This is a genomic window from Streptomyces fumanus (assembly GCF_014655295.1).
Taxonomy (GTDB): Bacteria; Actinomycetota; Actinomycetes; order Streptomycetales; family Streptomycetaceae; genus Streptomyces; species Streptomyces fumanus.
Genome location: NZ_BNBI01000001.1, coordinates 744,550 through 800,774, shown reverse-complemented (window position 1 = coordinate 800,774; position 56,225 = coordinate 744,550). Strand labels below are relative to the sequence as shown.

The 56,225-nt window shown below is 73.0% G+C and carries 50 protein-coding genes and 3 tRNA genes (2 of these 53 only partly in view); 27 read left to right on the top strand and 26 right to left on the bottom strand.

The features are described 5' to 3' along the window. Together IE316_RS03535 and IE316_RS03530 are read right to left on the bottom strand one after the other, a co-directional pair. Positions 1-4,131 carry the 5' portion of a DEAD/DEAH box helicase gene (locus IE316_RS03535; protein WP_190202586.1) on the bottom strand. The gene continues 618 nt to the left of window position 1, outside the view, so only the first 4,131 of its 4,749 coding nucleotides appear in the window; its start codon is at positions 4,129-4,131; its stop codon lies off the left edge, out of view. Between the two features lie 134 nt (positions 4,132-4,265). Then, on the bottom strand, positions 4,266-4,445 hold the full coding sequence (locus tag IE316_RS03530) for a hypothetical protein (RefSeq protein WP_190202585.1): 180 nt from the start codon (positions 4,443-4,445) through the stop codon (positions 4,266-4,268). Between the two features lie 421 nt (positions 4,446-4,866). Between IE316_RS03530 and IE316_RS03525 the strand changes: the two genes are divergently transcribed. Genes IE316_RS03525 through IE316_RS03515 form a run of 3 tightly spaced genes read left to right on the top strand, consistent with a single transcriptional unit; the run spans position 4,867 to position 8,882 of the window. Beyond that, entirely contained in the window at positions 4,867-7,011 is a 2,145-nt protein-coding gene (locus IE316_RS03525) for a helix-turn-helix domain-containing protein (protein ID WP_190202584.1), read from the top strand. Between the two features lie 3 nt (positions 7,012-7,014). Next, complete coding sequence (locus IE316_RS03520) at positions 7,015-8,010, top strand: hypothetical protein (protein WP_190202583.1); 996 nt, start codon at positions 7,015-7,017, stop codon at positions 8,008-8,010. Next, positions 8,007-8,882, top strand: a complete 876-nt coding sequence (locus IE316_RS03515) for a DUF6339 family protein (protein ID WP_190202582.1) — start codon at positions 8,007-8,009, stop codon at positions 8,880-8,882. Before IE316_RS03520 ends, IE316_RS03515 begins: the two co-directional genes overlap by 4 nt. A gap of 10 nt (positions 8,883-8,892) precedes the next feature. Here the strand turns inward: IE316_RS03515 and IE316_RS03510 are convergent, their stop codons facing one another. The 5 genes from IE316_RS03510 to IE316_RS03490 all read right to left on the bottom strand — a co-directional run bounded on the left by IE316_RS03510 (position 8,893) and on the right by IE316_RS03490 (position 14,769). Next, positions 8,893-10,425 carry a DNA cytosine methyltransferase gene (locus IE316_RS03510; RefSeq protein ID WP_190202581.1) on the bottom strand — a complete coding sequence of 511 codons (1,533 nt, stop codon included), beginning with the start codon at positions 10,423-10,425 and terminating at the stop codon, positions 8,893-8,895. Further along, positions 10,422-11,456 carry a DNA cytosine methyltransferase gene (locus IE316_RS03505; RefSeq protein ID WP_190202580.1) on the bottom strand — a complete coding sequence of 345 codons (1,035 nt, stop codon included), beginning with the start codon at positions 11,454-11,456 and terminating at the stop codon, positions 10,422-10,424. The genes IE316_RS03510 and IE316_RS03505 overlap by 4 nt, the downstream gene beginning before the upstream one ends. Before the next feature lie 21 nt (positions 11,457-11,477). Then, on the bottom strand, positions 11,478-11,900 hold the full coding sequence (locus tag IE316_RS03500) for a very short patch repair endonuclease (RefSeq protein ID WP_190202748.1): 423 nt from the start codon (positions 11,898-11,900) through the stop codon (positions 11,478-11,480). 69 nt (positions 11,901-11,969) lie between these two features. Further along, positions 11,970-12,989 (bottom strand): SEC-C domain-containing protein, encoded by a 1,020-nt coding sequence (locus IE316_RS03495; RefSeq protein WP_190202579.1) that lies wholly within the window; start codon positions 12,987-12,989, stop codon positions 11,970-11,972. A gap of 361 nt (positions 12,990-13,350) precedes the next feature. Then, the gene (locus IE316_RS03490) at positions 13,351-14,769 is read right to left on the bottom strand and encodes an MFS transporter (RefSeq protein ID WP_190202578.1); all 1,419 of its coding nucleotides are present in this window, start codon (positions 14,767-14,769) and stop codon (positions 13,351-13,353) included. A gap of 143 nt (positions 14,770-14,912) precedes the next feature. On the opposite strand from IE316_RS03490, the gene IE316_RS03485 reads away from it, so the two are divergent. From IE316_RS03485 to IE316_RS03470, 4 genes are all read left to right on the top strand, one after another. Further along, positions 14,913-15,443 (top strand): winged helix-turn-helix transcriptional regulator, encoded by a 531-nt coding sequence (locus IE316_RS03485; protein ID WP_190202577.1) that lies wholly within the window; start codon positions 14,913-14,915, stop codon positions 15,441-15,443. Positions 15,444-15,525: 82 nt separating this feature from the next. Then, positions 15,526-15,843, top strand: coding sequence for a DUF6412 domain-containing protein (locus IE316_RS03480; RefSeq protein WP_190202576.1), 318 nt, complete (start codon positions 15,526-15,528; stop codon positions 15,841-15,843). Between the two features lie 143 nt (positions 15,844-15,986). Continuing rightward, positions 15,987-16,673 carry a membrane protein insertase YidC gene (gene yidC / locus IE316_RS03475; protein WP_190202747.1) on the top strand — a complete coding sequence of 229 codons (687 nt, stop codon included), beginning with the start codon at positions 15,987-15,989 and terminating at the stop codon, positions 16,671-16,673. 154 nt (positions 16,674-16,827) lie between these two features. Beyond that, complete coding sequence (locus tag IE316_RS03470; RefSeq protein WP_190202575.1) at positions 16,828-17,685, top strand: fumarylacetoacetate hydrolase family protein; 858 nt, start codon at positions 16,828-16,830, stop codon at positions 17,683-17,685. Positions 17,686-17,846: 161 nt separating this feature from the next. On the opposite strand, the gene IE316_RS03465 is transcribed toward IE316_RS03470, so the two are convergent. From IE316_RS03465 to IE316_RS03455, 3 genes are all read right to left on the bottom strand, one after another. Beyond that, positions 17,847-18,722: an LLM class F420-dependent oxidoreductase gene (locus IE316_RS03465; protein WP_190202574.1), complete on the bottom strand. Its 876-nt coding sequence runs from the start codon at positions 18,720-18,722 to the stop codon at positions 17,847-17,849. A 100-nt stretch (positions 18,723-18,822) separates the two neighbouring features. Next, complete coding sequence (locus tag IE316_RS03460) at positions 18,823-19,326, bottom strand: heme-degrading domain-containing protein (RefSeq protein ID WP_190202573.1); 504 nt, start codon at positions 19,324-19,326, stop codon at positions 18,823-18,825. Further along, a complete protein-coding gene (locus IE316_RS03455; protein WP_190202572.1) occupies positions 19,323-20,402 on the bottom strand; it encodes a Gfo/Idh/MocA family oxidoreductase in 1,080 nt (359 codons plus the stop codon). The genes IE316_RS03460 and IE316_RS03455 overlap by 4 nt, the downstream gene beginning before the upstream one ends. Between IE316_RS03455 and IE316_RS03450 the strand changes: the two genes are divergently transcribed. The 13 genes from IE316_RS03450 (at position 20,401) to IE316_RS03390 (ending at position 32,752) form a co-directional block, all read left to right on the top strand. Next, entirely contained in the window at positions 20,401-21,618 is a 1,218-nt protein-coding gene (locus tag IE316_RS03450; RefSeq protein WP_190202571.1) for an ROK family transcriptional regulator, read from the top strand. The two genes, IE316_RS03455 and IE316_RS03450, sit on opposite strands and share 2 nt — an antisense overlap. A 398-nt stretch (positions 21,619-22,016) precedes the next feature. Next, positions 22,017-22,760: a hypothetical protein gene (locus IE316_RS03445; RefSeq protein WP_373311049.1), complete on the top strand. Its 744-nt coding sequence runs from the start codon at positions 22,017-22,019 to the stop codon at positions 22,758-22,760. A 53-nt stretch (positions 22,761-22,813) separates the two neighbouring features. After that, the gene (locus tag IE316_RS03440) at positions 22,814-23,569 is read left to right on the top strand and encodes a GntR family transcriptional regulator (protein ID WP_190202569.1); all 756 of its coding nucleotides are present in this window, start codon (positions 22,814-22,816) and stop codon (positions 23,567-23,569) included. A 132-nt stretch (positions 23,570-23,701) separates the two neighbouring features. Further along, positions 23,702-24,826 carry a TIGR03364 family FAD-dependent oxidoreductase gene (locus tag IE316_RS03435; RefSeq protein ID WP_190202568.1) on the top strand — a complete coding sequence of 375 codons (1,125 nt, stop codon included), beginning with the start codon at positions 23,702-23,704 and terminating at the stop codon, positions 24,824-24,826. Between the two features lie 98 nt (positions 24,827-24,924). Beyond that, complete coding sequence (locus tag IE316_RS03430; protein ID WP_190202567.1) at positions 24,925-25,620, top strand: HAD family hydrolase; 696 nt, start codon at positions 24,925-24,927, stop codon at positions 25,618-25,620. Further along, positions 25,620-26,693, top strand: coding sequence for an ABC transporter ATP-binding protein (locus IE316_RS03425; protein WP_190202566.1), 1,074 nt, complete (start codon positions 25,620-25,622; stop codon positions 26,691-26,693). The genes IE316_RS03430 and IE316_RS03425 overlap by 1 nt, the downstream gene beginning before the upstream one ends. Beyond that, positions 26,686-27,555 carry a 2-aminoethylphosphonate ABC transporter permease subunit gene (locus IE316_RS03420; protein ID WP_190202565.1) on the top strand — a complete coding sequence of 290 codons (870 nt, stop codon included), beginning with the start codon at positions 26,686-26,688 and terminating at the stop codon, positions 27,553-27,555. The genes IE316_RS03425 and IE316_RS03420 overlap by 8 nt, the downstream gene beginning before the upstream one ends. Beyond that, on the top strand, positions 27,542-28,339 hold the full coding sequence (locus IE316_RS03415) for an ABC transporter permease (protein ID WP_190202564.1): 798 nt from the start codon (positions 27,542-27,544) through the stop codon (positions 28,337-28,339). The genes IE316_RS03420 and IE316_RS03415 overlap by 14 nt, the downstream gene beginning before the upstream one ends. A gap of 38 nt (positions 28,340-28,377) precedes the next feature. Beyond that, complete coding sequence (locus tag IE316_RS03410) at positions 28,378-29,424, top strand: 2-aminoethylphosphonate ABC transporter substrate-binding protein (RefSeq protein WP_190202563.1); 1,047 nt, start codon at positions 28,378-28,380, stop codon at positions 29,422-29,424. Positions 29,425-29,513: 89 nt separating this feature from the next. After that, positions 29,514-30,293: an HAD-IIA family hydrolase gene (locus IE316_RS03405; protein WP_190202562.1), complete on the top strand. Its 780-nt coding sequence runs from the start codon at positions 29,514-29,516 to the stop codon at positions 30,291-30,293. 103 nt (positions 30,294-30,396) lie between these two features. Beyond that, a complete protein-coding gene (locus IE316_RS03400) occupies positions 30,397-30,951 on the top strand; it encodes a hypothetical protein (RefSeq protein ID WP_190202561.1) in 555 nt (184 codons plus the stop codon). A gap of 2 nt (positions 30,952-30,953) precedes the next feature. Further along, positions 30,954-31,628 (top strand): class F sortase, encoded by a 675-nt coding sequence (locus IE316_RS03395; protein ID WP_190202560.1) that lies wholly within the window; start codon positions 30,954-30,956, stop codon positions 31,626-31,628. A gap of 89 nt (positions 31,629-31,717) precedes the next feature. Continuing rightward, positions 31,718-32,752, top strand: a complete 1,035-nt coding sequence (locus IE316_RS03390) for a glycoside hydrolase family 6 protein (RefSeq protein ID WP_190202559.1) — start codon at positions 31,718-31,720, stop codon at positions 32,750-32,752. 12 nt (positions 32,753-32,764) lie between these two features. Here the strand turns inward: IE316_RS03390 and glxA are convergent, their stop codons facing one another. The 3 genes from glxA to IE316_RS03375 all read right to left on the bottom strand — a co-directional run bounded on the left by glxA (position 32,765) and on the right by IE316_RS03375 (position 36,931). Next, complete coding sequence (gene glxA / locus IE316_RS03385; protein ID WP_190202558.1) at positions 32,765-34,702, bottom strand: radical copper oxidase GlxA; 1,938 nt, start codon at positions 34,700-34,702, stop codon at positions 32,765-32,767. Next, the gene (locus IE316_RS03380) at positions 34,699-36,585 is read right to left on the bottom strand and encodes a glycosyltransferase family 2 protein (protein WP_190202557.1); all 1,887 of its coding nucleotides are present in this window, start codon (positions 36,583-36,585) and stop codon (positions 34,699-34,701) included. Before IE316_RS03380 ends, glxA begins: the two co-directional genes overlap by 4 nt. Positions 36,586-36,857: 272 nt before the next feature. Further along, positions 36,858-36,931, bottom strand: a tRNA-Lys gene (locus IE316_RS03375). Between the two features lie 188 nt (positions 36,932-37,119). Between IE316_RS03375 and IE316_RS03370 the strand changes: the two genes are divergently transcribed. The 3 genes from IE316_RS03370 to IE316_RS03360 all read left to right on the top strand — a co-directional run bounded on the left by IE316_RS03370 (position 37,120) and on the right by IE316_RS03360 (position 40,367). Continuing rightward, a complete protein-coding gene (locus IE316_RS03370; protein ID WP_190202556.1) occupies positions 37,120-38,415 on the top strand; it encodes a peptidoglycan-binding protein in 1,296 nt (431 codons plus the stop codon). A gap of 45 nt (positions 38,416-38,460) precedes the next feature. Beyond that, positions 38,461-39,591: an SPFH domain-containing protein gene (locus IE316_RS03365; RefSeq protein WP_190202555.1), complete on the top strand. Its 1,131-nt coding sequence runs from the start codon at positions 38,461-38,463 to the stop codon at positions 39,589-39,591. A 167-nt stretch (positions 39,592-39,758) separates the two neighbouring features. After that, positions 39,759-40,367 carry a lytic polysaccharide monooxygenase auxiliary activity family 9 protein gene (locus IE316_RS03360; protein ID WP_190202554.1) on the top strand — a complete coding sequence of 203 codons (609 nt, stop codon included), beginning with the start codon at positions 39,759-39,761 and terminating at the stop codon, positions 40,365-40,367. Positions 40,368-40,430: 63 nt separating this feature from the next. Here the strand turns inward: IE316_RS03360 and IE316_RS03355 are convergent. From IE316_RS03355 to ehuB, 6 genes are all read right to left on the bottom strand, one after another. After that, positions 40,431-40,504: transfer RNA gene (locus tag IE316_RS03355), tRNA-Lys, on the bottom strand. Positions 40,505-40,599: 95 nt separating this feature from the next. Then, positions 40,600-41,346, bottom strand: a complete 747-nt coding sequence (locus IE316_RS03350) for an IclR family transcriptional regulator (protein WP_190202553.1) — start codon at positions 41,344-41,346, stop codon at positions 40,600-40,602. Between the two features lie 141 nt (positions 41,347-41,487). Then, positions 41,488-42,273 (bottom strand): ectoine/hydroxyectoine ABC transporter ATP-binding protein EhuA, encoded by a 786-nt coding sequence (ehuA, locus tag IE316_RS03345; RefSeq protein WP_190202552.1) that lies wholly within the window; start codon positions 42,271-42,273, stop codon positions 41,488-41,490. Then, positions 42,263-42,913, bottom strand: coding sequence for an ectoine/hydroxyectoine ABC transporter permease subunit EhuD (gene ehuD, locus IE316_RS03340; RefSeq protein ID WP_190202551.1), 651 nt, complete (start codon positions 42,911-42,913; stop codon positions 42,263-42,265). Before ehuD ends, ehuA begins: the two co-directional genes overlap by 11 nt. Next, complete coding sequence (gene ehuC / locus IE316_RS03335) at positions 42,910-43,614, bottom strand: ectoine/hydroxyectoine ABC transporter permease subunit EhuC (RefSeq protein WP_190202550.1); 705 nt, start codon at positions 43,612-43,614, stop codon at positions 42,910-42,912. Before ehuC ends, ehuD begins: the two co-directional genes overlap by 4 nt. Next, positions 43,611-44,531: an ectoine/hydroxyectoine ABC transporter substrate-binding protein EhuB gene (gene ehuB / locus IE316_RS03330; protein WP_190202549.1), complete on the bottom strand. Its 921-nt coding sequence runs from the start codon at positions 44,529-44,531 to the stop codon at positions 43,611-43,613. The genes ehuC and ehuB overlap by 4 nt, the downstream gene beginning before the upstream one ends. A gap of 238 nt (positions 44,532-44,769) precedes the next feature. Here ehuB and IE316_RS03325 point away from each other — a divergent pair, with 238 nt between their 5' ends. The 3 genes from IE316_RS03325 (at position 44,770) to IE316_RS03315 (ending at position 48,043) form a co-directional block, all read left to right on the top strand. Further along, positions 44,770-45,501 carry a maleate cis-trans isomerase family protein gene (locus IE316_RS03325; protein ID WP_190202548.1) on the top strand — a complete coding sequence of 244 codons (732 nt, stop codon included), beginning with the start codon at positions 44,770-44,772 and terminating at the stop codon, positions 45,499-45,501. Between the two features lie 328 nt (positions 45,502-45,829). Next, positions 45,830-46,633: a hypothetical protein gene (locus tag IE316_RS03320; RefSeq protein WP_190202547.1), complete on the top strand. Its 804-nt coding sequence runs from the start codon at positions 45,830-45,832 to the stop codon at positions 46,631-46,633. Positions 46,634-46,942: 309 nt separating this feature from the next. Next, positions 46,943-48,043, top strand: coding sequence for an LLM class flavin-dependent oxidoreductase (locus tag IE316_RS03315; protein WP_190202546.1), 1,101 nt, complete (start codon positions 46,943-46,945; stop codon positions 48,041-48,043). On the opposite strand, the gene IE316_RS03310 is transcribed toward IE316_RS03315, so the two are convergent. Beyond that, positions 48,019-49,866, bottom strand: coding sequence for a putative bifunctional diguanylate cyclase/phosphodiesterase (locus tag IE316_RS03310; protein ID WP_190202545.1), 1,848 nt, complete (start codon positions 49,864-49,866; stop codon positions 48,019-48,021). The two genes, IE316_RS03315 and IE316_RS03310, sit on opposite strands and share 25 nt — an antisense overlap. A gap of 312 nt (positions 49,867-50,178) precedes the next feature. Between IE316_RS03310 and IE316_RS03305 the strand changes: the two genes are divergently transcribed. After that, the gene (locus tag IE316_RS03305) at positions 50,179-51,510 is read left to right on the top strand and encodes a M6 family metalloprotease domain-containing protein (protein ID WP_229910166.1); all 1,332 of its coding nucleotides are present in this window, start codon (positions 50,179-50,181) and stop codon (positions 51,508-51,510) included. A 97-nt stretch (positions 51,511-51,607) separates the two neighbouring features. On the opposite strand, the gene IE316_RS03300 is transcribed toward IE316_RS03305, so the two are convergent. The 6 genes from IE316_RS03300 to IE316_RS03275 form a co-directional block, all read right to left on the bottom strand. Continuing rightward, a tRNA-Lys gene (locus IE316_RS03300) sits at positions 51,608-51,681 on the bottom strand. After that, positions 51,672-52,238, bottom strand: a complete 567-nt coding sequence (locus IE316_RS03295) for a bifunctional DNA primase/polymerase (RefSeq protein ID WP_190202544.1) — start codon at positions 52,236-52,238, stop codon at positions 51,672-51,674. Before IE316_RS03295 ends, IE316_RS03300 begins: the two co-directional genes overlap by 10 nt. A 113-nt stretch (positions 52,239-52,351) precedes the next feature. After that, complete coding sequence (locus tag IE316_RS03290) at positions 52,352-52,720, bottom strand: DUF8844 domain-containing protein (RefSeq protein WP_190202543.1); 369 nt, start codon at positions 52,718-52,720, stop codon at positions 52,352-52,354. 281 nt (positions 52,721-53,001) lie between these two features. After that, entirely contained in the window at positions 53,002-54,363 is a 1,362-nt protein-coding gene (locus tag IE316_RS03285) for an AAA domain-containing protein (protein WP_190202542.1), read from the bottom strand. Continuing rightward, a complete protein-coding gene (locus IE316_RS03280) occupies positions 54,360-55,958 on the bottom strand; it encodes an amino acid adenylation domain-containing protein (protein WP_190202541.1) in 1,599 nt (532 codons plus the stop codon). Before IE316_RS03280 ends, IE316_RS03285 begins: the two co-directional genes overlap by 4 nt. Positions 55,959-56,061: 103 nt before the next feature. Continuing rightward, a protein-coding gene (locus IE316_RS03275; RefSeq protein WP_373311047.1) for a hypothetical protein crosses the window boundary here: on the bottom strand, positions 56,062-56,225 show its 3' portion. The gene runs 1,018 nt beyond the window's last position; only the last 164 of its 1,182 coding nucleotides appear in the window; its start codon lies off the right edge, out of view; it ends in the stop codon at positions 56,062-56,064.

Sequence of the window (56,225 nt, the reverse complement as noted above, 5' to 3'; positions counted from 1 at the left end):
GCCCTCGTCCAGCCGGCGGTTTCCGAAGCGGTTGACCAGGCGGCGGGTCTCCTCCTCGTTGGTGTTGCGGAACGGCGTGGCGGTCAGACCCAGCAGATGCCGGCCGGTCTCGTACTGGGTGAGTCCCAACCTGGTCAGGATCTCCGTGTACCGCTTGGAGATGGCGGTGTGGGCCTCGTCCACGATCACCAGCGCGGCCTGCCGCAGCCACGCGTACTGGTCGGTGCCGAGACACCGCTCCAGTTTGGCGTCGGTGGCCACCACCAGGTGCGGGTTCTCGACGACGTTCCCCACTTCATGGGTGCTCCACAACCGGCTGATGGTGAGCGGTCGCTCCGCTCCCACCTTGCTCCAGACGAACTTCCAGCTCTGGACGGCCTGTTCGCACAGCTCCTCGGTCTGCGCGATCCACAGCAGCGGACCGCCCAGGTCGCCGACCCGCTTCACCCACCGGATCACGGCCTCGGAGGTGACCCGGGTCTTGCCCGCTCCGGTGGGCAGCGACAGCATGGCCCGCTGCGGGGCGAACCGGTCGAGCAGGGTGGTGATGTTGCGGACCAGGTCCTCCTGGTAATCGTGCAGCCGAGGGAAGTCCCGAGGGCCGTCCACCGTCTCGAAGACGGGGGGTGCCGGGGCCCTGGAACCGGCGAAGGACACCGGCAATCGCAGGTCCGACACGAAGGCGACGGCGGCCGAGGAACCCCCGTAGGCCACCGGCGCGTTGGGGAACCTGGCCTGGATGTCCCGGGCGTGCTGCTGGAGCACGCCGTCGCCGTGCGCGTTGAAGGCCATCTGCGCGATCCGGTGCCCGGAGGGCTCCGCACCGCCGGTCGCCTGCAGCTCGGCCTCCATCAGCCCGTCGGGCAGCCCGGTCCGCAGCGCCTCGGCACCGATCAGCAGCTCGATCTTGGTGACGACGTCCTCGGCATCGCGTACGGCCTTCAGGGCGGCCTTCGTCGCGCTGTCCCGGGCCATGCGCTCCTGGTGTTCGAGCACCGTCCGACAACCGGCGGCACCGAGCCCGAGCCCCAGCTCACGGTCGACGAGCCGCAGCATCTGCTCGGGATCCAGAGGTACGCGGACCTTGATGGTGCCGTCCTGTCGCACCGCGTCCAGGGGACGGGACTTGGTGCCGTTCTCGGTCCGGGTCACCTCCTCCAACTCGGTGCACCGCTGCACCACGGTGTTCCGGTTGCCGCTGTTCAACCGCTGGCGCAGCGCGGGGTACAGCTCCACGAGCGGAACCGGGTCGCCGTCCGGGACCTCACGGGTCTCCTTGGTGATGGCTTCGGCGTAGCGCTTCATGCGCCACTCCTTGACCATCAACTCGGCGTCCTCGGGGGTCGCCACCAGCAGTGCGGGGAGCTGCTCCGCGCGCAGCGCCCGGTACTCCGTCGTACCGACCGCGACGGTGATCTCCTCGTCGGGGCGGGTGCTCCAGGTGTCCCCGATCCGGCAGCGGGTCAGGGAGTCCTCGGGGAACTCCGCGCCGAAGCGGGTCAGCATGACGTAGGTGTTGCCGACGAACGCGTCGTCCTCGCTCCGGGCCACCTCCGCGAGGAGCGCCTCCCAGTGCTCCGCCGGGACCTCCTCGACCGTCGCGGGCAGGCGCAGTTTGCGGGCCTTCTCCGGGGAGATGTCGGCGACCGGCAGCACGTCGCGGTAGGCGGCGAGCTGAGGCCCGACGGCCTCGTCCAGCGGCTTGATCCCCTTGGAGGTGGCGACGGTTCCGTACTTCCTGAGCATCCAGCGGATCGGCGACATCACGGCCCGGCGGGTGCTCGCCTGGACACCGATCTGTCGCGTCCAGTTGTCCACCACGGCCTCGTCGGGGAGGGCCTTGAGGAAGGCCGCGCGGGACTCCTCGGACAGCGACCGGAAGAAGTGCAGCGGACCACCGATCGGGGACCCCTCCACCTTCATCCGGTTGAGGGCGGGACGCGGGGCGCCGGGGCTGAGGCTGCGCAGGTAGGACGCGTGGACGGCCTCCCGGTACTCCTCGAACCACGCCTCGCCCTCCGGCCGCGTCGAGGTGGACGGCCGCTCCCGCAGGCCGATGTCACGGAAGAAGGCGAGGTCGTCCGAGTGGAACCTCGTGTCGACGGCGATGCTCGGTTCGCGTCCGGCGTCGACCACCACACCCGGCACCATGCAGTCGCGCACCGGGCGGAACCTGCCGTCCGCCGTGCGCACGCGCAGCGTCTCGCGGGCGTCCGGTACGTGTTTGAGCACCGTGTGGGTCAGGCGGCGACCCCCGGCCTGCCGGAACAGGTCCCAGAAGCGCTCCCACTCGGCGTCCCCGTAGCCGGTGAAACCTTGGTCGAGCACGCTGATGAACCGGCCTTCGGCGTCCGCCTCCCGGATGCCGAGCAGGTTGAGCGCGGAGGCGAGATCCGGATTCCGCGCGATGTCCGCGACCACGTACTGCAGGGACTCCCTCAGCCCGTCCTCGTCGGAACGGCGGAACACCTGGCCGGGGACGGGGGCGACCAGGCCGTGCTCCTCGGTGAGGACGATCTGCGCCTGACGGGCGTCATCGGCGAGCGGCGATCCGGTCCTGACCATCTCGGCGAGGATGCGGATCGCCGCCGCCGACGCTTCGGCGGTGCCGCACTCGACGAGGGCCTCCAGCCATTCGCGCACGTCGGACCGCTTGTGCCCGGCGGCACCGAGAATGTGTTCGACCTTGCCGGCGCGGATCGTGTCGGCCTCGGCGTACGGGTGCAGCCAGTTCGACGGCCGGCCGGGGGCCTCGTGCCACATCCGCAACCACTCGACGCTCCGTTCCTTGTCGAGACGCGGAGGAACACGCAACTCGGTCGGTACCCGCAGCACGCCGTCCTGGTCGGGCAGCGACGGACGGACCGCCGCCTTCTCCCAGATCTCCTGGGTCAGGAACGCGTCGGCCCAACTGATCGCCTCCTTCACCCGGCCCGGCAGCAGCGGGAGGTGGGCGCCGGGATCCTCGGCAGGAGCCAGGCGGGGCAGCGAATCGACCACCAGCGCTGCCGAGACCCTGATCATCTCCTCGTTGAAGGCCGAGGAGTCGAGCAGGTTCTGCCGGTCCTCGTTGGTCTTCCAGGCGCCGTTGAGGATGCCGCTCAGGGACATCTCGTACTTGGTCGGGAAGAAGGACCAGAACCGGCCGCGTCCGCGCGCCTGCGGGCTCACGAAAAGTCCGCTCTTCGGGTCCCTCTCCAGCGCGGGCACCGCCCAGGCGAGGTCGAGGGCGAGACGGTCGTGCAGTTCACCGGCGTCGGCGCGGGCCGCCGGTCCGGGTTCGTGCGTGGTCGAGAAGACCCGCCAGCGAACGCTCCGGGTCGGCCTGCCCGTACGCTCCTCCACCACCGTGTGCAGGTCCCCGCTCTGCTCGGTGGTCAGCACACGGCGGACGGTCGAGCGCCGGCGGTCCTCCAGGACGACCTTCGCGACGTGCGGGGAGAGGAGCTGGAAACCGATCGGGAACTCCTCGCGGGCCGATCCGGTGGTCGTCCGCCCGCCGTGCATGTCCAGCGCCAACCTGCCCGCGGCGCCGTCCAGCAGCGGCAGGCGGACCACGGTCGTGGCCCAGCTCAGCAGCTCGTCGAGGACGGGATCCTGGGCACGCTCGGCGGCCTCGTCGAGGGGACGGGCCATGCGCAGCACCGGCGCCTCGAACCGCTCGCCGAGGCGCTCCCGTACTCCGGGCACCGACCGGATCTGCTCGAAGGCCCATTCGCGATCGAATCCGAACGACCCGGATCTGCTGAAGAACTGCGGGGTGTCCGTGACGACCAGGACGGATTTCACACCCACACCGAAACGGCCGATCTGACCGCCGCGCTTGCGCGACATGCTCATTCGGAGAATGGTTTCCGCGCCTTCGGGAGACACGGCTGTGCCCTCGTTCGCGCAGTACAGGTGCGTGTCGGTGAGCACGACCTGGACACAACCCCCGGGGTGATCGGCGATTTCGTCGGCCGCGTTCTGCACGAGTTCGAAGAGTTGGCGGTCACCGTAGCCGCCTTGGGTGATACGACGTTCACCATTGGCGTGTTCCGGTACGAGGCCGGGGTCGACCGCATAGGTCTGGAGAACGCGCGAGGACTGTTCGAGGACGGTACGAATGACCGGCTGATGAGAATCGGGCACGGTGAATTCACGGCTCCTGCGGCGAGAGGCATCCGGATAGCGGGGACGAGGGGCGAAAGAAGCTCGGTCGACCGCTCCGACCTGCACGAAGGCGTCGTCTGTCGCACGCCGGGGCGGAGTGGTCCTTGGCAGGGTCAACCGTCACCGGAGAGTTCTCGGAACTCCTCCGGCGTCATGCCGTACGCGTCGAGGATCTGCTTCTTCTCGACGTCGGAACCGGCGAACGAGAGTTGTAAAGAGATCGCGCTGAGTTCCCGCATCGAGTACGGCGGGCAGTCGTAAGGGGACTCCGATTCCCCGGGAGGGTCTTCCATGAGGGTGTCGTTTCCTCTGGTGGTCGTTCGGGATCCCGCACCACGGGCACGTTCGGGGTCTCGAGAGCGGAAAAGGGTACAAGTCGCCCGTCGAACACAGGAGTTGCCCAGTGGGGTAGGCACTGCTGCCGTCAACGATCCTAGGAGAAGTCACTCGTTCGTGTCGAGCGGTAATTGCGGGGCGGATTACCGGAATTGAGCATTCCGGTTAGCTGTAGCGTTTGCATCTGCGACACCAGGAGCTACTCGCGAGTTCCGCATGCTTCTACCTCTAGTGGTGCGTTACGGGCAAAGTGGACAGTCGTTCGAGAGGGGGTGGTCGCCGGTCTTGCGTCAAGTCGTGATTGACGCGCGCTGGGATGTCAAATTAGCCTGTCCAGGACCGTCGCACAACGAGTTACACCGAAGAGTGGGAGGCCGCATGGAGGCCGGTGAGGAGTTCGGGCCCTGGCTGGCCCGTCAGCTCAAGATCGCGGGCAAGACGCAGGCCGAGCTGGCGGAAGAGCTGGGACTCACCCGAGCCGCGGTCTCCGCGTGGATCACCAAGCGCTCGGTCCCGCGTGCCACCGTCATGGGCGAGATCGCCAAGGCGCTGGGTACCGACCTGAGCACGGTGCACACCCGGACCACCGACACGCAGGCCGGTCTCCCGGTCACCTGGTACCACCGGCCCGGTTATCTGGACGGTGGTCGCGACGGCGGGAACGCCGCTGCCTTCGCCTTCGACGCGGACGTTCAGGTGCTCGCCCGGGAGACCTGCCAGAACAGCCTCGACGAGCGGCTGGTGGAGAACGGACGTCCGGTCCGCGTGCGGTACACGATCCACGAGCTGACCGGTGAGGCGTTGGAGGCGTTCCGCGCCGCGATCCTCTGGGACCGACTCCAACCGCACTACCTGGCCGTCTCGGAGTCCGCCGCCGATCAGAAGGTCGGGCGGGTGGTGGACGCCGGTGTCCGCGACATGTTCGAGAAGGGTCGCCTGATCCTGCTGCGGGTCGACGACTACAACGCCTCCGGCCTCACCGGTGACGACTACGACGACGGCAAGTTCGCGGCCGTCGTCCGCCGGCAGTTGGAGAGCCTCAAGTCGGGCCGGGCAGCGGGAGGTTCCTACGGGCTCGGCAAGGCGACGCTCTGGGCCACCAGCGCGCTCGGCATGGTCCTGATCAACTCCACGCTCTCCGTTCCTCACGAGGGTCGTACCGAACGCCGGGTCATCGGGCGACTGGAACTGCCGTGGCGTGTCGTCGACGGTCAGGCGTGGGCGGGCCCCGCGTGGCTGGGGCGTCCCGACCCCGAGACACCCAACGCGGAGGTGGTCCGCTCCTGGTGGGCGGACGAGGAGACGGTCGAGAGGCTGCACCTCACCCGCGAGAGCGACGAGCCGGGCACCTCCTTCCTCATCGTCGGCGCCCATGACGTGGCCAGTCTCGCCCCGGAGAAACCCGATGCCGCCGACGACGAGAACGGGGGCGACGACGACGGAACCCGCGACATCACCGCCATGCACCACCGCCTGGTCGAGGCATTGGGCCGGGACTTCTGGGCGGCCATGACGGGAGGGGGCAGCAAGCTCCCGCTGCTGGAGACGTCGGTCCGGACACTGCGCAACGGGGAGGTCGTCATCCCGGAGGAGAAGGTCGACCCCGCCGAGGCACAGCCCTCGCGTACTCGGGCGCTGCGGGCCTTCTACGAGGGGACGACCGTGGACCGGCTCACGCAGGCCGGTCAGGTCGCGCTCCGCAACGTTCCCCTGCGGCTGCCGCTGACCGGTGGCCGCCGCGGCACGCTCGGCACCCACCAGGGAGTACTCCTGGTCACGGAGGCGGAGGAGAAGGACGCCGCGAAGAGCGAGGTCCACTCGCTGCGTGGCAACCGGATGACCATCAAGAAGTCCACCGTGCACGGCCTGCCGCTGGGCGTCACCGCCTTCCAGGCCGTACTCCTGCTCGGTCATGCCGCCGGAGAGTCGGCGCCCTTCGCCGACGACGCGGAGGAGTTCCTACGGGCTGCCGAACCGCCCGAGCACGACCGGTGGGGCCAGACCGAGGAACTGACCCTCCGCTGGTCGCACAGCGCGCACCACCGCATCGCCGCGTTGACCGCCGAGGTCAACTCGGCTGTCAAGGAACTGGTCGTCCGACCGAAGAGCGCCGGATCCCAGGAGAACGCCAAGCTGCGCAAGAAGCTCACCGTCCAGCGCAAGACCACCGCCGCCCCCAAGCGGGCCGCCGGGTCGACCCTGCCCGAACTGGACGGGTTGGAAGCCCGGATCGGTGCCGGCGGGGAATGGCAGATCACCGCGGAGGTGAAGCTTCCACGGGCCGAAGAACTGCCCGCCATGACTCCGGTGGTCCTCCTGGACGTGCGGTCCGGCAGTCGGCCCAGGCTCGACTGGGCCGAACTCGTCGCCGTGGACGGCTGCGAGGTCGAGGACGGTGTGCTGCGGTTCACGCCGCGCGCCCGCCGAGCCGTCTTCCGGGGATTCACCGACGCCACCAGCCATCCGGTCCGGACCGAACTCACGCGGCTCGTGCTCGAACTTCGTGCCGGCACAGGGGAGTGAGGCATGAAGTTCTACCCGTACAAGCGACTCAACCGTCCGATCAGCCTGCGGGTGACATCCGCCTCGCTCAAGCTGCCCGACGGGACACGCGAGCACCTGGACACCTCCGCCTACTCCGTTCCGCAGCGGACCGTGGCTCTGGGGGTGGCGCAGCGCGACGACTGGATCTCGGCCAGGATCGGCCTGTCGGCCACCCTTCCTCCCGGCGCCACCGACCCGGACGCGCCGTGGAGCGACCTGCGGGTCCTGGCGGTGCTCACCGACGGCGACACCAATGTGCGAACCACCGTCGACCTGCGGCAGGACGCTCCGGACAGCAAGGAGTGGGCCGGTGACATCGAGGTGTTGCGCGACGACCACGTGGGGCGCGCGACCCTCGCGGTCCACGCCGTCGCCACGATCGACGACGTCCCGGGCCGGTCGATCACCGAGACCGACGCGGACTGGGCCGTCGACACGGTCGCCGAGGAGCCGCTCGGTGGCCTGACCCTCGACGTGAAGCAGGCCAGTTTCTCCAAGAGCACGCGGGAGTGGCTGCGCCCCTACTCCGACGCGCCCTGGGTGATCGACGCCTCGGGGCGGGTGCCCCTGGTCATGGTCAACACCGATGTCGAGGGGTTCTCGGATCTCCTCGGCGGCAACAGCGGGGGAGTCGAGAGCAAGGTCCAGGAGCTGCTGCTCGCCCAGATGGCCACCGACGTGTGGACAGCGGTGTTCCACAGCGCCCTGGGTGACCTGGAGGTCGAACCGGACGGCTCGCCCGTCTTCCCCACCGACTGGAGGGGTGAGGTGCTGCGAGAGATGCTTCCCGACGTGGTGCCGGGCCTCCGCGCCGAGGAAGCGCTCCGCCAGGTCCATCGCCGTCGAACCGGTGACGCGGGTTGGGTCGAACTCCAGACCCGTGTCCACTACGCCGCCGTGCGCCGAGCGAGCGCGAGCAAGGCGGTCGCCAACGCCCTTCGCGCGTTGCAGCAGATGAACCGAGAGGACAGCGCGTGATCGAGAAGCCGCACCACATTCCCGCACGGCTCGGTCTGCTCTCCGCGACCGCCGCCGATCCCTTCCTCACCGAGGATCTCCTCAAAGGAGTGCAGGGACACGCCGGCATCGATCTGGCCAAGGTGGTCGAGCCGCTGCCGGAGGAGGACCCCCGATGGGACGTGGAGCCCCTCAGGGATCTGGTGGACGACGCGATGTACCAGTTCAAGGAGAACCGGACGGAAGCCGACGGCTGGTTGGCGCCCCGGCTGCACGCGACGCTGCGCCTGACCCGGCGGGAGGCCGCGGACAGGAGGATCTGGACCCACCTGGCACTGGCCGTCGCGCCGGATTACGTGGCTTGGAGACATGGTCCCGCACCGGCGCAGGACAGGAACATGCGCATCAACCCGGCCCGCTTCAAGGGTGCCGCCGACCGGCAGTGCTTCTCCCGGCTGTGGTGGGCCGCGGAGATGTTCCGGAACGGCGAGGACTACGGACCGGTGGTGACGGCTTGCTCCAACCAGGACCTCATCCACAACGCGTTGCGCATGGACCTGATCGACCATCGGCCCACGGCCCAGGCGTTGGTGCGCATCCTGGAGCGAGGTGTCGCCAGCACCGGGCGGGAGATCAACGGACTCCTGGTGGCGATCAGCACTGCCGGTGCCACCTTGGTCTACGACGCGCTCGCCCCGGACGAACCGCGTGACCCCGAGCCGCTGCGTGCGTGGATCGAGGAAGCCGAGTCCGCGCCCCCCGTCCCGCGCCACACGCTTCCTGTCGGCCCCGACGAGGAGCGCGTTCCGGAGGCTTCGGTGGCCGCGCTCGCCGACTACCTCGTCGGGTTGTTCGAGACCGCCCCGATCAGGGGGCGGACTCCGCAGCCGTGAGGGGGAGAGGTCATCTGCCGGTGAGCGGGTGACCCTCCCACTGCCCGTGCTCGCGGACCTCCACCGTCTCGCCCGGCTGCCAGGTCTCCAGATCCGTGATGGCCTGTTCCAGCCGGGCGCGGGCCTCCTCGCGGCTCGACTCCGGTTCCAGGACCTGCCGCAGCACGTGCAGGGCCAGCCGAGGCGGGACGGCGTTGCCGATCTGCTGGGGCCGGTCGCCGCCGCTCCACGGATACGCCACGGGGAACGTCTGCAGCACGCCCGCCTCGGGGATCGTGAAGCGGTCGTGGCGGGCTAGGTGCTTCTTGGTCCCCTTGAAGACCAAGCGGTTCCGCGACACCTTGCCGGTGATCGTCGCGGACGGGGCGTCATGGTCACGCTCGCCGCGTGTGCTGGGGTCACCGCCGGTCCCGTAGTTGGAGACGACGGTGAAGGCAGGCCGGTCGGGCAGACCGGGGTCGATGGCCCGTGCCTTCTTGAGAGCCGTCTCCATGGACACCCACGCTTCCTTCGGCGGGGTCTTGTCCGCGGCGTCCTCGTCGACGTCCCAGAGCAGGTCGTCCGCCTTGGCCGATGCCCTGCTGAGAATGTTCCGCGAGCGGTACCGCTCGTGGGTCTCCTCGACCTCAGGGATCTCGGGCCCGCCGCGGCGGGCCATGAGCACGGCACGCTTCCGGGTCTGCGGGACCCCGAACGCCTCGGTGTACATCAGTTGCGTCCTGGTGCGGTAACCGAGAGTGCCGAGCACCTCGGCATACTTCTCCCACACCGGCATCACCGCCGGCACCTGCTCCAGCACGACAGCCTCGTAGGGCTCCGACCCGGGGCGCCGGCTTCGCTCTATCACCCACCACAGCGGCTGGAGGACCAGCCCTGTCCGCTCGTCGCCCAGTTCCTCCAGTACGACCTTGTGCCGGTCGATCTCGGCGCTGAGGACGGAGAACTGCTCGATCAAGGGCTTGAGGTCGGGGTGGTCGAGATCGAGTTTCCGGGACGCTTCGAGCGTCTTCAGGAGAGCCTTGATGTCGTCGGCGGAGTGCCCGTGGTCCTGCAGGTGCTTCCTGAGCGCCTTGCGGGTCACCGAGCGCCGTGCCTCGCACTCACGCTTCTCGGTCCGCACCTCTTCGGCCCGGACGGCCTTGCGTCGCAGATCCTCGGAGATGTCCCGCCACGTCCGGAAGATCTCCTTCCACTCCGCGTTCTCCGGTCGCACGACGTCATGCAGTCGCGCGATGTACGCCAGTACCTGGTCCAGTGCTTTGCGGCCGGCACCGTGCCCGGCCACGGTGAAGGTCTGGCACGGAGGGCCACCCGTCAGGACCTGGGCCCGGGGGAAGAAGGACGCGCGGTACTTCCGCACGTCGCCGGTGAAGGTGTCCATCCCCGCCGCCGCTCGGGTGGCGCACGCGTTGTCGTCCCATTCGATGCCGGTTACCCGATGACCCAGGACCTCTGCCGCCACATCCAGCCCACCCGGCCCGGCAAATAGGTCCAAAATGCGGAAAACCGCACGTGGGGAGGGCGTGTTCTGGATGTGGCTCATGGGTGCGAAGTGTAGCCGGCGGGCGCGGGTGCCGTTCCCGGCTTCCCCGGGCCGGCGGGAGACCGCAGCGCCCTTGCGATGGCTGCGCCGAGCGCCCTGCCCACCGGTGGAGGGGTCGCATGGCCTATCTGCCGGTACCGAGCCGTCTTCCGACCGGTGATCCGCCACTCCGACGGAAAACCCTGGAGCACGGCTGCCTGGTCCACCGTGATCTTCAGCATCTCGGCCGGATCGTCCGAGCGCGGCCACCGGTAGTCCGGCCCCGGCACCTCGTCGGCGAGGGCGCCACCGTTCACGCCCATCCGTGCCCAGGCCCGTTTCGTCCCGCTCGGACCGAGGTCCGCACCGCCCCGATTGTCCGAACCCCCGACCAGAGTCGGCGCCACGGCCCGGGCCTGGTCCGCCCAGGCGTCGGCCTCGGGCCAACCCCGCGCACCCATCGAGCGACGCAACGCCCGACCGACCGAGAGATGCTCGCTCACCGTCGGTTCCGGAGGGGCGAAGGCGTCGAACCACGGCTCCTTGAGTGCCACGAGGACGCCTTGCAACCGCTCCTGCGGCACCCCGAAGTCGGCCGCGTTCAGCACGAACCAGCGGAGTCGGTATCCGAGGTGGGTCAGCTCGGCCCCGATGAACTCCCGGATCTCCGCGTACGCCGGCGAGTCGACGAGGGCGGGCAGGTTCTCCAGGAGCAGGGCGCGCGGCTGGATCGCGTGGACCAGGTAGACCGTGGCGCTGAGCAGCCGCAGTTCCGGCTCACTGTCCGAGCGCCCGACCGCCGCGGAGGACTTCACCCGGGGCAGGCCCGCGGAGAGCAGATCGACGTCCAGGGTGTCCGGATGTTCCTGCGGGAGGAAGTCGATCAGGTCCTGGCAGACGACGTTCCAGTGCGGCCGATTGGTCGACAACGTCTCGCACGCCTGACTCTTGTTGTCGAGCAGCAGCACCGGTGCGAAGCCGGCGCTCTCCAGCCCTGACGCCAGGCCGCCCGCGCCCGCGCAGACGTCGACGAGACTGAGCCGATCGGTCATGGATCCCCCCACGTTTCTCTGTCACGGACGTTCCGGCGCCCGCGTGTTCCCCTCGCGGGACTCCCCGCCCCGCCTCTCCCGGTCCACCGCCGCCCGTACCGCCCCCGCCACCTCGTCGGCCGGTACGTGCTCCCAGAAGCGCAGTACCGTCCACCCTGCCGCCGTGAGGTGTTCCGTGGTCTCCCGGTCCCGGGCCATGTTGCGTTCCAGTTTGCGGCGCCACCACTCGGCGTTCGCCTTCGGGTGGGTGGCGTGTCGGGGGCAGCCGTGCCAGAAGCAGCCGTCGATGAGGACGGCGATCTTGGCCTTCGGGAAGGCCACGTCGATCCGTCGCCGGGGCATGCCGGGGACGGGGTACTCGACCCGGTAGCGCAGTCCGGCCGCGTGCAGCAGCCGTCGTACGGCCAGCTCGACGCCGGTGTCCTTGCTCGGTTGCCTGCTCATGCGGGCGGAGACGCCGGGGGAGGAGGGCTTCATGCTGTTCATCGTCCGGGGGGCCACCTGCTCGAACGGTCAGTCCTGCGCCACCCCGTGACACTCCCCGTACCCCCGCCCCGACCCGCACCAGCACCCCGCCCCCCGCTCCGGCGGCCAGGCCACCGCCCGTCCCCGGGCCGCCAAGGTCGTCGCGTACTGGGGGAGGAGGGACGCGTCCGACGGGGTGGCGGACTCCGATGCGGCGAAGGCTTCGTAGGAGGGGACCGTGCCCTGGACGATGCCGAGGTTGCGGGTGCCGGAGGCGGCGAGTTCGCGCAGGGCCGACTCTATGGCCGCCAGGTGGGCCTCGTAGGAGGGGTATTCGGCGGACAGGGAGGGATACGCGTCCAGGAGTTCGGTCAGTTCGGCGGCGGGCCAGTGGAGCATGGCGACCGGGAAGGGGCGGGAGAGGGCCTCGCGGTAGGCGCCGAGTTCGGCGCGCAGGCGGGAGATCTCGGCCTCCAGCTCGGCGGGGTTGGAGGAGCCCAGGGACCAGACGCGCTTGGGGTCGTGCAGCTCGTCCAGGGAGACCGGCATGGAGTGCAGGGTGTCGGCGAGGGTGTCCCACTCGTCGTGGGGGAGGCCGAGCATGCGGCGGACGCGGTGGCGGCCGTAGAGGAGGGGGTGCGTGGCGTACGGGGGTTCGGCGACGTCCGTCAGGAGGAGGCGGGCGGCCTCGGTGAACGTCTCCTGGGCCGCCTCCAGCTCGTCGTGGGCCTCCAGGGACTCCGCGACGATCACCCACGGGGCCGGGTCCCGGGGGGCCGCCGCGCGGACGCCGTCGATGATCGCGCGGGCCTCGGCCTCGTGGTCGTACTCCCACAGGTTCGACGCCTTCAGGGCGCGGACCAGGGCCGGGTTCTCCAGGGTGCCGGGGGCGGCGAGCAGCCGGTCGTAGAGGGCGGTCGCGGCGGGGCGGTCGCCGGCCAGTTCGAGGTGGGCGGCGGCCCGCAGCAGCAGGGCCTCGGCGTCCTCGGGGTACAGGCCGGCGGTCCGCTCCAGGCGGGCCGCTTCGGCGGTGTGGTCGAGGTTCTCGGCAGGCGTGTCGGGGCGCATGGGGGACACCGTACTGCCGTCGGGTGACGGAGGTGCGGAGCGGCGGTTGTGGTGACGGGGGCGGCCCCCGCGGGTTCGCCCCGGTCGTCCCTGGCCGGTTGGTTCCCGGTCTTTCCCGACGGGTTGGTTCCCGGCCTTTCCCGACGGGTTGGTTCCCGGCCTTTCCCGACGGGCTGGTTCCCGGCCTTTCCCGACCGGTTGGTCCCCGGTCTTCCCCGACGGGTTGGTCCCCGGCCTTCCCGGCCGGGGTGCTCCCAGCGGGGAAGGCCGGGAAGGCCGGGACGGCCGGGGACGGCCGGGGCGCTCCCGGCCGGTTCCCCGCCCCCCGGCAGGGGGTCCGGTCGCGGTGCGCGTGCGGCGGCTACGCCTCCGCCGCGAGGCGGTCCCGCAGCAGTACCAGGCCCACCGCCGCCAGGACCGACAGCCCGGCCGACACCGTGATCGCCAGGTCCGCGCCCCCGCCGGGGGTGCCGGCCGAGGTGGCCAGGGCGATGGTGAGGGCGACGCCGGCGCAGGAGCCGATGTAGCGGAACGTCTGCTGCGCGCCCGAGCCCATCGCCACGCGGGTCGGCGGGACCGACTCCACCGCCAGCAGCGGCAGCGCGGCGTTGAGGAGGCCGCTGCCGGTGCCCGCGATGATCAGGCCGGGCAGCAGCCGGTGCCAGGAGCCCGCGTCGAGGGCGCCCAGCATGGACAGGGCGCCGGCGGTGTGCAGGAGGAAGCCGAGGGCGAGCTGGTGGCGGGGCGGGACGCGGCCGGCCAGGCGGCGGGCCTGGAGGGCGACCGTGAAGGAGAGGCCGGACCAGAGCAGGAACAGCCAGGCGGTGTCCATGGGGGACATGTCCAGTGCCTGTTGCAGCAGCGCCGGCAGGAAGCTGAACAGGCCGATCACCGCCAGCCCCGTGAACAGTCCGCCCGTGGCCGAGGCGAGGAAGAGCGGGCGGCGCAGCAGGGACAGGTCGATCATGGGGGTGGCGGACCGGCGTTCCAGGACGGCGAACGCGGCCGTCAGGACGATCGCCGCCGCGAACAGCAGCAGGACCGGTGGGCGCAGCCAGCCGTCCCGGCCCAGGGTGAGGGCCGCGACCAGCGCGATCAGGGCCGGTCCGAAGGTCGCCGCCCCGGCGAGGTCGGGCCGTCCGCCGCGCGGGGAGCGGGACTCGGCCAGCCCGCGCGTGCCGAGCGCGGCGACGGCCAGGGTGGCGGCGCCCAGCACGCCGTACCCCAGGCGCCAGGACGGGATCGAGCCGGTGACCAGCGGGCCGACGGCGATGCCGCCGCTGACGAACGCGCCCCACACGCCGGTCGCGCGCAGCCTCCCGGCCGGGGTGGGGAAGGCGTGCGCGAGCAGGCCCAGGCTGCTGGCGAGGAGGGCCGCGCTGGCCGCGCCCTGGGCGATCCGGGCGAGGGTGAACAGCCAGGTCGTACCGGCCAGCGCGCCCAGCGCGGTGGTGAGGCCGAGGGCGAAGGTGCCGGTGACGAAGACCCGGCGGCGGCCGTGGTCGTCGGCGAGGCTGCCCACGACCAGGAGCAGCGCGGCCAGGCCCAGCGGGGTGCCGTTGAGCAGCCATGCCTGGGCGGACAGCGGGGTGCCGAGGTCGGCCGCGGTCTGGGGGAGCGTGACCATCGGCGCGGTGTACGTCATCAGGGCCAGCGCGGTGGCGGCGCTGGTCAGGGCGAGGGTGCGGCCGGGGTGCGGGGGCGCGTCGCGCGCCGGGGGGCGGTGCGGTGGTACGGCGGTGGCGGCGGCCGTGGTCGTGTCGTTGCCCGTGCTGGTCATGGCCGTGGACGTCCTTCCCGTCCGCGGTCGGGCCGCGGCGCGTCGAGAGGGCATGGTTCAGTGAACGAACTGACGGGAGGTCACGTTAGCACTGTGGGTTCGTTCACTGAACCTAAAAGGGGGAAAGTGGCTACAGTGGACGCATGGCTCTGGGCAAGGACTACGCGAAGCAGGAGTGCTCCATCGCCCGCGCGCTGGAGGTCGTCGGCGAGCGCTGGACACTGCTGGTGGTGCGCGACGCCCTCTACGGCGTGCGGCGCTACAACGACTTCCTCGTCCACCTCGGCGCGCCCCGCGCGGTCCTCGCCGCCCGCCTCCAGGCGCTCACCGCCGAGGGCGTCCTGGAGAAGCGCCGCTACCAGCAGTCGCCACCGCGCGACGAGTACGTCCTCACCGAGCGCGGCCTCGCCCTGTGGCCGACCTTGTGCGCGCTCGGCGTCTGGGGCCGCGAGCACTACGACACCACGCCGATGCGGATCTTCCGGCACGCGGGCTGCGGCTCCGGGCTCGGACGGTACGGCGAGTGCCGTACCTGCGGGATCGCCGTCCCCGTCGCGGACGTCGAGATGCTGCCGGGGCCCGGACTCGACCCCGACCCGGCCGACCCGGTCAGCCGCGCGCTGCTCCGGCCCAAGCGGCTGCTGGAACCGGTGATCATCGACCAGGCGTCCTGATGACCGACAGCGCCAGGACGCTATAGCCTCTAGGGGAACGCCCGTTGAGGGCCGAGGGTCGATACGGGAGGAGGGGATCGCCGTGCGGCGCCTTCTCCTGCCCCCGCGGCTGCGTCCCCTCGTCGTCCTGCTGGTTCTCCTTCCGCAGGTCGCCCTCGTCGACGCCGGCAGCCTCTCCGTCACCGTCGCGCTCGCCGCGACCGCCGCCGCCGGTTCCGCGCTCGCCCTGTGCGCCGTCCTCGCCGCGCGCTGTGTGCCCGCCGTGCCGCCCACCCGGGTCCGTACGGCCATCCGCGACCGCGACCGGCGTACCGCCTTCCTGCCCCAGCGCGATCCCGACGCCCGGGGGCGCCGCCGGCCCCGGGCACCCGGCCGGGCCCTCCCGGCGACCGCCGCGTAAGAGGGCACACCCCGCCGATCCGCTCGCCGCGCCCGCTCGTCACGGGCGTGCCGTGCGTGCCGTTCCTCCGTGCCCTCACCCCGGCCGCCGTCCTGCCGCATGTCCCGACCCGGCACGACGAGACCCCCGGAGGGCTCCTCACCATGTCCGTTTTCGCCAACCTGGTCGACGGCCTCGCCGACCTGCTCCAGCCGCTGTTCGGCGCCGGTGCCGCCGCCGCGGCGATCGTCCTGATCACCGCGCTGGTACGCCTCCTCGTCCACCCGCTGTCCCGGGCCGCGGCGCGCGGCCAGCGGGCCCGGGCCGCCCTGCAGCCGCGGATCGCCGAACTGCGCCGCCGGCACGCCGAGGACCCGCGCCGGCTCCAGCAGGCCGTCCTCGACCTGCACGCCCGGGAGAAGGTGTCACCGCTGTCGGGGGTGCTGCCCGGCCTCTGCCAGCTCCCCGCGTTCTTCCTCCTCTACCACCTCTTCTCCAGCCCCACCGTCGGCGGGCACCCCAACCGACTGCTCACCCACCACCTGTTCGCCGCCCCGCTCGGCGGACGCTGGACCGACGCGCTCGCCGGCGGCGGGCCGTTCGGCGCCGCCGGGCTCGTGTACGCGGGGGTCTTCGCGGTCGTCGCCGCGATCGCCGCGTACGGCTTCCGGCGCACCCGGCGGGCGATGGCCGACCAGGACGCCGGACTGCCGGGCGCGGTCACCAAGGCCATGCCGTTCCTGTCCTTCTTCACCCTCGTCACGGTGGCCGTCGTGCCGCTGGCCGCCGCGCTGTACGTCGTCACCAGCACGGCCTGGAGCGCCGCCGAGCGGGCGGTGCTGTACCGGTGATACCGGTGACGCCCGATGCCGCGGTCCAGTACATGAACGGGGTATTGCGGAGCGGACGCCGACCTTGGACGATCGACCAGTCCTCCGATGCCTGGTCCGCCGCACCCGGGCCGGGCCGTCGGACGGGCGCCCGCGATCGAGGGAGATGGCCAACATGAAGCTGCTGCGAGTCGGTACGGCCGGGGCGGAGCGGCCCGCGCTGCTCGACGCCGACGGGACCCTGCGCGACCTGTCGGGCGTGGTGCCGGACATCGACGGCGCGCTGCTCGCCGACGACGCGGCGCTCGGCCGGGTCCGCGCCGCCGCCGCCTCCGGGGAGCTGCCCGCGCTGGACGCGACGGGGCTGCGGGTGGGGCCGCCGCTGGGGCACATCGGGAAGATCGTGTGCATCGGGCTGAACTACCACGACCACGCCCGGGAGATCCGGGTCGAGCCGCCCGCCGAACCCGTCGTCTTCCTCAAGACGCCGGACACGGTGGTGGGGCCGTACGACACGGTGCTGGTGCCGCGCGGGTCCACCAAGACCGACTGGGAGGTGGAGCTGGCGGTCGTGATCGGGCGTACGGCCCGCTATCTGGAGTCGGCCGAGGAGGGGCTCGCGTGCGTCGCCGGGTACGCGGTCGCGCACGACGTGTCCGAGCGGGAGTACCAGATCGAGCGGGGCGGGACCTGGGACAAGGGCAAGAACTGCGAGACGTTCAACCCGCTGGGGCCCTGGCTGGTGACGGCCGACGAGGTGCCCGACCCGCAGCGGCTGCCGCTGAGGCTGTGGGTCAACGGGGAGCTGCAGCAGGACGGGACGACCGCGGAGCAGATCTTTCCGGTGGGGGAGGTGGTGCGGTACCTCAGCCGGTTCATGGTGCTGCGGCCCGGGGACGTGATCAATACGGGGACGCCGGCGGGGGTGGCCATGGGGCGGCCGGAGCCGAAGCCGTATTTGCGGGCGGGGGATGTGGTGGAGCTGGAGATTGGGGGGCTGGGGCGGCAGCGGCAGGAGCTGAAGAGCGCGTAGCGCTCTGCGGGGCGGCGGGGGACTGTGCGGGGGCGTTGTGGTTTTGCGCAGTTCCCCGCGCCCCTGAAAGCGCGGTCAGTTCCCCGCGTCCCTGAAACGTGCGGGCTCGTTGTGGCTGGTCGCGCAGTTCCCCGCGCCCCTTAAGGGGGGCGCGGCTTTGCTCAGGTCAGTAGGGAAGCCAGGTGGCGCCAGCCTTCCCTGGGGAGGGTGTCTGTGGGGGCGTCGGTGACGAGTTGGAGGGCTACGTGGTCGGCGCCGGCGTCGTGGAAGGCGGTGATGCGACGGTGGATGGTGTCGTCGTCGCCCCAGGCGAACACCGCGTCGATCAGCCGGTCGCTGCCGCCGTCCGTGAGGTCGTCCTCGGTGAAGCCCAGGCGGAGGAAGTTCTGGGTGTAGTTGGGGAGCCCGAGGTAGAAGGAGAGGTAGGCGCGGGCCGTGGCGCGGGCGCTGGACGGGTCGGAGTCGAGGACCACCTTGAACTCCGGGGCCAGCAGCGGGCCCTCGCCGAGCGTCTCGCGGGCCTTCGCGGTGTGCTCGGGGGTGACCAGGTACGGGATCGCGCCCGCCGCCCGGTCACGGGACAGCTCCAGCATCCTCGGGCCGAGCGCCGCCAGCACCCGCCCGTGGGCCGGCATCCCCGCCCGGTCCAGTTCGTCGAGGTAGCCGACCATCGTGGAGTACGGGCGGCGGTACCCCTTCACCGCGGGGCCGTGGCTCACCCCGAGGCCGAGGACGAAGCGGCCGGGGTGGGCCACCTCCAGCTCGGCGAAGCCCGCGGCGGCGGCCGGTGCCCCGTGCTCCCAGATGCTCTGGATGCTGGTGCCGACCACCACCCGCGAGGTCGCCTCGATCAGCGGGGCGGCGTGCCGGGCGGCGCTGTTGCCGCCCAGCCACAGGGCACCGAACCCGAGCTGCTCCAACTCCGCGGCGGCCGAGGCGCGTTCGCCGCTGCCGTCGGGGTCCTCGGCGCGCAGGCCGATGCTCCAGATGCCGTACCGTCCGATGGAGTTCTTCAAGGCGGCCGTGGTGTCGTTCATCCGTGTCGGTCCTTCCGGTGGGGCGGTGACGACCTCTCTTCTACCGCGTGCCAACCGGGGCGGACCGGCGGGGCATTCCCCGTCGCGGCCGAACGGGTGGTCAGCCGGCCAGGAACCGCTCCAATGCCTCCACCACCAGCTTGTGGTCCTGGAGCTGTGGCAGCCCGGACACCGTCACCGCGCCGATCACCCCGACGCCCTCCACGGCGATCGGGAAGGAGCCGCCGTGCGCCGCGTACGTGTCCGGGTCCAGCCGCGAGGACTCCTCGAAGGTGGTGCCCTTGGCCCGGAACCGGGCGCCCACCAGGTACGACGCCGAGCGGTACCGCTCCACCACCCGGCGCTTGCGGGCGATCCAGGCGTCGTTGTCGGGGGACGAGCCCGGCAGCGCGGCGTGGAAGAGCTGCTGCCCGGCCCGGTGGATGTCGATGGCGACCGGGGCCTGGCGCTCCCGGGCCAGCTCGACCAGGAGCGAGCCCAGCGCCCACGCGTCGTCGTGGGTGAACCGGCGGAAGACCAGCCGGCGTTCCTGCGCCTCCAGCTCCGCCACGCTCGGGGTCAGCTCGGGGGTGGCCTTCGGGGTCACCGTGCGGTCCTGGCTCACAGCGCCACCGCCGCTCCGTCGCGCGCCGAACGGCGGGCCGCCTCCAGCACGTCCAGGGCGTCCGCCGCCTCCCGGGCGCTCACCGGGTTGGGGCCGCCCTCCCGCAGGGCCTCGGCCACCGCCGCGTAGTACGCCGGGTAGTCGCCGGGCAGGGTCGGCTCGACCCGGCCGCCGCCGGTCACCGGGGACTCGCCGGACCCGACCCGGCCCCACAGCGACTCGTCCTCCTCGCCCCAGCCCCGGCCGGGCCGCTTGCCCTCGCGCAGCGCGGCCTCCTGCGGGTCCAGGCCGTACTTGACGTAACCGGCCCGCGAGCCGAGCACCCGGAACCGGGGGCCGAGCTGGGCGGTGGTCGCGGAGACGTAGAGGTGGGAGCGGACGCCGCTGGTGTGCGTGATCGCGACGAACGTGTCGTCGTCGGTCTCCGCGCCCTCGCGCCGGACGTCCGTCTCGGCGTACACCTGGGCGGCCGGGCCGAACAGCACCAGCGCCTGGTCGACGACATGGCTGCCGAGGTCGTACAGCAGACCTCCGATCTCTGCCGGGTCGCCGGATTCGCGCCAGCCGCCCTTCGGCTTCGGCCGCCACCGCTCGAACCGCGACTCGAACCGCCATACGTCGCCCAGCGCGTCCTCGGCGAGCAGCTTGCGCAGGGTCAGGAAGTCGTTGTCCCAGCGGCGGTTCTGGAAGACGGAGAGCAGCAGGCCGCGCTGCTCGGCGAGGTCCGCCAGCCCGCGGGCCTCGGCCGCGGTGCCCGCCACGGGCTTGTCCACGACGACCGGCAGCCCGGCCTCCAGGGCGGCGGTGGCGAGCGGGACGTGGGTCTTGTTCGGCGACGCGACGACGATCAGGTCCAGGTCGGCGGCCCGGTCGAACAGTTCGTCCGGGGTCGCGGCCAGGTGCACGTCCGGGAACTCGTCGCGGGCCTGCCGCTGCCGGTCCGGGTTGGCGGTGACCACCGTGTCCAGGGCGAGCCCCTCGGTGGCGGCGATCAGCGGGGCGTGGAAGACGGAGCCCGCGAGCCCGTAGCCGACGAGGCCGACGCGCAGCGGAGTGCCGGGGGAGGTACCAGTCATGCGTCCACTTTGGCAACGGTGTTGCCAAAGTGCAAGTACGGGAGAGAATGGTGGCGTGAACAGGGCGAACGACGGCACGGGCGGCACGGTCGGCACGGGCGGTGCCCGCGGCGGGGCGAACCTGCTCGCCCTGCGCAGTCACAACACCGCGCTCGTCCTCGACCTGCTCCGCGCGGCCGGACCGGAGGGCGTCAGCCGCCTGGAGCTGGCCGAGCGGACCGGGCTCACCCCGCAGGCGGTCAGCAAGATCACCGCGCGGTTGCGGGCGGACGGCCTCGCCGCGGCGGCCGGGCAGCGGGCCTCCACCGGCGGCAAGCCGCGCACCCTGCTGCGCCTGGTGCCGGAGGCCGGGCACGCGATCGGCGCGCACCTGGACCGCGACGAGCTGCGGACGGTGCTGGTCGACCTCGTCGGCACGGTGGTGGGGGAGCGGCGCGCCCCGCTCGACCTGGGCGCGGGCGCCGACGCGGTGGTCGCGGAGGTGGCGCGCGAGGCGGAGACGCTGGCGGCGGAGGTGCCGGGGTCCGGCCGCGGGGCCGGGCCGCTCGGGGTCGGGCTGTTCGGGGTCGGGGTGGCGCTGCCCGGCCCGCTGGACCACACGCGCGGGGTGCTGCACCGGGTCACCGGCTTCCCCGAGTGGGACGGGTTCGCGCTGCGGGACGCGCTGGCGGGGCGCCTCGGCGTGCCGGTCGTCGTCGACAAGGACACCAACGCGGCGGCGCTCGGCCTGGCGGTCGGCGGCGAGCGCGGCTCCTTCGCCTACCTCCACCTCGGTACGGGGCTGGGGGCGGGGCTGGTGCTCGGCGGGAGCGTGCACCGGGGGGCGCGGACGGGGGCGGGCGAGTTCGGGCACCAGGTGATCCAGCTCGACGGCCCGCCCTGCACCTGCGGTGCCCGGGGCTGTGTCGAGGCGCTCTGCCTGGCCGCGGTGGCCCGCGGCGACCTCGCCGGGGCGGCCAGGGTGCTGGGCGTGGCCGCCGCCAACCTCGCCGCGCTGCTCGACATCGACCAGGTGCTGCTCGGCGGGCGGACCGTCGCCGCGCACCCCGGGGCGTTCGTCGAGGGCGTCGCCGCGGTGCTGCGCGCCCGCGCCCACCGTGAAGGGGACCACGACCCCGCCGTACCGGTACGGGTCGCCCCCGGCGGTCTCCGAGCGGTCGCGGAGGGCGCGGCTCAGCTCCTGCTGGGGCCGGTGTTCGGGCGGGGGGACAGGTGAGCTGGCCTTGCGGGGGGGGGGTGTACGCGGCCGGGGGGGCGTGCGTCGGCGGACGCCTGTGTCGGGTGCGGGCGGGTGCCGCTGGGTGCGGGCGGGTGCCGCCCGGTGCGGGTGGGCGTCCGCCGCCGGGTGCGGCGGGTGCCCACGGGTGCGGGTGTCCGTCGCCGGGTGCGGCGGGTGCCCACGGGCGCGGGCGTCCGTCCCCGGGTGCGGCGGGTGCCCAGGTGCGGGTGAGCGCCGTCGGGCGCGGCCGGTGCCCACAGGCGCGGGTGAGCGTCGCCGGGGGCGGGCGTACGCCCCCGGTGGGGTGCCCGCGGGTGAAACGGCCGCCGCCATCCGGGGTGCCCTCCGGAGTGGCGCCGCCGGATGCCGCGCGCGTCCGGAACGCTCATGTGTTCATGCGACTGTGTACGCCCGCGTCCCCCTGCCTGGCGGCGGCAGCCGCCCTCCTCGCCACGGCCTCCCCCGCCGTGGCCCGCACGGCCCCCGCCCTCGCCCCCGCTCCCCTCCCCGCCTGCACCGCCCCCGAGGACCACACCTTCCCCCTCACCACCCGCCTCCACGGCGGTCCCGCCGTCTACCGGGCCGGGGGCGGGTACGGGACCTGGTTCCTGGACCTCACCAACACCACCGACCGGACCTGCGAGGACATCCACCCCGTCGTCGTCCTCGTCGACGAGCGGCGCGCGCTGGAGCCGGCCCAGCCGCGGCTGGAGTTCTACGACGGCACCCGCCCGCACCCCGTGCGCCTGACGGAGACCGACGCCGACGAACTGGTCGGTGTCCTCGCCGACGACGCCGCCGGGTTCCCCGGATTCACGGTCGGGCCCGGCCGGACGCTCACCGTGCCGGTGCGGCTGGCCGTCACCTCGGACGCCGTGCCCAACGAGGTCACCGCCAACGCCGCCGTCGTCCAGCGCCGGGACGGCGACGGCGAGTGGGTCGGCCAGTCCGGCGACTACCGCTTCCGCATCGAGGCCGGCCCGGCCGCCCCCACCGCCTCCCCGTCCCCGGGCGGGCTGCCCTTCGCCGACGAACTCGCCGGTACCGGCGAGCGCCGTACGTACACCCTGCTCGCCGCCGGTGCCGTGCTGGTCGCCGCCGGAGGTACGGCCGTTGCGCTGGCCCGCCGGCGCCGCTGACCCGGGGCGACCGGGGGCCGGGCCCGTCACCCGCGTCTGCGACCATCCCTGCCGTGGACTACCCGAACGACCAGGCCCCCGGCGCCCCCGTCCGCTCCGGCATCCCGGAGCACGGCCGCGTGCCGAAGTACTACGCCGTCAAGGCGCGGATCGCCGCCCTCGTCGACGCCCTGGGGGAGGGCGCCGCCATCCCGACCGAACGCGACCTGTCCGAGCGGTACGAGGTCGCCCGCGAGACCGTCCGGCAGGCCGTGCGCGAACTGGTGCTGGAGGGCAAGCTGCGCCGGCAGGGCCGGGGCACGGTCGTCGCCGGCCCCAAGCTGGCGCAGCCGCTGTCCCTGGCCAGCTACACCGAGGGCGTCCGCCGCCAGGGCCGTACCCCCGGCCGTACGCTGGTCGGCCTCGACCGGTTCCCCTGCCCCGAGGCGCTGGCCGCGGAGACCGGCCTCACCCGCGGCGAGCCCGTCTGGCACCTGGAGCGGGTGCTGCTCGCCGACGACGAGCGGGTCGGCCTGGAGAGCACGTACGTCTCGGTGGCCCGGGTGCCGCGCCTGGACCGGGACTTCGACCCCGACTCGTCCTTCTACGGCTACCTCGACCGGCAGGGCATCGCCTTCGGTGACGCCGACGAGCGGATCGAGACGGTGCTCGCCACCCCGCGCGAGGCGCTGCTCATCGGCACCCCGCCCGCCCTGCCGATGCTCCTGATCCACCGCGTCTCCCGGGACACCGGCGGGCGTCCGCTGGAACGGGTGCGGACCCTGTACCGGGGCGACCGGTTCTCCTTCACCGCCCATCTCGGCGGCTGAAAAGCGCCCATGCCGACCCACCCATGAAAGTCACGAATAGATAACGGGTCTAGCCCAAACGTGATGACCAGTTCACGCTCTCGTAGTCGGCCGGATTCTTCCGGTTCCCCGAGTCCGAGGAGCGTGACGGACGTGAGAGTGATAGTCGTCGGAGCCGGCGTGGTGGGCACCATGCACGCCTGGCACGCAGTCAGTCGCGGCCATGAGGTCGTACAGATCGAGCGCGAGGCCGAGGCCCGCGGTGCCTCGCTGCGCAATTTCGGCCAGATCTGGGTGAGCGGCCGGGCGGGCGGCGAGGAACTGGCCACCGCGCTGCGGGCCCGCGAGCTGTGGGAGGAGATCGGCGCCCGGGTCCCGGCCCTCGGCTTCCGCCCCAACGGCTCCCTGACCCCGGTACGGGGTGAGCGGGAGCGGGCCGTCGCCGAGGCCGCCGTGGCCCGCCCGGACGCCGCCGCCCGCGGCTACGCGCTGCTCACCCCCGCCGAGGCCCGCGCCCTGAACCCGGCGCTGCGCGGCGCGTTCGACGCCGCCCTGTACTGCGAGCGCGACGCCGCCGTGGAACCCCGTACCGCCCAACTGGCGCTCCGCGCCGAGCTGCGCAAGTCCCCGGCGTACACCTTCCTGCCCGGCCGCGAGGTCCGCGAGGTCGTCGGCGAGCGGGCCGTGCGCGACGACCACGGCGACACCCACACCGGTGACGCCGTGGTGCTGTGCACCGGCGCCTGGCTCGGCGGCCTGGTCCGCGAACTGGCCGGCCCCGCGCTGCCGGCGCGTCGCGTGCGCCTCCAGATGATGCAGACCGACCCGCTCGGCGAACCGCTGACCACCTCGGTCGCCGACGCCGACAGCTTCCGCTACTACCCGGCGTACGCCTCGCCCGCCCTGGACGAGCTGAACGCCCGGCAGCCGCAGCCCCCGACGGCCGCGGCCCACCGTATGCAGCTCCTCATGGTCCAGCGCGCCGACGGCTCGCTGACCATCGGCGACACCCACGAGTACGAGCACCCCTTCGCCTTCGACACCCTCGAAGACCCCTACGAACACCTCACCGGCGTCGTGGAGTCCCTCCTCGGCCGCCCGCTGCCGAAGATCCGGCGCCGCTGGGCGGGCGTGTACGCGCAGTGCGTCGACCCCACCCGGGTGGTGCACCGGCAGCGGGTGCGCGAGGGGACCTGGCTGGTCACCGGGCCCGGCGGGCGCGGCATGACCTGCTCACCCGCGATCGCCGAGACCACCGCCGACGAACTGGGCTGGTGACCACACCCATGACCACACCCTCGAACACCCCCATGGCCACACCCGCGAACACACCCACGACCGCGAGCGCCCCTGTGACCGCACCCGTGACCGCCCCCATGACCACGCCCCCCGACATCCGTCTCGTCGTCCTCGACATGGCCGGTACCACCGTCGCCGACGGCGGACTGGTCGAGCGCGCCTTCGACACCGCCGCCCGCGCCCTCGGCGTCGAGCCGGGCACCCCCGAGCACGCCGAGAAACTCGCCTACGTCCGCGCCACCATGGGCGAGTCCAAGATCTCCGTCTTCCGGCACCTGTTCGGCACCGAGGACCGCGCCCGGCGGGCCAACGCCGCCTTCGAGACGGCGTACGGCGAACTCGTCGACGGCGGCCTGATCGCCCCCGTCCCCGGCGCCCGCGAGGCCGTCGAGGACCTGCTCGCCGGCGGCCGGACCGTCGTGCTGACCACCGGGTTCGCCCGGGTCACCCAGGACGCGATATTGGCCGCGCTCAACTGGCGCGACCTGGTGCCGCTCACCCTGTGCCCCGCCGACGCGGGCGGGCGCGGACGGCCGTACCCGGACATGGTGCTGGAGGCGTTCGTGCGCACCAAGGCCGCCGAGAGCGTCCGCCAGGTCGCCGTCGTCGGGGACACCTCGTACGACGTGCTCAGCGGCGTCCGCGCCGGGGCGGGCCTGGTCGCCGGGGTGCGCACGGGGGCGCACGGCGACGACGCCCTGCGCGCGGCCGGTGCCACCCACGTCCTGGACTCCGTCGCCGACCTGCCCGCGCTGCTCCGGGGCGCCGGCTGATGGCCCCCGCCGCCCCCGCCGCCCCCGCGGGCATCCGCTTCGACGGCGTGACCGTCGCCTACCACGGCACCGTCGTCCTCGACGCCCTCGACCTCACCGTCGAACCCGGCGAGGTCATGGCGCTGCTCGGGCCGTCCGGGTCCGGCAAGACCACCGCGCTGCGGGCGGTCGCCGGGTTCGTCCGGCCGGTCGCCGGGCGGGTCCTGCTCGGCGACCGGGACGTCACCGACCTGCCGCCGCACCGGCGGGGCATCGGCATGGTCGTCCAGCAGTACGCCCTGTTCCCGCACATGCGGGTCGAGGACAACGTCGCCTTCGGCCTCAAGGCCCGCCGGACGCCGAAGTCCGAGATCCGGGCCCGCGTCACCGAGGCGCTGGAACTGACCGGCATGGCCGGCTACGCCCGCCGCCACCCGCGCGAGCTCTCCGGCGGCCAGCAGCAGCGCGTCGCCATCGCCCGCGCGCTCGCCGTCCGCCCCGAGGTCCTCCTGCTGGACGAGCCGCTGTCCGCCCTCGACGCCCAGTTGCGCTCCGGGATGCTCGCCGAACTGGCCCGGCTGCACCGGGAACTGCCCGACGTGTCGATCCTGTACGTCACCCACGACCAGGTCGAGGCGCTCACCCTCGCCGACCGGATCGCGGTCATGGACCGGGCCCGGCTGCGGGCCTGCGGCACGCCGAGGGAGCTGTACCGGGCGCCCACGGACGCCTTCACCGCGTCCTTCGTGGGCGGGGCGAACCTGCTGCCGGTGACCGTGCGGGCCTCGGGCGCGGAGTTCGCCGGCACGGTGATCGAGGTCGGCACCGACGGGGTCGCGCCGGGGGCGTCGGCCACCCTGTGCGTCCGGCCGCACCTGGTCGGGCTCGGCGACGGGCCCAACCGGATCACCGGCACGCTGGCGGAACTCCAGTGGCGGGGGGCGACCCACCGGCTGTACGTCGACGTCGGCGGGCACCGGGTGATGGCGGACGTGCGGGAGCTGCGGCAGCCGCCTGCCCTTGGTGATGAGGTGGCGTTGCACTTCGCGTCCGAGGATGCGGTGTTGCTGCCTGCGGGGGTGGCGCATGGCTGAGGTCGCGCCCCAGGTGCGGGTGGTTCGTGGCGGGTCGCGCCCAGGCGGCGGTAGCCGCAGATCCCATACAGCCCCGCGCCCCTACAAGCCTCTGCTGTGGGCGCTTCCTCCCATAGCGCTGCTCGGTCTTGTCTTCCTTTACCCTCTCGCCCTCGTCGTCCGGCAGTCCTTCCAGCCCGACACCGGCGGCTTCTCCCTCCAGCCGTACGCCGATGTCCTCGCCTCCGAGTCGTTCGGGCGAGCGCTGTGGACGACCGTGTGGCTGGCGGTGGCCGCCACCGCCGGATGCCTGGTGCTCGGGTTCCTGCTGGCGCTGGTCATCGCGTTCGTACCGTTCCCGGGGGCCAGGACGGTGGCCCGGTTCGTCGACGTGTACCTGTCCTTCCCGTCCTTCCTCATCACGCTGGCCCTGCTGTTCATCTACGGCGGCACCGGCATCGTCGGCTCGTTCCGGTTCCTCACCACGCCCTGGGGGGTGCTGCTGGCGGAGATCACGTACTTCACGCCGTTCGTGATGCGCCCGCTGCTCGCCGCGTTCTCCGGGATCGACACCGCGCAGATCGAGGCGGCCGGTTCGCTGGGCGCGCGGGCGCCGCGGATCGTGCGGCGGATCATCCTGCCCGAGGCGCTGCCCGCCCTCGCCGCCGGCGGCAGCCTGGTGCTGGTGCTCTGCCTGAACGAGTTCGGCATCGTGCTGTTCACCGGCGCCAAGGGCGTCACCACCCTGCCGATGCTCGTCTACGGCAAGGCGATCCTGGAGTCCGACTACCCGGGCGCCTGTGTGGTCGCCGTCGTCAACGTCCTGATCTCCGTGGGCCTGTACGGCCTGTACCGGGTGGTGAGCCGCCGTGCTGGTGCATAGCCGCAAGGCCCGCTGGGCCCTGTGGACGGTGTTCCTCGTCCTCTTCCTGCCGCTGTTCGCCCTGCCGCTGCTCGTCGTCCTGGGCGCCTCCTTCGCCACCCACTGGTCCGGCGTGCTGCCGTCCGGTCCCACCGGCGCCAACTACCGGGCCGCCACCCGCGGCGAGGCCCTCCAGGCCCTCACCACCAGCCTGGTCACCGCCCTCACCGCGAGCGTCCTGGCGCTGGCCGCCGGCACCTGGGCCGCGCTCGCGGCGGCGGCCCTGGGACGCCGGTCCCGCAAGGCGATGGACGCCCTGTTCATGCTGCCGGTCGCGGTGCCCTCGGTGGTCGTCGGCCTCGCGGTGCTGGTCGCCTTCTCCCGGCCGCCGATGCTGCTCAACGGCACCCGCTGGATCGTGATCACCGCGCACGCCGTCCTGGTCACCGCCTTCGCGTACCAGTCCGTCGCCGCCGCGATCACCCGCCTGGACCCGGCGTACGAGCAGGCCGCCGCCTCGCTGGGCGCCCGCCCCGGATACGTGCTGTGGCGGGTGAGGCTGCCCCTGCTGCTGCCGTCCCTGACCGCTGCCGCCGGCCTCTGCTTCGCCCTGTCGATGGGCGAGCTGAGCGCCACGATGATGCTCTACCCGCCCGACTGGACCCCGCTGCCCGTCCTGATCTACGCGGCCACCGACCGCGGCGCCCTGTTCACCGGCTCCGCGATCGCCGTGGTCCTGATGGCGGCCACCCTGCTGGTGCTGCTCGCCGTCTCCCGTCTGCGCACCCGGGCCTCCTACCGCTGACCCGGTCCCCCGTCCCGCCGCAAGGAGTTCACCTCGCCATGCCCAGAAAGCCCCTGCTGCCGCTCACCGCCCTCTGCCTGCTCGCCGTCCCCCTCACCGCCTGCGGCGGGAACACCGCCGCCTCCGACCGGAACGTCGTCACCGTCTACAGCGCCGACGGCCTCAAGGGCGAGAACGGCGACGGCTGGTACGACCGGGTGTTCGAGGACTTCGAGAAGGAGACCGGCATCGAGGTCGAGTACGTCGAGGGCGGCTCCGGCGAGATGATGCAGCGCGCCGCCCGCGAGAAGGGCAACCCGCAGGCCGACGTGCTGGTCACCCTCCCGCCGTTCATCCAGCAGGCCGGCACCAAGGGCCTGCTCCAGAAGTACGCCCCGAAGAACGCCGACAAGGTCACCGGCAAGGCCGCCGACGGCACCTGGACCACCGTCGTCGACAACTACTTCGGGTTCGTCTACAACAAGAAGGAGCTGAAGCGGCCCCCCGCCACCTGGCAGGACCTGCTCGACGGCAGGTTCAAGGACCGCCTCCAGTACTCCACCCCCGGCGTCGCCGGCGACGGCACCGCCGTCCTCATCAAGGCCCTGCACGACTTCGGCGGCGAGCGGCCCGCCCTGGAGTACCTGAAGAAGCTCCAGGCCAACAACGTCGGCCCGGCCGCCTCCACCGGCAAGCTCGCCCCCAAGGTGGACAAGGGCGAACTCCTGGTCGCCAACGGCGATGTGCAGATGAACCACGCCCAGTCCAAGACCATGCCGAACCTCGGCATCTGGTTCCCGGCCCCCGAGGGCGGCCGGCCCACCACCTTCGCCCTGCCCTACGCGGCCGGCCTGGTCACCAAGGCCCCGCACAGCGCCAACGGCCGCAAACTCCTCGACTACCTGCTCAGCGACACGGCCCAGCGGCAGGTCAGCGCGATCGGCGGCGGCTTCGCGGCCCGCCAGGACATCGAGGCCACCGACGCCGACGCCGCCGACCTGGCGGAGCTGATGAAGGGCGTGGAGATCTTCCGGCCCGACTGGGACGACATCGAGCGGAACCTGTCCGCGTACGTCGACGCCTGGAAGGCCGCGACCGGCAGTTGACCTCCTGATTAGGCTGAGGGGCGTCGGCACGCCGTGGTTCCGGCGCCCCTTCGCTCATGCCCCACCGCACCGCCAGGAGTACGAAGCACATGGCAGACCGCAGGCCCATCGAGTCGTGGCTCACCGACATGGACGGCGTACTCATCCACGAGGGCGTCCCCATCCCGGGCGCCGACGCCTTCCTCAAGAAGCTCCGCGAGTCCGGCAAGCCCTTCCTGGTGCTGACCAACAACTCGATCTACACCCCGCGCGATCTGCACGCCCGGCTGCGCCGCATGGGCCTGGAGGTGCCGATCGAGTCGATCTGGACCTCCGCGCTGGCCACCGCCAAGTTCCTGGACGACCAGCGGCCCGGCGGCTCGGCCTACGTCATCGGCGAGGCCGGCCTGACCACGGCCCTGCACGACATCGGGTACATCCTCACCGACCACGAGCCGGACTACGTCGTTCTCGGCGAGACCCGCACCTACTCCTTCGAGGCCATGACCAAGGCGGTCCGCCTCATCAACGGCGGCGCCCGCTTCATCTGCACCAACCCCGACGAGACCGGTCCCTCCACCGAGGGCCCGCTGCCGGCCACCGGCGCGGTCGCCGCGCTGATCACCAAGGCCACCGGCAAGCAGCCGTACTTCGCGGGCAAGCCCAACCCGCTGATGATGCGCACCGGCCTCAACGCGATCGGCGCGCACTCCGAGACCAGCGCGATGATCGGCGACCGCATGGACACCGACGTACTGGCCGGCATCGAGGCCGGGATGCAGACCTTCCTGGTGCTCACCGGCCTGACCCGGCCCGAGCAGATCGAGGAGTTCCCCTACCGGCCGTCCCGGGTGGTCGACTCCATCGCGGACCTCGTCGACCTGGTCTGAAACCCGCCGCCCGGCCCCGTCCCCCGTTCGGCGCAGCACCGTGCCCGCAGCGGATGCGACCAAGGGGCCGGCGGGGGAGTCTCCAGGTGACTGGAGGTACACGATGGGCTCACTGAAAGCCACTCTCTGCGCCGGGGCCGCGCTCACCGCGGTGGCCTGCCCGGCGGCGGCCACGGCGTACGCGGCGGACGGGGGCGGAGTCTCGGTGACCCCGGCGGCCCCCGCCCCCGGCGGCGAGGTCACGCTCCGCGTGGCCGACTGCGCCGAGCAGACGGCCGTCGCCGTCTCCGCCGCCTTCGACTCCGCTGTGGAACTCTCCTTGACCAGCACCGACGGCGCGCTCGTCGGCTCCGGCCGGGTCCGCTCACGGGCCGCGGCCGGCGCCCATGCCGTCACGGTCCGCTGCGGCACCGCCGAACGCCGGGGCACCCTCACCGTCGGCGACCGGGCCCGCCCCCCGGCCCAGGCGCCCGCCTCGCCGGTCGCGCCGGTCGACGCGGGCGGCGGCGGCACCGCGCACCTGGCCGCGGCCCCCCACGAGGACGCCCGCGCGAACGGGCCCGGCACCGCCCAGGCGGTCACCGGCCTGGTCCTCGCCGGGGTCGCCGCGGTGGCCGTCGCGCTGCGCAGCGCCCGCCGGAGCCGCGGAACGGACTGACCATGCCCGAACAGGACCCCGACCGCACCTCGGGCCCCGGCCGCCTGGTGACCGGCATCGCCTGGGCGGCGCTGCTGCTCGGGCTGTGGCTGTGGGGCCGCGAGGCCACCGACGTACCCGACGGCATAGCCGGGCCGGCCACCGGCGACATGGCCGCGGCCGGCCGGCCCCCGCACCCCGCTCTGCCGCCCGCGCACCGGCCGCTCGGCCCGGACGCCCGGCCCCGCTTCCTCGACATCCCCCGACTCGGCGTCCACGCCCCCGTGCTGGCCCGCGGCCTGGACCCGAAGGGTGCCCTGCGGCCCCCGCCGTTCGACCGGTCCGGCGCGGTCGGCTGGTACGCGGCCGGCGCCCGGCCGGGCGCGGCGGGCACCGCCCTGATGGTCGGCCACGTCGACACCGAGACCCGGCCCGCCGTCTTCTACAAGCTCAGCACCCTGCGGCCGGGCGGGACGGTCCGGGTGCTCCGCGACGACGGCCGGACCGCCGAGTTCACCGTCGACGACGTCCAGGTCATCACCCGCGAGCACTTCGACGCCCGCCGCGCCTACGGGCCGCACCGCCCCGGCCGGGCCGAACTCCGGCTGATCACCTGCGGCGGCGTCTACGACCGGGCCGGCGACCGGTACACCGCCAACGTCGTCGTCTCCGCCTACCTCACCGGGACCGGCCCCTGAGCCGTCCCGGCCCGGCCGCCGGTGCCGCGTGGGCGGGACGGCCGTATGCCAGGATTGTCACTCGCCAACAGCGCACCAAGGGGGCTCGGATGTACGGCAGCGCGGCGGCCGGGACGTTCGCCGGGACACGGGCGTCCGCGGCGCTGCTCGGGGCGGTCCTGCTGATCGCGGCCTGCTCGTCGCCGGGGGGCGGCGACGAGGGCAAGGGCGGCGGCGCGGGGATCACCCAGCAGCCCAAGGAGACCGCCCCGTTCTGGGTCAACCCGGACAGCACCGCGGCCCGGCGGCTCGCGGCCCTGGAGGAGGACGGCAAGCGGGCCGAGGCCGAGCGGATCCGCCGGATCGCCGAGCAGCCGACCGGCGAGTGGATCACCCCGGAGAACCCCGAGGAGCAGGCCCGCGGCTTCACCGAGGCCGCCGCCGCGGCCGACCGCACCGCGCTGCTCGTCCTCTACGACATCCCGCACCGCGACTGCGGCCGGTACTCCCGGGGCGGCGCCGCCGACGGCGACACCTACCGGGCCTTCGTGGACGGCGTCGCCCGGGGCATCGGCGACCGCGCCGCCACCGTGATCCTGGAACCCGACGCGGTCCTGCACCTGGTCGACGGCTGCACCCCGCCGGAGCTGCACGAGGAGCGGTACGCCCTGCTGTCGGAGGCCGTCGACCGGCTCGCCTCCCTGGAGAACACCAAGGTCTACCTGGACGCGGGCAACGCCGGCTGGGGCGACCCCGACCGGATCCCCGACCCCTTGCGGCGGGCCGGTGTCGACCGCGCGGACGGCTTCTCGGTGAACGTCTCCAACTTCTACTCCACCGAGGACTCCCTCGCCTACGGCAAGCGGCTCTCCGCCGCGCTCGGCGGCAAGCCCTTCGTCATCGACACCAGCCGCAACGGCAACGGCCCCTACACCGAGGGCGACCCGGCGGAACGCTGGTGCAACCCGCCGGGCCGCGCCCTGGGCGAACCCCCCACCGTCAGGACCGCCGACCCCCTGGTCGACGCCTACCTGTGGGTCAAGCGCCCGGGGGAGTCGGACGGCGAGTGCAAGGGCGGCCCCAAGGCCGGCCAGTGGTGGCACGAGTACGCCCTGGAACTGGCCCAGGGGCCCCGCACCTCCTAGCGGCGGCGGGTCCTACGGCACCCGGACCCACCGGGCTTTGCTGGGCACCCCGGCCTTGTCCGTCACGAACATCATGTACCAGCCGGGCTGCACCAGGTTCCGGTTGCCGGGCACGGTCACCGACACCTGGTCGCCCAAGACCTCGAAGTCCAGCGCGACGGACCGCTGGTCCACGTCGGTGACGTGCGTGGACGCGCTCGGCCGGATCAGCCGCACCTTCTCGATCGAGGCCGCCGCCTTCGAGGTGAACGTCCCCGACCTGCCCCGGGGGATCGTCCGCGGCCCGCCGGACAGGTCCGGCCGCTCCCCGCCGTACAGATAGGGCGGCGTGTAGATCTCGATGCGCTGCTCGAACTTGCCCGGCTCGGTGTTCGCCTTGTCCGCGAACAGGGAGTCCGACCCGAAGAACATCACCCGTCCGTCGGGCAGCAGGATCGACCCGGAGTGGTAGTTGCGGCCCACCAGCGGGTCGGCGACCCGCCTGAACCCGTTCGTCGCGGGGTCGTACAGCCGCGCCTGGCGGATGTTCGAGTCACCGCGCCCCCGGTAGTCCTCGGACCCCCCGGAGACCAGCACGGTGTCGTCCGGCAGCACCGACGCCTGCGGGTACCGGGTGCCCTTCTCCAGCGACGGCCCGGCCGTGAACCTCGGCTCGCCGGCCTTGAGGTCGACGAGCCGCGTCCGCTTGCTGGACAGCGTGGACTCGCCGACCCCGCCGCCGCCGATCACCAGGTACTTCTCGTCCTGGGCCGGGGGCAGCAGCACCGTGCCGGAGGTCTCCATCAGGTGCGGGTCGCTCAGCCCGGAGACCTTGGTGAACTCGTTGGTCGCCACGTCCCACACCCCCGGGTCCCGCCCGACGTCATGGGGCCCGTACCCGGCGTTCGACCCCGAGTAGAACACCTTGCCGTTCTGCATCAGGAACAGCGCGGGATACGTGGGGAACTGACGGACCGTGTCCAGAGAGGACCACTTCTTGGTCTCCGGGTCGTACACCTCGTTCTTGCCCGGCACCAACTGGCCGATGTCGTCGAGCCCGGAGACGCTGAGGACCCGGCCGTCGCTCAGCGTGGTGAGCGTCGGGTACCAGCGGGCCTCGTGCATCGGGTCGACCTTGATGTACTTCTCGGCGACCGGGTCGAACTCATAGCTGTCCCGGATGCCCTGGAAGTCCTTCTTGTCCAGGGCGAGTTTCTCCGCGATGCCGTACGTGTTCTCCGCCTGAGCGCCCGTCAGGCCCCGCACCCGGTAGTTGTCCTGGGTGCCCGTCTCGTACTCGGCGCCGCTGCGCTGCGCCTCGACGTAGATCCGGCCGATGCCGGGGTCGTTGCGCAGGAACGCGCCGGTCGCCGGGTCGAAGACCTTCTTGGCGCGGGGGACCAGGACCGGGTCCTTGGAGACGAACGTCCTGCCGTTCTCCTTGCCGGTGAACTCGGTGCCCGCGGGCAGGGTGATCGGCGCGTCCGGGTTCTCGTTGTGCACCACCATCAGGCCGCCGGCCTTGGTGACGTCGCCCTTGAGCTTCTCGTACCGCTTGGTGCCGCCCGCGATCAGCAGCCTGCCGTCGGCGAGCTGGGTGTGGCCCGAGCAGAACAGGTCGGTGGGGGTCGGCACCTTCTTGACCGTGCCGTTGACGGGGTCCCAGATCCGGGTGTCGAACTTCTTCGCGTCGAAGTTGTCCTGGTTGTTGCCCGACCCGGCGACCAGCAGCACCTTGCCGGTGCGCAGCAGCGCCGCGTGGATGGTGTTCTGTCGGTACTCGTCCGGGAAGTCGACGATCTCCCAGCGGCCGTTCTCGGCCTTGTACTCCGGCTGGTCGAGCAGGTACTGGTGGTACTTCCCGGTGCCGAAGCGGTACAGCCAGGGCCCGTTCGTTCCGGCCAGCGCGAGGACCACCACCGTGCCTATCGCGAGACGACGGGCCCGGCGGCGGCCGGCCTGGTGCTTCATTCCTTACGTCCCCCGAGTCCACCAAGGGCGATCTGCAGGGCCGGCTCCGGCGACTGCGGCGCGGCCGGTCCGGCCGGTGTCCCGGGCCGCTTCTTCGCCTTCCGCAGCTCGTGCCGCCAGGCCACCATCGGCGAGGCCGTGACCAGCAGCGCGAACGCCGCCCAGGCGATCATCGCGGGGTGCGCGTGGCCGAAGACGAAACCGGCGGTGATCGACGCGCCGAAGACCAGGATGAAGTACCAGTGGTAGCGGAAGGTGCCGAACAGTGTGTCCGGGCTGGCCGAGTCGCCCTTGGGCGTCACCACGAACCGGCTTCTGCGGCGCAGCACGGCGTCGATCAGGGCCTTGGCGTACAGCGGCGCCGACAGCGCGGACATGACCATGCCGGCCAGTCCGCCGGAGCCCTCGGGCTCGTGCGGGGAGATGTTGTGCCGGCGGTTCCAGAGGTAGAGGCCGATCTGGAGCGCGGAGGCGTTGCCGTAGAGCATCAGCCAGACCGCCGGGTCGATGTCGACGCCGGAGGCGCCGAGGCCCAGGAAGAGCGCGCAGCTCAGGGCCGCGAGCATCCAGTTCAGGGCCGACATCGGATAGAAGATGATCATCATCGTGTAGTTGAAGAGCCTGCTCGGCGGCAACGAGAAGAACCCCCTCCAGTACTGCTTGAGGATCGTCTCGTAGGTCCCGCGCGACCAGCGCATCTGCTGGGTGAAGAAGTCCGTCCAGGCGTTGGGGCCCTCGCCGACCGCGAGCACGTCGGGGGTGTAGACCGAGCGCCACCTGCGTCCCGTCGCGGGGTTCTGGTGCCGGTGGATCTCGAACCCGGTCGCCATGTCCTCGGTGATCGAGTCGTACAGCCCGCCGATCTGCTTCAGCGCCGTGATCCGCACCGCGTTGGAGGTGCCGACGAACATGGGGGCGCCGTAGCGGTTGCCGGCCCGCTGGATCAGGGCGTGGAAGAGGAACTGCTGGGACTCGGCGGCCTTGGTGACGGGGTTGTCGTAGTTGCCGTAGACCTGGGGGCCGATGACGAAGGCCACGTCGGGGTCGCGGAAGAAGCCCAGCATCCGCTCCAGGTAGTTGGGCAGCGGTACGTGGTCGGTGTCGACGGAGGCGAAGAAGTCGTAGTCGTCGCCGTGCGCCTCCAGCCAGGCGTTGTAGTTGCCGTGCTTGGTCCGGGCCCGGTGCGGCCCCTCGGGGCGGTTCCACCGGGCGACGCCCTTGCGGGAGAAGTGGTGCACGCCGAGCCGCGCGCAGACCGCCTTGACCTCGGGGTCGTCGCCCTCGTCGAGCAGCCAGACGTGCAGCACGCCCCGGTGGCGGATCCGGACGGCCGCCTCCAGGGTCTTCGTCACCATGGCGAGGGGTTCCTTGCCGGGCACGAAGGAGGTCAGGAAGGCCACCCGGGTGCCGGTCTCGGGGACCACCGGGACCGGGTCGCGGGCGACGAGGGTGGCGTGCGCGTTGGACAGCACGTTCAGACAGCGGAACAGCTCGATCAGGCCGATCGACACCAGCATCACGACGTCCAGCGCGGGCAACCAGTCGAAGGCCGGGTAGTCGCGCTCGGTCCAGTGGTCCGGCTGGAGCAGCCAGACCAGCAGCACCAGGGAGAGCAGCGGGGCCGCGGCCAGCATCAGGGCGACCCGGAAGCGGTGCGGCTCCTGCGAGATCAGCGAGCGGTACCGCACCCGGTACGGACGGTCGGGGTCGGGCTGGGTCAGGGGGCCCGCGAGCCGGCTGTGGTGCTCGTAGTCGTACCGCGGCAGGGTGCTCCTGATCCGGCGGAACGTGCCGGTGGTGCTCATCCGGTGGGTGACCACCCGGAGCCGGGTGGTCCAGGACGGATCGAGGTCCGGTCCGGCGTCGTCAGGCGTCGACGTCATGAGTCTTCCCCCCACACGCGGCGGTCGCGTGTTTCGTCGCTTGCTTCGCCCGCTCCCCGGCTCCCGACCGGCGTACGGGAGGTGTCGGTGGTGGATGGTCGGTCGGCACCACGTCGTCCACACCCTATAGACATGGAAGGCTCGCCTCCGGTTGCGGCCGCCCGGCCCGCCCCCGCAACTCGGCCAGGGTTCTACGGCGTTCGGCATGATCGCAACACGATCCCGGAAACACCGAAGGCCCCCCGCTTGAGCGAGGGGCCTTCGGTTGCCGGTGCGCCGCCAGGGACTCGAACCCCGGACCCGCTGATTAAGAGTCAGCTGCTCTAACCAACTGAGCTAGCGGCGCCTGCTGACGTCGACAACTCTACCCGACCCCGGAGGGTGCTCCGGACCACCCGCCGCGGGCCCCGGCGGGCGGCCCCGGGGGTGCCGTACATCATTCGGACCGTCAACATGCGCGCGGACAAGACGGTTGAGAAACTGACCGATGTGTACCGCCGCGGACTTTTCCACCTGGAGTGTGAGGGGAATCTCATGGAGACGCCGGTATTCGAGGAGACCGACCCGGCGGACGACTGCGACTGCCCCAACTGCCGGTGCCGCCGCCGCGCCCTGCCGTACCCGCCGTCCGGGCGCTCCGCGCCCGCCCACCGCGCCCTCGCGGTGACCACCGCGACCGCCGCCGCGTTCGGCGCGGGCGCCGCCGGGGCCCTGCCGGCCGCCGCCCACGCGCCCGACCGGCCGGGCGTCAGTGCAGGTGAGGAGCCCGACACCCCGCAGGGCCGGCGGGCCCCGCTGCACGGCCCCGGCGGCCGTCCGGCGCCCGTCTCGGACCCCGACCCGCTGCCCGGCATCACCCGCGCGGAGATCATGGAGCGCGCCCAGACCTGGGTCGACGCGAAGGTCCCGTACAGCCTGACGGAGTACTGGTCCGACGGTTACCGGCAGGACTGCTCGGGTTATGTCTCGATGGCCTGGAAACTGCCCGGCAACGAATGGACGGGCAGCCTGCCCTCGTACGCGGACCGCATCACGAAGGAGGAACTCCAGCCCGGCGACATTCTGCTGTTCCACAATCCGTCCGACCCGGAGAAAGGCTCGCACGTGACGATTTTCGGCGGCTGGACGGACGGCACCCGCACCGAGTACACCGCCTATGAGCAGACCCCGCCGCACACCCGCCGGCAGGCCACGCCGTACGCCTACTGGAGCAATTCCGACAAGTATCTGCCCTACCGCTACAAAGGCGTGAGTGCCGGTACCGCCGGGGCGGAGCAGATCGCCGCCCGGCCGGGGGCGGGCGCCTTCCCGGGGGCGGCGGCCTTCGGGCCGGGCGCGGACAACCGGCACGTCACCCGGCTCGGCCGGATGCTGGCCGAGCGCGGCGGCGCCCGCTTCTACCGCCGGGGTCCCGGCCCGCGCTGGACGGACGCCGACCGCAGGGCCACCCGGGCGTTCCAGGAGGCGCAGGGCTGGCGGGGCGCGGAGGCCGACGGGCTGCCCGGCCCGCACACCTGGGCGCTGCTGGCCGGCGGCGCGGGCCGGGACATCGCGCCCGCCCGGGAGCCGGTGCCGCCCGCCTCGCACGGGGTGCCCGGCTACCCGGGCCGCGCGCTGTTCCGGCCGGGTGTGGTCAACGAGCACGTCACCCGGCTCGGCCGGAAGCTGGTGGCGAAGGGGTACGGCAGGTACTACACGTCCGGGCCGGGGCCGCGCTGGGGCGAGGCGGACCGGCGGGCCGTCGAGGCGTTCCAGCGCGCGCAGGGCTGGCGCGGCGGCGCGGCGGACGGCTACCCGGGCCCGGAGACCTGGCGCCGCCTCTTCCTGTGACACCCCCCTGTTCATGACGCATCTGGCGCGGAGGCTGGAGCACGCATGAGTACGACCTCGTCGACGACCACGTCCCCCACCCCCGAGCCCGGCCGTTCCGCGGAGGAGGCGGCCCGGCCGGCCCGGCTCATCCAGAACGAGTCCACCACCGAGATCCCCGTCCACCTGCTGTTCCGCGACGACCCCGACCCGGCGCCGGTGCCGCTGCGCCCCGCCGTGGTCGCCCGCCGCCAGGGCACCGGCGAGCAGCCCCGGCCGCGGCGCCCGGCGGTCGAAGCGCGCCCCGCGCCCGAGGTCGACCCCGAGCTGAGGGAACGCCCGGCCGGGGTGCTGCCCGGCGCGGTGGGCGTCCTGGCCGGGGCCTGCGGGGCGCTCGGCTGCGCGGTCACGTCCTGGTGGGCGGGGGTGCTGCCGTCGCCGGCCCTCCAGGCGCTGGGGCTGCCCGCCTGCCCGGGGGCGGGGCTGGGTCCCGGGCCGTGGGCGGCGTACGCGGGGGCCGGGGCGCTGGGGCTGTTCGGGTTCGGCGGGCTGGCCCGGGGGCGGACCGGGCGGGCCTGGGTGCTCGGCCTGTTCGGGCGGTACCGGGGGACCGTGCGGCGCACCGGCCTGATGTGGGTCAACCCGCTGCTGCTGCGCCGCCGGGTGGACGTGCGGCTGCGGCACTGGCGGGGCGGGCCGATGCCCGCGGCGGACGGCGACGGGGTGGCGCTGCGGGTGGTGACGCTGGTGGTGTGGCGGGTGCGGGACACCGCGCGGGCCGTCCTCGGCGTCGAGGACCACGAGGCGTACTTGCGCGAGTGCGTGGAGGCGGCCCTGGCCCGGGTGCCGGTGGAGCCGCCGGGGGCGGCGCGGGGCGCGGCGGAGGCGGTGGCCGAGGCGCTGACCCGGCTGGTCGCGGCGGACGCGGGGGCGGTCGGCCTGGAGGTGTTCTCGGTCCGGCCGGTCCGGGTGGAGTACGCCCCCGAGGTGGCCGCCGCGATGCACCGCCGCCGGATCGCCGCGCTGGACGCCCGGCACCGGGCGAGCGTGCTCGGCTCGGTGGTGGACTCGGTGGAGGACACGGTGACCCGGCTGACCGTGCGCGGCCTGGTCGAGTTGGACGACTACGAGCGCAAGGCGCTGGTGAAGGACCTGACGGTGGCGTTCTGCGCCGGGCGGGGCGAGACGGGGTCCTGACCCGCCCGGAGCCGGTGGGGCGGCCGGTTCCGGGGCCCGTTCCCGGGGCCGTTCGCAAGCCCGTTCCGCGATTGGTATGGACATGTTCAACTAGCGGCAATAATCTGAGCCTTGGTCTAGACCTGCACGCCTCACTGAAACTCCCCACGTTCCCCAGGAGCGGAAGTATGCGCATGAAGACCAAGCTCTACGCCTCGGCGGTGGGCCTGGCGACCACCGGAGCCCTCGTGCTCACCACCGGTGGCTCGGCCAGCGGCCACGGCTACACCGACCTGCCGATCAGCCGGCAGAAGCTCTGCCAGAACGGTTCCGTCAGCAACTGCGGTGCGATCCAGTGGGAGCCGCAGAGCGTCGAGGGGCCCAAGGGCTTCCCCGCCTCCGGTCCGGCCGACGGGCGGATCTGTTCCGCGAACAACACGGGGTTCGCCCAGCTCGACGCCCCGAAGACGCCCTCGGGCACCGCCTGGCCGACCACCAAGGTCACCGGCGGGCAGAACTACACGTTCCGCTGGCAGTTCACCGCCATGCACGCCACGTCCGACTTCAAGTACTACATCACCAAGCCGGGCTGGAACCAGAACCACAACCTGGCCCGCTCCGACCTCAACCTGACACCGTTCCTGACGGTGCCGTACAACGGCCAGCGGCCGCCGTCCACGCTCTCCCACAGCGGTGTGCTGCCGAGCGGGCTGAGCGGACACCACGTGATCGTCGCGGTATGGACGGTCGCGGACACGGCCAACGCGTTCTACGCGTGCTCTGACGTCACCTTCTAGGGACGTCACCTTCTGAGGCTCAGCGAAAGGGCCCCCCGCGCGGCGAGGGGCCCTTCCGTCATGTGCGCCGCCAGGGACTCGAACCCCGGACCCGCTGATTAAGAGTCAGCTGCTCTAACCAACTGAGCTAGCGGCGCATGACTCCCGCCACCCGCTTCCGCGGCCGGCGACGAAGAAAATACTACCTGGTCCGCGGGGGTGCTCCCGACCAGCCACGGCACCCGCGCACGCGCTAGACGCCGAGGGAGAGCAGCAGCGACGCCGCCCCCCGGTTCAGCCCCTCCGCGGCCCGCCGCAGCCGGTACCGCTGCGCCACCGGCAGCGACAGCGCCAGGCACCCCACCCCCGCCCCCGCGGTGACCGGCACCGCCGCGCACACCGTCCCCACCGCGTACTCCTGCAGATCGAGCACCGGCGCGGCGGGCGGCTGCGCCGCCAGCTCCGACAGCAGCACCCGGTCGCTGGTGATCGTGTGCGAGGTCAGCCGGGCCATCCGGTGCCGGGCCAGGTGATCGCGCCGCCCGGCGTGGTCCAACTGGGTCAGCAGGCTCTTGCCGATCGCCGTCGCGTGCGCCGAGCAGCGGAAGTCCACCCACTCGTTGACCTTCGGGGTGTCCGGCCCGTCGGCGTACCGGGTGACGCTGACCTCGCCGTCCACGTACCGGCTGAAGTAGACCGCCGCGCCGACGGTGTCGCGCAGCCCCTCCAGGGTGCGCTGGAGGGTCTCCTCGCGGTCGGGCGCGGAGCCCAGCCGGGCGAGGGCCGCGCCGGGCACGTACGCCCCGTCGGTGATCTGCTCGACGTACCCCTCGCGGCGCAGTGTGCGCAGCAGGGGGGTGAGGCGTCCGGGGCGCAGGCCGGTGCGGCGGGCGAGGTCGGTGACGGTGATGGCGGAGGTGCGCCGCGCCACCGTCTCCAGGACGCGCAGGGCGTCCTGGGCCCAGTGCTGCGGCGCGCTCGGCTCGGGCTTCAGCGCCACGGTGGTCTCCCCCTGCGCTCGCTTGAGTGGGCCGTGGTCCGGGCGGCGGCTCCTTCTCACGATAGCGGCCGGCGGTGCGCGGGGGACGGCCGCCGACGGGACCGGCGGCCCCCGGAACTCCCGGGGGCCGGCCGGCCGTGGTCACAGGACCGCGCTGAGGAACTCCCGGGTCCGGTCGTTCTCCGGTTCGCCGAAGATCTGCTCGGGCGGTCCCGACTCGATCACCCGGCCCGAGTCGAACATCAGCACCTGGTCGGAGATGTCCCGGGCGAAGTTCATCTCGTGGGTGACGCAGAGCATCGTGATGTCGGTGGAGCGCGCGATGTCCCGCAGCACGTCCAGCACGCCCGCGACCAGCTCCGGGTCGAGCGCGGAGGTCACCTCGTCCAGCAGCAGCACCTTCGGCCGCATCGCCAGCGCGCGGGCGATCGCGACCCGCTGCTGCTGGCCGCCGGACAACTGGGTGGGCCGGGCGTCCCGCTTGTCGGCCAGCCCCACCAGCTCCAGCAGGTCCCGGGCCCGCTCCTCGGCCTCGTCCTTGGCCATGCCGAGCACGGTGACCGGGGCCTCGGTGATGTTGCGCAGCACGCTCATGTTCGGGAACAGGTTGAACTGCTGGAAGACCATCCCGATCTGCTTGCGGACCTCGCGGACCTGCTTCTCGGGCGCCGGGAACAGCCGCCGGCCGGCCACGGTGATGGTGCCCTCGTCGGGCTTGGTCAGGGTCATCAGCAGCCGCAGGATCGTGGTCTTGCCCGACCCGGACGGACCGATCAGCGTGACATGCCGGCCGGCGTCGACGGAGAAGTCGAGCCGGTCCAGGACGGTGTGGTCGCCGAACCGCTTGGTCACCTGCTCCAGGCGGATCAGCTCGCCGGACGGCGCCGAGGGGCTCTGCTCCGGGGTGGGAAGGGTGTCAGTGGGCAAGGCGTCGCTCCAGGGCTCGCAGGGCAAGGGAGGCCAGGTAGGACAGGACGATGAAGGCCACGCCGATCACCGTCAGGGGCTCGGTGAAGCGGAAGGTCTCCTGGGAGAACAGGCGGGCCTCCCCGAGCATCTCCAGCACGGTGATCGCCATCAGCATCGGCGTGTCCTTCAGCATGGAGATCACGTAGTTGCCGAGGGCGGGCACCACGCGGCGCACCGCCTGCGGCAGGATCACCGCGGTCCAGGTCCGGCGCAGCGGCAGGTTCAGCGCCGTCGCCGCCTCCCACTGGCCGGCCGGCACCGCCTCGATGCCGGCCCGGTAGACCTGCATCGTGTACGTCGAGTAGTGCAGACCGATGCCGATCACACCGGTGGTCAGCGCGGAGGCGGTCACGCCCCACTCCGGCAGCACGTAGAACAGGAAGAACAACTGCACCAGCAGCGGGGTGTTGCGCACGAACTCGGTGACGATCCCCACCGGCCAGGTCACCCAGCGCGAGGGCACCCGCATCAGCAGCGCCCACACCAGGCCGAGCACGAAGGAGATCGCCGAGCCGAGGACCAGGATCCGCAGGGTGACCAGCAGTCCGTCCCAGAAGTGCGGCATGAAGTCGGAGACGGCGCTCCAGTCCCAGTTCATCGCACGCCCCCGATCCCGGCCGGCTCCGGCAGCGCGCTCTCGCGCTTCCGCGGCGCCTTGCCCACCTGCGCCTTCAGCTTCTTCTCCAGCCCGCGCATCGCCCGGGTCAGCAGGAACGCGATGACGAAGTAGATCAGCAGGATGTACGTGTAGATCTCCGCGCTCTCCTGGAGCGCGAGCCGCACCAGGTTGCCGCTGAACGCCAGGTCGCCCATGCCCATGATGGACACCAGGGCGGTGCCCTTGAGCAGCTCCACCAGCAGGTTGGAGAAGGGCGGGATCATCTCCGGCACCGCCTGCGGCAGCAGGATCAGCCGCATCCGCTGCCAGGGCGTGAAGCTGAGCGCGATCCCGCCCTCCTGCTGCGCCGGGTCCACCGCGACCAGCGCGCCGCGCACGATCTCCGCGCCGTACGCCCCGTAGGTCAGGCCGAGCGCGAGGGTGCCCGCCCACAGCGGGACGAGCTGCCAGCCGAAGGCCGGGGGCAGCACGAAGAACACCCAGAAGATCATCACGAGCGCGGAGGTGCCGCGGAACACCTCGGTGTAGAGGCCCGCGAGGAAGCGGACGATCCACAGCTTGTGGGTGCGGGCGACCCCGGCCACGAAGGCGGCCGCCGTCGCCAGCAGTGCGCTGAGCACGAGCAACTGGACGGTGACCCAGGCGCCCTTGAGTACCAGTTCCCACAGTCCCGAGGTCATCCGCCGCACAGCTCCTTCGCGGTCAGCTCGGTCATCTCGTCCTCGGTGAACCCGAAGGGCCGGAGGATGCGCAGCAGTTCGCCGCTCTTCTTCAGCTTGTGCAGCTCGGTGTTGAAGGCGTCGCGCAGTTGGGTCTCGGTGCGGCGGAAGGCGAAGCCGCCGCCGTCCACGTGCGGCCGGCCGTCGACGACCGGCTTGAACGCCTCGGTCACCTCCGCCTTGGTGGACTTCCTCACCACTTCGCGGGTGGTCACCGCGGTGCCCGCGAACACGTCGACGCGGCCCGCCTCCACCGCGTTCAGCCCGGCCACCTGGTCGGGCACGATGAGGATGTCGCTCTCCTTGTAACCGGCCTCCACCGCGTAGGCGATCTCCGCGTAGCCGGTGCCGGTGGCGAACCTCGCCTTCTTCCTCACCACGTCCCGGTAGTCGCGCAGGCCCAGCGGGTTGCCCTTGCGCACGACGAAGGAGTCGAGCATCTGGTAGTCGGGGTCGGAGAAGATCACCTGCGCGCAGCGCTCGGGGTTGATGTACATGCCGGCGGCCACGACATCGAACTGCTGGGAGTTCAGGCCCGGGATGAGCGAGCCGAACTCCGTCGGCACCGGCTGCACCCGGTCCACCCCGAGCCGCTTGAAGACGACCCTGGCCACCTCCGGCGCCTCGCCGGTCAGTTCGCCGTTCTTGTCGATGTACCCGAAGGGGATCTCCCCGGCGATGCCGAGGCGGACCACGCCCTGGGCGCGGAGCCGGTCGAGCAGCTCACCACCGTCGGTGCCGGAGGCGGTGGCCACCCGCGAGCAGCCGGCGGCCCCCAGCGCGCCGAGCGCCGCGACCCCCGCGAGCAGCGACCGGCGGGTGGGCCCGGGTATGCGGTCGAGTTGTCCCCGTGGCGGGGTTCTGTGTGGTGGAGCCATGGGCGCGCGCCTGCCCAACGCCGGGAGAGTTATGCCGGTCGTTTTCGGCCGGGCGCCGGGCCGCCGGTGATCTCGGCCAACCCGGTGACGATGTGGGCGGCGCCGCCCCGACGGGGTACCCGTGCCCTGGAACCGTGCCGGGCGCCGGACGGTCCGGCGGCGCGGCACGGGCCGTACGCCGGGCCGTCGGGGACGCCCGCAGCGGTCCGGACGAAGAGCACGCAGCGGAAGGGTGGACATGACAGCACTGGGATTCCTGTACCCGGGCCACTCCGGCGAGGACGACTATCCGCGTATCGAGCAGCTCCTGGGCAGCGACATCCGGGTGGACCTGGTGCACACCGAGATCGGCGCGGACCCGCACCGGGCGGACGCGCTGCGCGAGCCGGGCTCCCATGCGAAGCTGGCGGCGGGCGTGCAGGAACTGCGGCACGCCGGTGCCGAGGCGGTCGTCTGGGCGACCACCAGCGGCAGCTTCGCGCACGGCTGGGACGGGGCCCAGGAACAGGTCCGGTCCCTGGCGGCGACGGCCGGGATGCCGGCCTCCTCCACCTCCTTCGGCTTCGCCCACGCGGCCCGTGAGCTGGGGGTGCGCCGGGTCGCGGTCGGCGCGACGTACCCCGGGGAGGCGACGCGGCTCTTCACGGACTTCCTGGCCGCGGCCGGCCTGGAGGTGACCGGGGCGCACAGCGCCGGGATCGGCACGGCGGCGGAGGCCGGCGCGTGGGGCGAGGCGGAGCTGCTGGCGCTGGCCCGGGCGGCCGACTCCCCGGCGGCCGAGGCGCTGCTGCTGCCGGGGACGGCCCTGCGCACGGTGGCGCACCTGCCGGTCCTGGAGAAGGAGCTGGGCAAGCCGGTCCTCACCGCCAACCAGGTCACCGTCTGGGAGGCGCTGCGGCTGGCCGACCGCCGGGTGAACGCGCCCGCGCTGGGCGCGCTGTTCACCCGGGAGCCCCTGGTCCAGGTGTGAGAGGGCACCGCGGAACGCGAGAACCCCGGCACCGCTTCCGCGATGCCGGGGTCCTCTTCTTCCTGGAGCGCTGGGCAGGTCTCGCACCTGCATTTCCCCGCAGGAAGCGGGGCGTCTTGCTTTGGACCACCAACGCACTGCCGCTCTCCGGGAGTTGCCCCGGCGACCGGTGTGAGAAAACCGTACATCAGATGGTCGTCCCGCGCACATCGAGATCACTGCCGGCCGTTCCCGCAGGTCAGTACAACCTTGTCGGGGTCATGCCGGTCTTGCTCGCGTGAACCCTGTGCCGCACCTGTGCACAGGGCGTTGATCAGGGAGATGCCCCATGCGAGCCACCGCCGTCCGCCGTACCGCCCTGACCGCCTCCGCGGTCACCCTCACGCTCATGGTCACCGCCTGCGGTGGCGGCGACGGGGACGGCGACTCGAAGGCGAAGGCCGGCGCGGACACCGCGGCCGCGAAGCCGGCGGCGAAGGCGCTGACCGCCGCCGAACTGGAGAAGGCCGTGGTCACCACGGCCGACGTCAAGGGTCACGAGGTGAAGAAGCCCGGCAAGGACGACGTCTTCGCGCCCGGCGCGATCAAGACCGGCAAGCCCGAGTGCGAGCCGGTCGCCCTGGTGATGTCGGCGCTGCCGGCCGACGAGCCCGCGGCGAGCGTCCAGCGCGTGGTCACCGAGCAGCACTCCCCGGCGGCGAGCGGCCCGTCCGTGGAGGACCTCGCCCAGATGACCGAGGAGGAGGCCGAGCAGGCGATGCTCGACTCCCTGGACCTGACCAAGACGATGACCTCGCTGTGGTCCTACGACGGCGACGGCGCCCAGCAGGCCCTCGCGGCGCTGCGGGAGGCCGGCCGGAAGTGCGCGGGCGGCTTCCCGGTGACCATCGACGGTGACAAGCAGCGGGTCACCGAGGTCGCCGAGGACAAGGCCGGGGCGGGCGAGGAGTCCCTCGCCTGGACGGTGGCCTCGCAGGGCGCGGACGGCCCGGTCGAGACGAAGGTCGTGGTCTTCCGCAAGGGCGCCACCCTCGCGGGCTTCTCGTCCTTCAACATCGCCTCGGTCGCCCGGGGCGAGACCTTCGCGGCCCCCACGGCCCTGATCGAGGCGCAGGAGGCGAAGCTCGGCTGACCCGGGCGACGAGAAAACCCCCGGTACCGTCTGCGCGGTACCGGGGGTTCTCTTCTTCCTGGAGCGCTGGGCAGGTCTCGCACCTGCATTTCCCCGCAGGAAGCGGGGCGTCTTGCTTTGGACCACCAACGCAGTGCCGGTCACGGCGGGTTGCTCTCCCCGACCGGCGCGTGATCATCGTACCGCATCCCGGAGGGCCGGGCCCGCCCCGCCCGTGACGGACCCCACCCCGCCCCACCAGGAATAAGCCCCCCACCCCTCCTGTTGACCCCGGGGCGATACGACACCTAAGCCAGGAGGCAGCGCACCATGTCCGATGACGTCGCAGGGGAGATCCGGGGCACTACGCGGGGCACCGCTCCCGTCCCCCTCTCCGTCCTGGACCTGGTCACCGTCGGGGCCGGGCGGACCGCCTCCGACGCGCTGCGCACCAGCGTGGAGATCGCGCGGCTCGCGGAGGCCCGGGGCTACCACCGGTACTGGGTGGCCGAGCACCACTCGATGCCCGGCGTCGCCTCCTCCTCGCCCGCCGTGATCCTCGCCCACCTCGCCGCGCACACCGAGCGCATCCGGCTGGGCTCGGGCGGGGTGATGCTGCCCAACCACGCCCCGCTGGTCATCGCCGAGCAGTTCGGCACCCTGGAGGCGATGGCCCCCGGCCGGGTCGACCTCGGCCTCGGGAGGGCCCCCGGCACCGACGGTGCCACCGCCGCCGCCCTGCGCCGCACCGACCGGCTCAACGAGGGCGCCGACGACTTCCCCCAGCAGCTCGTCGAGCTGACCCGCTTCCTGGACGACGACTTCCCCGACGGGCACCCCTACCGCCGCATCCACGCCGTGCCCGGCCCGGTGCAGGCCACCTCGCCCGGCGGGGTGCAGTCGCCGCACCGGCCGCCGATCTGGCTGCTGGGCTCCTCCGGGTTCAGCGCCCGGCTGGCCGCCACCCTGGGGCTGCCGTTCGCCTTCGCCCACCACTTCTCCGCGCAGAACACCATTCCCGCGCTGGAGCTGTACCGCCAGACCTTCCGCCCGAGCGAGGTGCTGGCCGAGCCCTACGCCCTGATCGGCGTCTCCGCGCTCGCCACCGAGGACGAGAAGGAGGCCCGGCGCCAGGTGCTCGCCGCCGCGCTGAACATGGTCCGGCTGCGCACCGGCCGGCCGGGCCTGGTGCCCACGCCGGAGGAGGCCGAGGCGTACGACTTCAGCCCGATGGAGCGGGACTTCGTGGAGTCCTGGAACGCCAACGTCATCCACGGCACCCCGGACGCGGTCCGGGCCGGCCTGGACGACCTGCAGAAGCGCACCGGCGCCGACGAGCTGATGATCACCGCCAACGCCCACGGCGGCGATGTCCGGCTGCGCTCCTACGAGCTGATCGCCGACGCCTACGGCCTGCCCGCGGCCGGCTGAACCAGCAGCTCGGAGATGCGGTCCGGCGGGACGGGGCGGGAGTAGAGCCAGCCCTGTCCCGTGTCGCAGCCGATCCGGCGCAGCCGGGTGGCCTGGTCGGAGGTCTCCACGCACTCCGCGGTGACCGTCAGCCCCAGCTTGTGGGCGAGCTGCACCATCGCCTCGACGATGACCTCGTCGGCCGGACTGGTCCGGTCCGCGTCCCGCTCGGCGCCGCGCGCGTCGTACTGGAAGCCCCGGACGAAGGAGCCGTCCAGTTTCAGCACCGACACCGGCAGCCGGCTGAGGTAGGCGAGGTTGGAGTAGCCGGTGCCGAAGTCGTCGATGGCGATGTGGACGCCCATGTCGCTGAGCGCCTTCAGGGTCTGCAGCGGGCGCCCGGCGGAACCCATCACCGCCGACTCGGTCAGCTCCAGTTGCAGCAGCTCCGGCGCCAGGCCGGTCTCGGTCAGGGTCCGGGCCACGTCGGCGACCAGGTCGGAGTCCCAGACCTGGCGGACCGCCACGTTCACGCTGACGAAGATCGGCGGCTCCCCGGGGTGGTCGAGCTGCCAGCGCCGGGCCTGCGCACAGGCGGTGCGCAGCACCCAGCGGCCGAGCGGGACGATCGAGCCGTCCTCCTCCGCCAATGTGATGAACCGATTCGGCGCCAGTAGGCCGAACTGAGGATGATTCCAGCGGATGAGCGCCTCGACGCCGCGCAGCCTGCCGTCCTCCATGCCCACCAGCGGCTGGTACTCCAGGGCGAACTCCCCGCGGTCGATGGCCGCGCGCAGGGTGGAGGCGAGGGCCTGGCGGGTCATGCGGTGCGCGTTGCGCTCCGGGTCGAACAGCGTCCAGCGGTCCCTGCCGTCGGCCTTCGCCCAGTACAGCGTGGTGTCCGCGGCCTGCACCAGCCCGGTCGGCGTGGTCCCGGCGGCGTGCCGCTCGACCACCCCGATCGACGCGGTGACCGAGACCCGCCGCCCGGCCAGGTCGAACGGCTCGCGCAGCGCGCCGCGCACCGCCTCGGCCAGCTCCGCGAGCTGATCGGTGCCGGTGGAGTCCTCCACCAGCAGCGCGAACTCGTCCCCGCCGAGCCGGGCCACCAGGGGCGTGCCGGTCCGGGTCCGGGCGGCCTGCTCCGCGCAGCGCGTGAGACGCTCGGCGACGCCCGCCAGCAGCCGGTCGCCGACCCGGTGGCCGAGGGTGTCGTTGACCGCCTTGAAGCCGTCCAGGTCCAGGTGGCACAGCCCGATCCGCCCGGTGCCGCCCTCGTACGACTCGGGCTCCAGGGCGGCGCTGAGGCGCTCGAAGAACAGCGCCCGGTTGGGCAGCCGGGTCACCGGGTCGTGCATCTGCAGGTGCCGCAGCTTCGCCTGGAGTTCCCGCCGGGCGCTGATGTCCGCGACCGACAGCAGCAGGCCGGGCGCGTCCCCGGCCAGCGGCGCCACCGTGACCTGGGCCCACAGCGACTGCCCGTCGGGGCGCTTGAGCCGCCGGGTGCAGCGCAGCCGGGACTGGGCGCCGCTCAGCACCTCGCGGTACGCCTGCCAGGTACGGGCGTCGGAGGCGAGGTCCACCAGATCGGCCGCCGCGCATCCGGCGAGCGCCGCCGGGTCGGTGCCGAGCAGGGTGCCGAAGGTGTCGTTGGCGCTGACCACCAGGCCCTCGGGATCGACGACCGCCATGGCGAGCGGGGCCGTGGTGAAGGCCGAGTGGTAGGGCGGCGGTCCCGCCCCGGGGACTTCGGAGCCACGAGGAGCCACCTGGACATCACTCTCTGTCACGGCTGACCCGTCGAGGTCTGCCGCGGGCGCCGGCCCTTCGGACGTTCCGCTCACCGCTCGCTCCCGCAGTGCCTCGATCTCTGTCCGTGCAGGAAAGTGTGCCGATCATAGAGGGTGGCCCCCGGCCCTTCCAGCCCGCAAGACGGCCCACGGGACCGGCGCACCCTCCTGACAGATCGTTTCTGCTCGTACCGGCCCTGGTCCTAAACGCCTCCGACCAGTTGTGACGTTCCGTTAATGCTCCGGGTGCCACCTTCGGCGGATTCTCCGTACGACTCACCCGTCCGACGCAGGCGAACAGGGCGCAGTACGACAAATCATCACAAGCTGGGTGCGGTGTTCCGCAACCGCATCCGGAGGTCTCCCGTGCCGCGCCAGCTCCCCCTGAGGAGGCTTCCCCGCGAGGCCCTCGAGGAACTCGACGCGACCCCTCGGAGCGGCCCGGCCGGTCTGCGCCCCAAGCTGCGCGGCGCGGCGGCGGTGTGCACGACCATGTCCGCGCTGGCCGCGACCTCCCTGGTCACCGCCCCCTCGGCGGCCGAGCCGTTCTCGCCCGCGCCCTGCGCCCTGGAACGCACCGACGCCCACCACTCCGAGGGGCTGGACACCTGGAACGCCGCCTATCCGCGCCCCGCGCGGACGGTGGACGCGGTGATGGTCTTCCTGTCCTTCCCGGACTCCCGGCCGCTGACCGCACCGCGCGAGCTGGCCGCCGACCACTTCCCGGCCACCAGCCGCTTCTTCCGGCGCGCCTCCTACGGCACCTTCACGCTCCGCCCGCACCCGCTGCGGCACTGGGTCGCCATGCCGCGCCCGTCCACCGCGTACGCCATACAGCGCGACTGGAGCGCCCGGCACCGGGCCGCCTATCTGCGCGACGCGCTCGCCGCGGCCGACGGGGCCGTGGACTTCTCCCGGTACGACGTCGTGTACTTCGTCGCCGACCCGGACGCGCCCGGCGTGGACTCGGACGCCACCAAGGTCGTCAACCTGGACACCCCGCTGCGGGCGGACGGCACCGACATCCGGCGGGTCGTCACGGTGTTCGAGAACCATCCGCCGGACCGGCTGGTCCTCGCCCATGAGACCGGGCACGTCTTCGACCTGCCCGACCTGTACCACCGGCCGGCCGACGGCAAGGGCGACTGGGACACCCACGTCGGCGACTGGGACCTGATGGGCAGCCAGTTCGGGCTGGCGCCGGACCTGTTCGGCTGGCACAAGTGGAAGCTGGGCTGGCTGCGGCCCCGCCAGGTGGCGTGCGTGCGGGGCAGCGGGCCGGTCCGGCTGACCCTGGAGCCGCTGGGCGCGGGACCACAGGCGCCGGTGACCGGGGCGGCGGGGGCGCCCGCCTTCGGGCTGGGCCGGGGCACCAAGCTGGCGGTGGTGCGCACCGGGGCGGGCGACGCGCTCGCCTTCGAGGCGCGCGGCCGGGTCGGCAACGACGGCGCGGCCTGCCGGGCGGGGGTGCTGGTGTACCGGGTGCGCAGCGGGGCCGAGTCCGGGCGCGGGCCGATCCGGGTGATCGACGCCCACCCGGAGACCGAGGCGTGCTGGGAGGAGTCGGTCTACCCGCCGCTCGCCGACGCGCCCGTCGCGCTCGGCGAGAGCTTCACGGTGCCGGGGGAGGACGTACGGGTGGAGGTGGAGGGGCGGACGGCGTCCGGGGCCTGGACGGTGGAGATCAGCACCGGATGAGCCGGACGAGCCGGACGAGCCGCTTCAGCCGCTTGAGCCGCTTGAGGACGGACACGGCGAAGGCCCCTCGCTCTCACGAGGGGCCTTCGTCTGTCGGTGCGCCGCCAGGGACTCGAACCCCGGACCCGCTGATTAAGAGTCAGCTGCTCTAACCAACTGAGCTAGCGGCGCCTGCTGACGTCGTAGACCTTAGCACCCTGGTCGGGAGGAGGAAAAATCGATATCCGCACGGCCGCGCGGGCCGCCCGCACCGCCGCCCACAGCAGGATCTCGGGGCCGGGCAGCCAGGGCCGCCGGGTGTCCGGGGCGACCAGCCAGCGGGACCCGGACCGCCCGGACGCACCCGCCAGGGCCGGTACGGTCACCGCGTCACCGGTGCCGTGGCACAGCAGCGCCGGGACGGTGCCGGTGCGGCCGTTCCACTCCTCCCACTCCAGCAGCGAGGGCAGCCGCTGGGCCGTGCCGGGGGCGGCGAACAGCAGGATGCGGCCCCGGAACTCCGCCACCGGGCCCGACCCCGGGCCCTCGGCCCACAGCTTGTCCAGCATCCGGCGCCCGAACATCGCCGAGGCGCTGACCACGTCGAACGCCGAACCGCAGGGCAGTACCAGCGGGGCGTCGGGCCGCTCCTCCCACAGGGCGAGCGTGCTGCGCGGATACGTGCCCGCCGAGGCCAGCCAGGCGGCGCCGTCCGAGGTGACGTGCGAGACGTTCGGTGTCCTGCTCATGAGCGACAGGTCTACCCGCTGTGAACGGTCCGTTCCACACAGTTGCCGGAATCCGGGACACGGACGGGCGGGACCGGGTAACCTGCCCGCGCATCTGGCATATGCCGGGCGCTTCAGACGGGGTCGGCGTGCCCCCGGCCGTCCTCGCCGCCGCGCAGCAGGTCCCGGCCGAACTCCACCATCTTCTTCGCGTAGTCCTCGGTCCACTCGGCGCGGTCCGCGATGTCCGCGGTGGTCAGCCGGTCGAACCGGCGCGGGTCGGCCAACTGCGCCGCGGCCATCGCCTGGAACTCCACCGCCCGGTCCGCCGCCGCGCGGAACGCCTGCGTCAGCTCGGTCGCCCGGTCCAGCAGGGCCCGGGGGTCGTCGATCGACTCCAGGTCGAAGAAGTGCTCCGGATCGGCGGCGGCCGCCGCCGGCTCGAAGAGCAGGGGCGCGGGGCGTAGCCGCGGTTCGTGGTGACGCGGCGTGGGCTCCGCCATGTCTTCTCCTCCTCGTACGTCGTCGAAGACCCGTCGGCACACCTCGGTGCCCGGGGCCACCGTCCATTGTCCCGCGCCCCCGCAAGGGGGCCTCCGGCCTGCCACCCGGCCGCCTGCCACCCGGCCGTCTGCCTCACGGCCAGGCGACGCGGTGCCGGGCGAGATGGGCCAGGACCGCGTGGTTGGCCTCCCAGCCGTCGGGGCTGTGCTCTTCGGCCGCCTCCGGCGGCGTGCCGGACTCCGTCCGGCGGGTGGGGCCGTGCGGGGCCGGGGCGCGTCGGTCATGGCCGCCAGGTGACGCGGTGCCGGGCGAGGTGGGCCAGGACCGCGTGGTTCGCTTCCCAGCCGTCCGGGAACTTCACCGTCGTGCCCAGTTGGACCGGTTCCGTGGACGGATAGTCGTCCAGGAGGGCGTCGACTCCCGCGCGGCAGACGACGACGCAGGCGTGCCGGTGACGGGAGGCCAGGACGCAGAGGCGGCCGGTCTCCAGGTGGAACGCCGTGGCGTCGGGGCGGCCGGAGAGGGGATGCAGGACGACCGTCACGTCGTACTCGCGGCCCTGGAGCCGGTTGGCCGTGTCGACGGTCACGCCGGTGACGCCGAGGCCGGCCAGCGCCGCGCGGACCGCCGCCGCCTGGTCGCGGTGGGCCGTGCCGACCGCGATGCGGGCCGGCGTCAGCGGCGCGGGGCCCGAGCGCTCGGAGACCGCCGTGCCGTCCCGGTCCAGGAGCCGGCGGACGACCGCCGCGACGGCGCCGACCGCCTCCGGGTCGGTGCGCGGGGTGTGCCCGGCGGGCAGCTCCAGCAGGCCCCAGCCCGACGCGGCGGCCTCGTCGATCACCCGGTCGGGACCGGAGCCGTCCGACGGCACGGCGAAGGAGAGCGCCCGGTCGCCGGGCCCGGTGCCGCTGCGGAACGGCGTGAACGGGTAGAACGCGTCCGACACCAGGGGCGCCGCCGACGCCGGCAGCCGCCAGGACACCGGCAGCCGGTGCTGCGGCAGGCCGGGGTTGTGCGCCAGCAGCGTCGTGACGGCCGAGGCCGAGGGGTCGTACGACAGGCCCGCCCACTGCTCGCTGCCCACGATCGCGAACGGGTCGAGCTGCCCCGGGTCGCCCACGAACAGCGCCCGCTCGAACAGCCCCGCCACGGCCAGCAGCGCGTCCGACCGCATCTGGTACGCCTCGTCGACGATCGCGTGCCGCCACGGCTCGTCCACCGTCACGTGCGCCCACTTCGCGGCCGTCGACAGCACCACCGGCAGCCCCGCGAGGTCGGCCGCCTTCGCCGACTTGCGTACGTTGTCCAGCGCGTCCAGCGCCTTGTCGTACGGGTCGGCGTCGCTGCTGTGCAACCGGCCCACCGGCAGCTCCGGGCTCTGCTCGGCGAGGCGCAGCACCAGGTCGTCGACCTGGGCGTTGGTCTGCGCGACCACCATCAGCGGGCGCCCGGCCGCGGCCAGCTCCAGCGCCGCGCGGACCACGAGCGTGGACTTCCCGGCGCCCGGCGGGGAGTCGACCACCACCCCGCGCTCGGTGCCGTGCAGCGTGTCGTGGAGGATCGCGGCGGTGGCCCGCGCCGCCTCGGCGCCGGGATCGAAGGCCGCGCCGGCGTCCGTACGCGGTACCGCCTCGGTGGTCACAGGACGTCCTCCTCGGTCAGCGGATCGGGTGCCTCCGGTACGGCGGCCCGCTCGCCGGGCGGCCCGCCGTGGGTCCAGGGCGTGCGCTCCGGGTCGGGCAGCTTCGCCCCGCCCCGCTGCTCGTGCTCGAACAGCGTGAAGCAGACCCGGTCGCCCTTCTCCGGCACCGACCCGGCCTCCGGCTCCTTGCCGCGGCCCATCTTGTCGACGATCCGCAGCACCACCAGGTCCTCGGCCGCCTGCTCGACGAACTCGGCGCTCTGCGGCCTGCCGCCCAGCGACCGGTACACCTTCACCCGCTCGCCCAGGCGCGGCCGGTCCTCCGTGCGGACCGTGACCAGCGGGCGGGGAGCGGGCCGCTTGCCCTCGCTGTACGTCATGACCACGTCCATGACCTCCCCGGCGAACGCCTCCCCGGCCAGCCGCCGCCCCGCCATCACCAGCGGGTCGTCCAGGGCTTCCTGCGCGTCCAGCCGGGCCTGCTCGCGCTCCCGCGTCGCCAGCTTGTTCGCCGCGGTCACCGCGTCGTCGCGGCGGGGCTGCGGGGGCTCGCCGGCCAGGATGCGGTCCCGGTGCCCGGTGAACGACCAGCGGTCGCGCGTCCACCGCTCCTCGACGTGCGCCCCGGCGGGCAGCTCCCGCAGCAGGTCCAGGCCCCGCCAGACCGCGTCCCAGGTGGGCCGGGTGCGGCTCGCGACCAGGGCGCGGATCTCCCGCTCGGCGGCGGTCAGCGCGCCGAGCCGCTGGTCCGCCGCCGGGCCGTCCTCGGCGGCGGCCAGCGCGGTACGGGCCCGGTCGTAGCGCTCGATGGCCGGGGCGAGCAGCCTGTTGTCGAACGCCGGGTCGGTCGCCGGGCCGGCCGGCGGGCACAGCAACTGGCCGTCCGCGTCCCGGGCCAGCTCCGCGCGCAGCGCCGCCTCGGCCCCGCTCGGCGCGTCCTCGGGCGGGTCGATCCAGGCCAGCAGCGCCCCCAGGTGCTGGTCCTCCAGCGTGGACTGGCCGGTCGCCCAGTGCCGGCCCAGCAGGTCGGTCATGGCGAGCAGCAGCGAGGAGCCGGGCACCCGGGCCCGCTCCCCGTAGTGGGTGAGCCAGCGGCCGAGCAGCGGCACGCGCGGGGGCGCGGGATGGGGGGTCTCCGGGTCCTGCTCCGCGGTCCGCCGGAACCGCATCGACCGGCCCAGCAGCCGGACGAAGTCGACGCCCGCGCGGCTGGGCACGATCACCTGGGCGGCGTCCGCGCACAGGTCGACCTCGACCTTGACCCGCTTGCCCGTCTCCGGGTCGGTCTCGGTGCGCTCGGCGGCCTCGACGGCCTCGGTGTACGACTCGACGTACGGCAGGACGATGTCCGCCAGTTCGGCCAGGAAGGCGAAGCGCAGGTCGCGGTCGCGGGGCTGGGGGACGACCAGCAGGCGCGGCGCGTCCCGGTCGGTGCCGACCAGCGCGCCCAGCGGGGCGCCGGCCTCACCGGCGGTGGTCAGCGGCACGAACACCAGCGGCCGGTCGGACAGGTGCCGGTGCCGTACGGTGGCGGCCGGCCGAGCGCGCCCGGCCCGCACGGCCTCCAGTTGGGCCAGCGTGGCGATCAGGGACATGCCGCCTCCGTCCGCGTGCGGTCGGGGACCGGCGACCCGGCGCCGGCGGGGGCGAGGGCGCCCGGCCGCGGCCGGGGGCCGCCGCCGGGGGCCGGCGGGCGCGTCAGGAGCATGGCGTCTCCAGGGCGTCCAGGGCCTCCGCGCGCAGGGCCGCCGCGCGGCGCAGCGCCGCGACCGCCGGATCGGCCGGGTCGCCGGCCTCGCCGTGGGCCGCCGCCAGCACCTGGTCGACCGTGGCCAGCCCGCCCAGCTCGGCGCGGGCCGAGC

Excerpts from the sequence above, each read along its gene's own strand:
- IE316_RS03530 (WP_190202585.1), bottom strand. The coding sequence starts at position 4,445 with ATGGAAGACCCTCCCGGGGAATCGGAGTCCCCTTACGACTGCCCGCCG.
- IE316_RS03525 (WP_190202584.1), top strand. The coding sequence starts at position 4,867 with ATGGAGGCCGGTGAGGAGTTCGGGCCCTGGCTGGCCCGTCAGCTCAAG.
- IE316_RS03520 (WP_190202583.1), top strand. The coding sequence starts at position 7,015 with ATGAAGTTCTACCCGTACAAGCGACTCAACCGTCCGATCAGCCTGCGG.
- IE316_RS03510 (WP_190202581.1), bottom strand. The coding sequence starts at position 10,425 with ATGAGCCACATCCAGAACACGCCCTCCCCACGTGCGGTTTTCCGCATT.
- IE316_RS03505 (WP_190202580.1), bottom strand. The coding sequence starts at position 11,456 with ATGACCGATCGGCTCAGTCTCGTCGACGTCTGCGCGGGCGCGGGCGGC.
- IE316_RS03500 (WP_190202748.1), bottom strand. The coding sequence starts at position 11,900 with ATGAGCAGGCAACCGAGCAAGGACACCGGCGTCGAGCTGGCCGTACGA.
- IE316_RS03495 (WP_190202579.1), bottom strand. The coding sequence starts at position 12,989 with ATGCGCCCCGACACGCCTGCCGAGAACCTCGACCACACCGCCGAAGCG.
- IE316_RS03490 (WP_190202578.1), bottom strand. The coding sequence starts at position 14,769 with ATGACCAGCACGGGCAACGACACGACCACGGCCGCCGCCACCGCCGTA.
- IE316_RS03485 (WP_190202577.1), top strand. The coding sequence starts at position 14,913 with ATGGCTCTGGGCAAGGACTACGCGAAGCAGGAGTGCTCCATCGCCCGC.
- yidC (WP_190202747.1), top strand. The coding sequence starts at position 15,987 with ATGTCCGTTTTCGCCAACCTGGTCGACGGCCTCGCCGACCTGCTCCAG.
- IE316_RS03470 (WP_190202575.1), top strand. The coding sequence starts at position 16,828 with ATGAAGCTGCTGCGAGTCGGTACGGCCGGGGCGGAGCGGCCCGCGCTG.
- IE316_RS03465 (WP_190202574.1), bottom strand. The coding sequence starts at position 18,722 with ATGAACGACACCACGGCCGCCTTGAAGAACTCCATCGGACGGTACGGC.
- IE316_RS03450 (WP_190202571.1), top strand. The coding sequence starts at position 20,401 with ATGCGTCCACTTTGGCAACGGTGTTGCCAAAGTGCAAGTACGGGAGAG.
- IE316_RS03455 (WP_190202572.1), bottom strand. The coding sequence starts at position 20,402 with ATGACTGGTACCTCCCCCGGCACTCCGCTGCGCGTCGGCCTCGTCGGC.
- IE316_RS03445 (WP_373311049.1), top strand. The coding sequence starts at position 22,017 with ATGCGACTGTGTACGCCCGCGTCCCCCTGCCTGGCGGCGGCAGCCGCC.
- IE316_RS03430 (WP_190202567.1), top strand. The coding sequence starts at position 24,925 with ATGACCACGCCCCCCGACATCCGTCTCGTCGTCCTCGACATGGCCGGT.
- IE316_RS03425 (WP_190202566.1), top strand. The coding sequence starts at position 25,620 with ATGGCCCCCGCCGCCCCCGCCGCCCCCGCGGGCATCCGCTTCGACGGC.
- IE316_RS03420 (WP_190202565.1), top strand. The coding sequence starts at position 26,686 with ATGGCTGAGGTCGCGCCCCAGGTGCGGGTGGTTCGTGGCGGGTCGCGC.
- IE316_RS03410 (WP_190202563.1), top strand. The coding sequence starts at position 28,378 with ATGCCCAGAAAGCCCCTGCTGCCGCTCACCGCCCTCTGCCTGCTCGCC.
- IE316_RS03405 (WP_190202562.1), top strand. The coding sequence starts at position 29,514 with ATGGCAGACCGCAGGCCCATCGAGTCGTGGCTCACCGACATGGACGGC.
- IE316_RS03400 (WP_190202561.1), top strand. The coding sequence starts at position 30,397 with ATGGGCTCACTGAAAGCCACTCTCTGCGCCGGGGCCGCGCTCACCGCG.
- IE316_RS03395 (WP_190202560.1), top strand. The coding sequence starts at position 30,954 with ATGCCCGAACAGGACCCCGACCGCACCTCGGGCCCCGGCCGCCTGGTG.
- IE316_RS03390 (WP_190202559.1), top strand. The coding sequence starts at position 31,718 with ATGTACGGCAGCGCGGCGGCCGGGACGTTCGCCGGGACACGGGCGTCC.
- glxA (WP_190202558.1), bottom strand. The coding sequence starts at position 34,702 with ATGAAGCACCAGGCCGGCCGCCGCCGGGCCCGTCGTCTCGCGATAGGC.
- IE316_RS03380 (WP_190202557.1), bottom strand. The coding sequence starts at position 36,585 with ATGACGTCGACGCCTGACGACGCCGGACCGGACCTCGATCCGTCCTGG.
- IE316_RS03370 (WP_190202556.1), top strand. The coding sequence starts at position 37,120 with ATGGAGACGCCGGTATTCGAGGAGACCGACCCGGCGGACGACTGCGAC.
- IE316_RS03365 (WP_190202555.1), top strand. The coding sequence starts at position 38,461 with ATGAGTACGACCTCGTCGACGACCACGTCCCCCACCCCCGAGCCCGGC.
- IE316_RS03360 (WP_190202554.1), top strand. The coding sequence starts at position 39,759 with ATGCGCATGAAGACCAAGCTCTACGCCTCGGCGGTGGGCCTGGCGACC.
- ehuD (WP_190202551.1), bottom strand. The coding sequence starts at position 42,913 with ATGAACTGGGACTGGAGCGCCGTCTCCGACTTCATGCCGCACTTCTGG.
- ehuC (WP_190202550.1), bottom strand. The coding sequence starts at position 43,614 with ATGACCTCGGGACTGTGGGAACTGGTACTCAAGGGCGCCTGGGTCACC.
- ehuB (WP_190202549.1), bottom strand. The coding sequence starts at position 44,531 with ATGGCTCCACCACACAGAACCCCGCCACGGGGACAACTCGACCGCATA.
- IE316_RS03325 (WP_190202548.1), top strand. The coding sequence starts at position 44,770 with ATGACAGCACTGGGATTCCTGTACCCGGGCCACTCCGGCGAGGACGAC.
- IE316_RS03320 (WP_190202547.1), top strand. The coding sequence starts at position 45,830 with ATGCGAGCCACCGCCGTCCGCCGTACCGCCCTGACCGCCTCCGCGGTC.
- IE316_RS03315 (WP_190202546.1), top strand. The coding sequence starts at position 46,943 with ATGTCCGATGACGTCGCAGGGGAGATCCGGGGCACTACGCGGGGCACC.
- IE316_RS03295 (WP_190202544.1), bottom strand. The coding sequence starts at position 52,238 with ATGAGCAGGACACCGAACGTCTCGCACGTCACCTCGGACGGCGCCGCC.
- IE316_RS03290 (WP_190202543.1), bottom strand. The coding sequence starts at position 52,720 with ATGGCGGAGCCCACGCCGCGTCACCACGAACCGCGGCTACGCCCCGCG.
- IE316_RS03280 (WP_190202541.1), bottom strand. The coding sequence starts at position 55,958 with ATGTCCCTGATCGCCACGCTGGCCCAACTGGAGGCCGTGCGGGCCGGG.